This is a genomic window from Klebsiella sp. CN_Kp097, from assembly GCF_040064495.1.
In the GTDB taxonomy this organism is placed as follows: domain Bacteria; phylum Pseudomonadota; class Gammaproteobacteria; order Enterobacterales; family Enterobacteriaceae; genus Klebsiella; species Klebsiella aerogenes.
Genome location: NZ_JBEAIL010000001.1, coordinates 343,053 through 400,723, shown reverse-complemented (window position 1 = coordinate 400,723; position 57,671 = coordinate 343,053). Strand labels below are relative to the sequence as shown.

46 protein-coding genes (2 of these 46 cut by a window edge) are annotated in these 57,671 nt (G+C 57.6%); 27 read left to right on the top strand and 19 right to left on the bottom strand.

Translation table 11 applies throughout. The annotated features are described in order from the left end of the window. The 3 genes in view from entB to entC are tightly spaced (at most 13 nt apart) and all read right to left on the bottom strand, a layout consistent with a single transcriptional unit that may run on beyond the window. Positions 1-68: the 5' end (the start) of an enterobactin biosynthesis bifunctional isochorismatase/aryl carrier protein EntB gene (entB, locus tag ABLV07_RS01860; RefSeq protein WP_015367768.1), read on the bottom strand. The gene continues 784 nt to the left of window position 1, outside the view; the window shows 68 of its 852 coding nt (coding positions 1-68); its start codon is at positions 66-68; its stop codon lies off the left edge, out of view. A gap of 13 nt (positions 69-81) precedes the next feature. Then, positions 82-1,689: a (2,3-dihydroxybenzoyl)adenylate synthase EntE gene (gene entE / locus ABLV07_RS01855; protein ID WP_032712837.1), complete on the bottom strand. Its 1,608-nt coding sequence runs from the start codon at positions 1,687-1,689 to the stop codon at positions 82-84. A 9-nt stretch (positions 1,690-1,698) separates the two neighbouring features. Beyond that, positions 1,699-2,874 (bottom strand): isochorismate synthase EntC, encoded by a 1,176-nt coding sequence (gene entC, locus ABLV07_RS01850; protein ID WP_045361975.1) that lies wholly within the window; start codon positions 2,872-2,874, stop codon positions 1,699-1,701. Between the two features lie 187 nt (positions 2,875-3,061). Here entC and fepB point away from each other — a divergent pair, with 187 nt between their 5' ends. Both fepB and ABLV07_RS01840 read left to right on the top strand, forming a co-directional pair. After that, positions 3,062-4,021, top strand: a complete 960-nt coding sequence (gene fepB / locus ABLV07_RS01845) for a Fe2+-enterobactin ABC transporter substrate-binding protein (protein WP_032714047.1) — start codon at positions 3,062-3,064, stop codon at positions 4,019-4,021. A gap of 226 nt (positions 4,022-4,247) precedes the next feature. Next, on the top strand, positions 4,248-6,377 hold the full coding sequence (locus ABLV07_RS01840; RefSeq protein ID WP_100280008.1) for a glycosyl hydrolase family 18 protein: 2,130 nt from the start codon (positions 4,248-4,250) through the stop codon (positions 6,375-6,377). A 57-nt stretch (positions 6,378-6,434) separates the two neighbouring features. Here the strand turns inward: ABLV07_RS01840 and entS are convergent, their stop codons facing one another. Continuing rightward, the gene (gene entS / locus ABLV07_RS01835; protein ID WP_101739227.1) at positions 6,435-7,676 is read right to left on the bottom strand and encodes an enterobactin transporter EntS; all 1,242 of its coding nucleotides are present in this window, start codon (positions 7,674-7,676) and stop codon (positions 6,435-6,437) included. 112 nt (positions 7,677-7,788) lie between these two features. On the opposite strand from entS, the gene fepD reads away from it, so the two are divergent. From fepD to fepC, 3 genes are read left to right on the top strand one after another with little or no spacing between them, the layout of a single operon-like run. Further along, a complete protein-coding gene (gene fepD, locus ABLV07_RS01830; protein WP_015704708.1) occupies positions 7,789-8,796 on the top strand; it encodes a Fe(3+)-siderophore ABC transporter permease in 1,008 nt (335 codons plus the stop codon). Then, a complete protein-coding gene (gene fepG / locus ABLV07_RS01825; RefSeq protein ID WP_015704707.1) occupies positions 8,796-9,785 on the top strand; it encodes an iron-enterobactin ABC transporter permease in 990 nt (329 codons plus the stop codon). The genes fepD and fepG overlap by 1 nt, the downstream gene beginning before the upstream one ends. After that, positions 9,782-10,576, top strand: a complete 795-nt coding sequence (gene fepC / locus ABLV07_RS01820) for an iron-enterobactin ABC transporter ATP-binding protein (RefSeq protein WP_015367776.1) — start codon at positions 9,782-9,784, stop codon at positions 10,574-10,576. Before fepG ends, fepC begins: the two co-directional genes overlap by 4 nt. 87 nt (positions 10,577-10,663) lie before the next feature. Here the strand turns inward: fepC and entF are convergent, their stop codons facing one another. The 3 genes from entF to fes are packed head-to-tail and all read right to left on the bottom strand — an operon-like array spanning position 10,664 to position 16,031. Beyond that, positions 10,664-14,545 carry an enterobactin non-ribosomal peptide synthetase EntF gene (gene entF, locus ABLV07_RS01815; RefSeq protein ID WP_348853228.1) on the bottom strand — a complete coding sequence of 1,294 codons (3,882 nt, stop codon included), beginning with the start codon at positions 14,543-14,545 and terminating at the stop codon, positions 10,664-10,666. Positions 14,546-14,555: 10 nt separating this feature from the next. Continuing rightward, positions 14,556-14,759, bottom strand: coding sequence for an MbtH family NRPS accessory protein (locus tag ABLV07_RS01810; protein WP_015367778.1), 204 nt, complete (start codon positions 14,757-14,759; stop codon positions 14,556-14,558). Positions 14,760-14,762: 3 nt separating this feature from the next. Further along, a complete protein-coding gene (gene fes, locus ABLV07_RS01805; protein ID WP_225317915.1) occupies positions 14,763-16,031 on the bottom strand; it encodes an enterochelin esterase in 1,269 nt (422 codons plus the stop codon). Positions 16,032-16,267: 236 nt separating this feature from the next. On the opposite strand from fes, the gene fepA reads away from it, so the two are divergent. Then, the gene (gene fepA, locus ABLV07_RS01800; RefSeq protein WP_020079377.1) at positions 16,268-18,496 is read left to right on the top strand and encodes a siderophore enterobactin receptor FepA; all 2,229 of its coding nucleotides are present in this window, start codon (positions 16,268-16,270) and stop codon (positions 18,494-18,496) included. A 42-nt stretch (positions 18,497-18,538) separates the two neighbouring features. Here fepA and ABLV07_RS01795 read toward each other — a convergent pair whose 3' ends face one another. Together ABLV07_RS01795 and ABLV07_RS01790 are read right to left on the bottom strand one after the other, a co-directional pair. Then, a complete protein-coding gene (locus ABLV07_RS01795; protein ID WP_032712829.1) occupies positions 18,539-19,480 on the bottom strand; it encodes a transketolase C-terminal domain-containing protein in 942 nt (313 codons plus the stop codon). Further along, on the bottom strand, positions 19,473-20,303 hold the full coding sequence (locus ABLV07_RS01790; RefSeq protein WP_015367782.1) for a transketolase: 831 nt from the start codon (positions 20,301-20,303) through the stop codon (positions 19,473-19,475). The genes ABLV07_RS01795 and ABLV07_RS01790 overlap by 8 nt, the downstream gene beginning before the upstream one ends. Before the next feature lie 372 nt (positions 20,304-20,675). Here ABLV07_RS01790 and ABLV07_RS01785 point away from each other — a divergent pair, with 372 nt between their 5' ends. The 10 genes from ABLV07_RS01785 to ABLV07_RS01740 all read left to right on the top strand — a co-directional run bounded on the left by ABLV07_RS01785 (position 20,676) and on the right by ABLV07_RS01740 (position 31,976). Continuing rightward, positions 20,676-21,626: a sugar-binding transcriptional regulator gene (locus ABLV07_RS01785; protein ID WP_015367784.1), complete on the top strand. Its 951-nt coding sequence runs from the start codon at positions 20,676-20,678 to the stop codon at positions 21,624-21,626. A 348-nt stretch (positions 21,627-21,974) separates the two neighbouring features. Beyond that, a complete protein-coding gene (locus ABLV07_RS01780; RefSeq protein ID WP_032712826.1) occupies positions 21,975-23,495 on the top strand; it encodes an FGGY-family carbohydrate kinase in 1,521 nt (506 codons plus the stop codon). A gap of 170 nt (positions 23,496-23,665) precedes the next feature. Beyond that, positions 23,666-24,601 carry a D-ribose ABC transporter substrate-binding protein gene (locus tag ABLV07_RS01775; RefSeq protein WP_015367786.1) on the top strand — a complete coding sequence of 312 codons (936 nt, stop codon included), beginning with the start codon at positions 23,666-23,668 and terminating at the stop codon, positions 24,599-24,601. 43 nt (positions 24,602-24,644) lie between these two features. Next, the gene (locus ABLV07_RS01770; RefSeq protein ID WP_015704700.1) at positions 24,645-25,265 is read left to right on the top strand and encodes a DUF2291 domain-containing protein; all 621 of its coding nucleotides are present in this window, start codon (positions 24,645-24,647) and stop codon (positions 25,263-25,265) included. Between the two features lies 1 nt (position 25,266). Beyond that, positions 25,267-26,811, top strand: a complete 1,545-nt coding sequence (locus ABLV07_RS01765; protein ID WP_032712825.1) for a sugar ABC transporter ATP-binding protein — start codon at positions 25,267-25,269, stop codon at positions 26,809-26,811. A 17-nt stretch (positions 26,812-26,828) separates the two neighbouring features. Beyond that, entirely contained in the window at positions 26,829-27,896 is a 1,068-nt protein-coding gene (locus tag ABLV07_RS01760) for an ABC transporter permease (protein ID WP_032712823.1), read from the top strand. Positions 27,897-27,958: 62 nt separating this feature from the next. After that, complete coding sequence (locus ABLV07_RS01755; RefSeq protein ID WP_045361948.1) at positions 27,959-28,756, top strand: SDR family oxidoreductase; 798 nt, start codon at positions 27,959-27,961, stop codon at positions 28,754-28,756. 88 nt (positions 28,757-28,844) lie between these two features. Continuing rightward, positions 28,845-29,630 carry an SDR family oxidoreductase gene (locus tag ABLV07_RS01750; RefSeq protein ID WP_032712819.1) on the top strand — a complete coding sequence of 262 codons (786 nt, stop codon included), beginning with the start codon at positions 28,845-28,847 and terminating at the stop codon, positions 29,628-29,630. A 307-nt stretch (positions 29,631-29,937) separates the two neighbouring features. After that, on the top strand, positions 29,938-30,918 hold the full coding sequence (locus ABLV07_RS01745) for a DUF1852 domain-containing protein (RefSeq protein ID WP_032712817.1): 981 nt from the start codon (positions 29,938-29,940) through the stop codon (positions 30,916-30,918). A gap of 26 nt (positions 30,919-30,944) precedes the next feature. Next, positions 30,945-31,976, top strand: coding sequence for a methionine synthase (locus ABLV07_RS01740; RefSeq protein WP_015704695.1), 1,032 nt, complete (start codon positions 30,945-30,947; stop codon positions 31,974-31,976). A gap of 79 nt (positions 31,977-32,055) precedes the next feature. On the opposite strand, the gene ABLV07_RS01735 is transcribed toward ABLV07_RS01740, so the two are convergent. After that, on the bottom strand, positions 32,056-32,421 hold the full coding sequence (locus tag ABLV07_RS01735) for a hypothetical protein (RefSeq protein WP_032707592.1): 366 nt from the start codon (positions 32,419-32,421) through the stop codon (positions 32,056-32,058). A gap of 315 nt (positions 32,422-32,736) precedes the next feature. Then, a complete protein-coding gene (gene betT / locus ABLV07_RS01730; protein ID WP_015704693.1) occupies positions 32,737-34,770 on the bottom strand; it encodes a choline BCCT transporter BetT in 2,034 nt (677 codons plus the stop codon). Between the two features lie 128 nt (positions 34,771-34,898). Here betT and betI point away from each other — a divergent pair, with 128 nt between their 5' ends. The 5 genes from betI (at position 34,899) to ABLV07_RS01705 (ending at position 40,830) form a co-directional block, all read left to right on the top strand. Continuing rightward, a complete protein-coding gene (betI, locus tag ABLV07_RS01725) occupies positions 34,899-35,492 on the top strand; it encodes a transcriptional regulator BetI (protein WP_015367796.1) in 594 nt (197 codons plus the stop codon). 11 nt (positions 35,493-35,503) lie between these two features. Continuing rightward, positions 35,504-36,976 (top strand): betaine-aldehyde dehydrogenase, encoded by a 1,473-nt coding sequence (gene betB / locus ABLV07_RS01720; protein ID WP_020079391.1) that lies wholly within the window; start codon positions 35,504-35,506, stop codon positions 36,974-36,976. 14 nt (positions 36,977-36,990) lie between these two features. Next, positions 36,991-38,655 (top strand): choline dehydrogenase, encoded by a 1,665-nt coding sequence (gene betA / locus ABLV07_RS01715; RefSeq protein ID WP_032712813.1) that lies wholly within the window; start codon positions 36,991-36,993, stop codon positions 38,653-38,655. Between the two features lie 282 nt (positions 38,656-38,937). Continuing rightward, the gene (locus tag ABLV07_RS01710) at positions 38,938-40,053 is read left to right on the top strand and encodes a YbdK family carboxylate-amine ligase (RefSeq protein ID WP_045361940.1); all 1,116 of its coding nucleotides are present in this window, start codon (positions 38,938-38,940) and stop codon (positions 40,051-40,053) included. 48 nt (positions 40,054-40,101) lie between these two features. Further along, positions 40,102-40,830, top strand: coding sequence for a phosphodiester glycosidase family protein (locus tag ABLV07_RS01705; RefSeq protein WP_032707587.1), 729 nt, complete (start codon positions 40,102-40,104; stop codon positions 40,828-40,830). A gap of 44 nt (positions 40,831-40,874) precedes the next feature. On the opposite strand, the gene ABLV07_RS01700 is transcribed toward ABLV07_RS01705, so the two are convergent. Beyond that, positions 40,875-43,598: a cation-transporting P-type ATPase gene (locus ABLV07_RS01700; RefSeq protein ID WP_164514937.1), complete on the bottom strand. Its 2,724-nt coding sequence runs from the start codon at positions 43,596-43,598 to the stop codon at positions 40,875-40,877. A 501-nt stretch (positions 43,599-44,099) separates the two neighbouring features. Between ABLV07_RS01700 and ABLV07_RS01695 the strand changes: the two genes are divergently transcribed. Then, positions 44,100-44,348, top strand: coding sequence for a DUF1158 domain-containing protein (locus tag ABLV07_RS01695; RefSeq protein ID WP_015367805.1), 249 nt, complete (start codon positions 44,100-44,102; stop codon positions 44,346-44,348). A gap of 57 nt (positions 44,349-44,405) precedes the next feature. Here ABLV07_RS01695 and ABLV07_RS01690 read toward each other — a convergent pair whose 3' ends face one another. Further along, positions 44,406-44,747: a RamA family antibiotic efflux transcriptional regulator gene (locus ABLV07_RS01690; protein WP_015367806.1), complete on the bottom strand. Its 342-nt coding sequence runs from the start codon at positions 44,745-44,747 to the stop codon at positions 44,406-44,408. A 32-nt stretch (positions 44,748-44,779) separates the two neighbouring features. After that, on the bottom strand, positions 44,780-45,895 hold the full coding sequence (locus ABLV07_RS01685) for an MBL fold metallo-hydrolase (protein ID WP_015367807.1): 1,116 nt from the start codon (positions 45,893-45,895) through the stop codon (positions 44,780-44,782). A 173-nt stretch (positions 45,896-46,068) separates the two neighbouring features. Here ABLV07_RS01685 and ABLV07_RS01680 point away from each other — a divergent pair, with 173 nt between their 5' ends. From ABLV07_RS01680 to nfsB, 3 genes are all read left to right on the top strand, one after another. Continuing rightward, on the top strand, positions 46,069-46,650 hold the full coding sequence (locus ABLV07_RS01680; RefSeq protein ID WP_032714030.1) for a TetR/AcrR family transcriptional regulator: 582 nt from the start codon (positions 46,069-46,071) through the stop codon (positions 46,648-46,650). Beyond that, entirely contained in the window at positions 46,650-47,018 is a 369-nt protein-coding gene (locus ABLV07_RS01675) for an MmcQ/YjbR family DNA-binding protein (protein WP_015367809.1), read from the top strand. The genes ABLV07_RS01680 and ABLV07_RS01675 overlap by 1 nt, the downstream gene beginning before the upstream one ends. A 120-nt stretch (positions 47,019-47,138) precedes the next feature. Beyond that, a complete protein-coding gene (gene nfsB / locus ABLV07_RS01670) occupies positions 47,139-47,792 on the top strand; it encodes an oxygen-insensitive NAD(P)H nitroreductase (RefSeq protein ID WP_015367810.1) in 654 nt (217 codons plus the stop codon). A gap of 472 nt (positions 47,793-48,264) precedes the next feature. On the opposite strand, the gene ABLV07_RS01665 is transcribed toward nfsB, so the two are convergent. Next, positions 48,265-49,302, bottom strand: coding sequence for a DUF2157 domain-containing protein (locus ABLV07_RS01665; protein ID WP_015704683.1), 1,038 nt, complete (start codon positions 49,300-49,302; stop codon positions 48,265-48,267). Positions 49,303-49,326: 24 nt separating this feature from the next. Then, positions 49,327-50,196: a helix-turn-helix transcriptional regulator gene (locus ABLV07_RS01660; RefSeq protein WP_020079399.1), complete on the bottom strand. Its 870-nt coding sequence runs from the start codon at positions 50,194-50,196 to the stop codon at positions 49,327-49,329. A 109-nt stretch (positions 50,197-50,305) separates the two neighbouring features. On the opposite strand from ABLV07_RS01660, the gene ABLV07_RS01655 reads away from it, so the two are divergent. Both ABLV07_RS01655 and ABLV07_RS01650 read left to right on the top strand, forming a co-directional pair. Further along, positions 50,306-51,733 (top strand): MFS transporter, encoded by a 1,428-nt coding sequence (locus ABLV07_RS01655; protein ID WP_348853229.1) that lies wholly within the window; start codon positions 50,306-50,308, stop codon positions 51,731-51,733. A 77-nt stretch (positions 51,734-51,810) separates the two neighbouring features. Next, complete coding sequence (locus tag ABLV07_RS01650) at positions 51,811-53,055, top strand: mechanosensitive ion channel family protein (RefSeq protein WP_348853230.1); 1,245 nt, start codon at positions 51,811-51,813, stop codon at positions 53,053-53,055. A gap of 41 nt (positions 53,056-53,096) precedes the next feature. Here the strand turns inward: ABLV07_RS01650 and pheP are convergent, their stop codons facing one another. The 3 genes from pheP to ABLV07_RS01635 all read right to left on the bottom strand — a co-directional run. Next, on the bottom strand, positions 53,097-54,473 hold the full coding sequence (pheP, locus tag ABLV07_RS01645) for a phenylalanine transporter (protein ID WP_015367815.1): 1,377 nt from the start codon (positions 54,471-54,473) through the stop codon (positions 53,097-53,099). A gap of 106 nt (positions 54,474-54,579) precedes the next feature. Beyond that, positions 54,580-56,778, bottom strand: coding sequence for a TonB-dependent siderophore receptor (locus ABLV07_RS01640; RefSeq protein WP_045361929.1), 2,199 nt, complete (start codon positions 56,776-56,778; stop codon positions 54,580-54,582). Between the two features lie 59 nt (positions 56,779-56,837). Then, positions 56,838-57,671, bottom strand: the 3' portion of a protein-coding gene (locus ABLV07_RS01635; RefSeq protein WP_015704680.1) for an SMP-30/gluconolactonase/LRE family protein. 249 nt of this gene lie beyond the right edge of the window; 834 of the gene's 1,083 nt are visible here — the last part of the coding sequence; its start codon lies off the right edge, out of view; its stop codon occupies positions 56,838-56,840.

The window sequence follows — 57,671 nt, the reverse complement described above, 5'->3', positions numbered from 1 at the left end:
TTAACTTTGTTGGCCGGAATATCGCTGGCTTCCGGCAGCGCGTAAGCCTGTAATTTAGGGATTGCCATTATTTCTTCTCCTTCAGCCCAGCTTGCCTTCGGCCAGCCACTGACGTAATTGTTTTTTATCGACTTTGCCCACCGGCGTCAGCGGCAGCGCGGCAACGCACTCCACGCGATCCGGCAATTTAAATTCGGCCACGCCCTGCTCGCGCAGAAAGCGGCGCACCGCGACGGCGCGCAGCGGTGATGTCACCACCAGATAAGCGCAGCTCTTCTCGCCCAGCAGATTGTCTTCAATGCTAACCAGCGCGGCGTGGATCACCGCCACATGGCGCAGCAGCAGGTTTTCTATCTCTTCAGCGGCGATCTTCTCGCCGCCGCGGTTGATCTGATCTTTTTCCCGCCCCTGGACGGTGATATAGCCATCTTCATCGATCGAAATCAGATCGCCGGAGCAGTAAAATCCATCGGCATCAAAGGCTTCAGCGTTATGTTGCGGACTGTTGTAATAGCCGCGGAAGGTATAAGGGCCACGGGTCATCAGACGGCCCACTTCGCCGCGCGGCAGTGGGTTACCGTCGGCATCCGCCACCCACACTTCGTCGTCAGGGCACATCGGGCAACCCTGGGTGTTGATAATCCGCTGAGGGCTATCGTTGAGGCGGGTGTAGTTAACCAGCCCTTCCGCCATGCCGAACACCTGCTGCAGCTGGCAGCCGATTTCCGCCGGGATACGCGCGGCGAGCGTCGCGGACAGGCGCGCTCCGCCAACCTGCAGCAGCTGCAGCGATTGCAGTTGCGCGTTGCTGCCCCATTCATGAATAGCCTGCAGCCACAGGCTGACCGCCGGCGGCACCAGCGACGCGACGTTAATCTGATGTTTTTCGATCAGCGGGAAACACAACGTGGCGCTCGGGTCAGCGGCGAGGATCACCCGGCCGCCGGCGAGAAAGACGCCCAGCGATCCCGGCGAGCTCATCGCATAGTTGTGCGCCGCCGGCAGCGCGTTGAGATAGCGCGTGTCGGCGTTAATACCGCAGATCTCGTTGCTGCGCCGGATACTGTAGTCGTAATCGTTATGGGTTCGCGGAATAAGCTTCGGCGTCCCGGTGCTGCCGCCGGAGAGCTGGAAAAAGGCCACTTCGTCAGCCGGCGTCGGATTGGCGACAAAGTTATCCGCCGTACGGTTAATTTCCGTTGCCAGGTCGCGCTCGCCGCCATCGTTACGCAGCAGCGCGACGCGCAGCGAAGGATGCTCAGCGATAAAACCATTAAGGAAACTATCGTCAGCAAACAGCGCGTGCTCGCGATCGGCAATCAGCAGCACCGGTTTAATCTGCGCGGCATAGGCGTTGAGTTCGCTGCGCTGGTGGCTAAACAAAGCGTTAACCGGTGCGACGCCGATGCGCAGCAGCGCAAAGAAGGTAATGTAGAACTCGGCGACGTTGCCAAGCTGCACCAGCGCGGTTTCTCCACGCTTGAGTCCCTGATGCTGCAGGGAGGACGCGAGGTTATCCACCAGCTGGTTAAACTGGCGGTAGCTAATCTGCCGCTCGCCGTCGATAATCGCCACGGCGTCATTGTCCGCATGACGAGTAATCAGATTGGTTAACGGCAGATCCTGCCAGTAGCCTTTTTGACGATAGCGGGCCGCAAACTCTTCCGGCCAACGGGTAAATGCAATCATCCTTGCCTCTTAATTCAAGCCAAATACGTTGAGCATGGTGGTGAGTTTGACGCCGGTTTCACGCCATTCGCCCAGCGGCGAAGAGGCCGGGACGATACCCGCGCCGGCAAACAGGCGTAGCGAGCGTTGATGTAAGCGCGCGCAGCGGATGGTCACCACCCATTCGCCGTTGCCTTCGTCATCACACCAGCCGACAATGCCGCCAAACAGTTGGCGATCGAAGGGTTCGAGCTCGGCAATCAGCCGCTTCGCCACCTGGTGCGGGAAGCCGCTCAGCGCCGGGGTCGGGTGCAGCAGGCAGGCCAACGACATGGCGTTTTCTTCCGCCAGCGCCGTACCTTCGATCGGCGTCGCCAGATGCCAGAGCGTCGGGGTGGTAATCAGCTGCGGCGATTCCGGTAGCGACAATTGGCTACTGCGCGGGCCCAGCACGCTCTTCATCGCCTGCGTCACCAACTCGTGCTCATGGCGATCTTTGCCTGACGCCAGTAGCTTGTTACCCGCTTCCCGGTCCAGCACATCGTCAGGCTGGCGGCGGGCGGAGCCGGCCAGCGGCAGCGAACTGAAGTGCAGTCCTTCTTTACGCAGTAGCAGTTCCGGGCTGGCGCCCAACAATACCCCGCCATCAGATAGCGGGACATGGAAATTAAAGCTCGCCGGGTTCTGGGCGATCAGCCGTTCCAGCAGCGCGCCGCTATCAACCCGGTCGCGGGTCGTAATATCAATCAGCCTTGATAGCACCACTTTGTCGACTTCCGGAGTCGCCGTTAGCGCGGCGGCGCGTTCCACCATCGCCAAAAACTCGTCCTGTTCCGGGATCTCCTGACGATCGACAACATCCATCGCCTTGAGCGGCGCCGCATAACGCGCGGACTGCTGTTTGTCGGTACGGGAGAAGGTTTCCCAGCGTTCGGGAATATAGAGCTCGGAAGGCTGATTGGTGTCGAACGGGATCGCCCCGACCATGACCGGCTTGCGGATCCCCGCCGCGCGGGCCTCGGCAAATGCGGCCGCCATTTTCTGCTGGAACTCGCCGTTCAGTGAATCACCGCCGACGGCAGGTTGGGAAAAACGGCTAAAACAGCCGGTGGTGCTGAAGCTGCGGTACGGCGACATAAAGAAGAAGCTTTGCGGCGACAGGGTCTGCGTTTTTTCCTGTACATCCTCAGCCAGTGACGTTTCCATATCATCCTCCAAAAACGATAAAGATATTAAGAATAATTATCATTTATATTTTTGTTGGCTAACCTAAAAGGTATTGCGCTCCTTGTCAACCGCACAAACAGCAGGTTATGCGACTTACACTTGCATCCGGACAATACAATGTTGAAAATGAGACGTATTTACTACAACTGACTCAGGATGCGAATTCGTGAATTTTGCCACTTTTTGCCGTCGTACTTTACTCGCCAGCGGGCTGTGCCTTTTAGGAATTAACTCAGCGCTGGCGGCAGACTGGCCGCGTCAGATCGTCGACAGCCGCGGCACTCATACGCTGGAGAGCCAACCGCAGCGCATCGTCTCGACCAGCGTCACCCTCACCGGATCGTTGCTGGCTATTGATGCGCCGGTGGTCGCCAGCGGCGCGACCACGCCGAATAACCGCGTGGCTGATGCACAGGGCTTTCTGCGCCAGTGGGGCGATATCGCTAAAAAGCGCAACCTGGCGCGACTCTATATTGGCGAACCCAGCGCCGAAGCGGTGGCGGCGCAGATGCCGGATCTGATTCTGATAAGCGCCACCGGGGGAGATTCCGCGCTGGCCCTGTACGACCAGCTGTCGACTATCGCGCCGACCCTTATCATCAACTACGACGATAAAAGCTGGCAGACGCTTCTTACCCAATTAGGGCATATTACCGGTCACGAAAAGCAGGCGGACGCGCGCATTGCCGAATTCAATAAACAGCTCGTTTCGTTAAAAGAGAAACTAAAGTTGCCGCCGCAGCCGGTGACCGCGCTGGTTTATACCGCCGCGGCGCACAGCGCCAATATCTGGACGCCGGAATCAGCGCAGGGTCAGATGCTGGAACAGTTAGGCTTTAAGCTGGCGACGCTGCCGGGTAACCTGCACGCCAGCCAGAGCCAGGGTAAGCGTCACGACATCGTGCAGTTAGGCGGCGAGAATCTGGCAGCGGGTATCAACGGCGAAAGCCTGTTCCTGTTCGCCGGCGATGAGAAAGACGCCGGGGCCATTTACGCCAACCCGCTACTGGCGCACCTACCGTCGGTTGCCGCTAAACGCGTTTATCCGCTGGGGACCGAAACCTTCCGTCTGGACTACTACAGCGCCATGCTGGTGCTGCAGCGTTTATCGGCGCTCTTTGCCTGATTCTCTTCCCGGCCCTGCGCCGGGATCTCATTTCACATCATCGCCCACATCATCATGTTGTTATAAAAGAATTTTTTATTTCTTTCCTCTCTTGATACCTCATCGGCGCCTCACGCGAATCATCATCGTTTCAGGTGTTGTTTTGTGATTAGCCATCGTCGCCGCCTTCCCCGAATATCTGCCCCACACCACTTGAGGTGGACATTCAACTCAGAAGGAACTTACCGTGACCACTAGCAAATTGATCAAGGGCGATACCCTGACCGAAACCAGCAATGCGGCAGATGGTTTTAACCCGGCAACTGAAGTCAGCAACTACAGCTATACGTCAGACCGCGTCGCTAAACCGGTCTATAACAAATATAAAAGCGCGACCAACAAACCAAAGGTCTTCGGTTACTACACCGACTGGTCTCAGTACGATGGCCGCCTGCAGGGCAGCGATGCGAAAGATAACCGCGGACGCGGCTACGACCTGACCAACGTCTCCCCTACCGCTTACGATAAAATCATCGTTGGCTTCGTCGGCGTAACCGGCTTCCATAAAGTGGATGGTCTGTATCGCGATGTGGTAGCCGAAGGGGCTGAGCAGTGCGGCAAAGTCAAATATGAACCGACTTTCCTCGACCCGTGGGGCGACTTCCAGTCCTACGTTAACGTTGGCCACAGCGTCAGCGGCTGGGATGTTGATCCGAAAACCGTGACCCAAACCAATACTAAAGGTCTGCTCGGCGGTCTGCGCGATCTGCAGGCGAAAGCTAAACAGCAGGGCCACAACCTGGTCCTGTCCATGAGTATCGGCGGCTGGACCATGAGTAATGGTTTCCATGAAACCGCAGCGTCTGATTCCGCCCGTAAAACCTTCGCTAAAGGCGTGGTTAAGCTGTTCAAACAGTTCCCGATGTTCAGCGAAGTGGATATCGACTGGGAATACCCGAATGCCGAAGGCGCCGGCAACCCCTACGGCCCGGAAGATGGCGATAACTACGCCCTGCTGATTGGCGAACTGCGTAAGCAGCTGGATTCTGCCGGCCTGAGCGATGTCAAAATCTCTATCGCCAGCTCCGCCGTGGTGAAGACCTTTGATTATTCCAACGTCAAAGCGCTGATGAATGCCGGCCTGTACGGCATCAACGTCATGACCTATGACTTCTTCGGCACCCCGTGGGCGGAAAGCATCGCGCACCACACCAACCTGAAAGCCATTGAGCAAGGCGGCTGGGCGATTAACACCATCGTTGAACATCTGCTGGCGGAAGGTTTCCCGGCTGAGCGCATCAACATCGGTTACGCCGGCTATACCCGTAACGGCCGCAACGCCGAGCTGGAATCGCTGTCTCCGCTGAAAGGCACCTATAACCCGGGTAACGGCACCACCGTCGGTACCTTTGAATCCGGTACCAACGAATGGTATGACGTCATTTATAACTACCTGGATCTGGAAAACCAGAAAGGGCGTAACGGCTTTAACGTTTATACCGACCAGGTGGCTGATGCAGATTTCCTCTACAATCCGGAATCCAAACTGTTTATGTCGCTGGATACCCCGCGCACCGTCAAAGTCAAAGGGGAATACGCTGCCAGCCTGGGCTTAGGCGGCCTGTTTACCTGGACTATCGACCATGATAACGGCGTGCTGGTTAACGCCGCCCGTGAAGGTCTGGGCTACGAAATCGCCTCTGAAGTTATCGATATGGAGCCGTTCTATTTCGAAGGCATCAACGTTGTGCCTGCTGATGAACAAGAAGACGATAAGTCAGAAGATGAGCCAACTGAACCAACGGTAAACCATGCGCCGGAAGCGGCAATTGAAATGATGGTCGTAGGCGGCTCCCGCGTACGCCTGTCCGGGGAAAAATCGTCTGATGAAGATAGCGACGAGCTGAGCTACAGCTGGGGCGTGCCGGCAGCGATTGATGTTGCGGATAAAACCGCCGCGGTTATTGAGTTCGATGTACCTGAAGTCACCGCGGATACCGAGTTCACTTTCACGCTGTTCGTTCGCGATACCTGGGGTGAACCGTCAACCCAGCAGCGCTTTATTCTGTCGGTGGTCGTCGCCTCCCAGGGTGAACCAAGCGCTGACGAGCCAGCCGATGAGCCTGCTGATGAAGCGGCTGACGATGAAAAAGACGCCGATGACGTGCCGGCACAGGAAGACGATGTTGTACCATCTGACGAAACCACGCCTTACCCGCTGTGGGATGCCAAAACCGTTTATGGCGGCAACTGGGGTACCTTTGAAACCGTGAGCTGGAAAGGTCACAACTATCAGGTGAAATGGTGGTCTCAGGGCAACCAGCCTGACCTGTACTGCGGCCAGTTCGACGTCTGGAAAGACCTCGGCGCATACTAAGTGTCATAAGTGAAGCCAGGCCCCGGAGCAATCCGGGGCCTTTCGCTATTGTTGCGCTTAACTTTCGCTGACCATTTCCGGACGCTGAAAACGACGTAGCTCGCGTAATAAGCCAACCAGTAATACGCCAACAATTACCAGCGCCCAGCCGCTGGCGCTGGCGGAAGCCACCGGGGTCATCACCGCCCCTAATCCGCCAAGCAACGCCGCGCCAATAGCATCGCCGGTCACGTTCTGCGCGGTCCACAGGCCATTAATGCGCCCCAGCATATTCTCCGGCGTTTGCGTCTGGATCAGCGTGTACTGTAGCAGCGAGCTTATCGCGCTCAGCCAACCAAACAGCGCCAGACAGAGCGCGCCCAGCGCCCAGAACGGCATCACGCTGAACAGCGCAATCGCCACAAACGATCCTACCGTCGTTATCAGCATCAACGCCCCAGGCTTCGCGGTATGCGCCAGTTGTCCGCTGGTTAACGCCCCCAGCGCCGCGCCAAGCGGAATGGCGGCATACAACAGGCCAATCTGCGAATTTGACATCTGCCAACCTTCCGCCAGCGCCGGATAAAGCACCCGCACCGCGCTGGCCATCGTCAACAGGCCGCCGAGCAGCGCAATGCCGCCAATAAGCGGGCTATTAAAGAGAAATTTCAGCCCCGCCAGCAACGATTTCAGCGGATGCTCGCGCGGCTGCGGCGGTGGCGGCAGCAGCGGCAGGCGTAGCAGCGTCAGGGTGGTAATGAACGTCCCCGCCGCCGCCAGGCCATAGTTCCAGGCCACGCCGCCGGTCGCCAGCAATAGCCCGCCGATCATCGGCGATATCACTGAACCGAGACGCACGGTCAGCATGGTGATCGCTCCGGCCTGCATCAGGTTTTCGCGGCCGACTAAAGCCGGCGTTGCCGCCAGAAGCGCGGTCACGCCCAAAGAGGCGAAGAAGCCATCCCAGATCCCCAGCAGGTAAATTGCCGCCAGCGAGGGTTCCGGTAGCATAGCGTTCAGGCACAGGCCGACGAAGCCCACGCCGCAGGTGCCACGCGCCAGCAGGATCAGGCGTTTGCGTTCATAACGGTCGGCCAGCACGCCGCCGACCATCAGCCCAATGAACATCGAACAGCCGGTCAGCATCACCGAGAGCCCCACCTGCCAGGTCGAATGGGTCATCATCTGGATTTGTACCGGGATCGCCACGCCTAGCAGGCCAAGCGACAGGATAGAGATAAAGCGAGCGATAAAGACGGCGCGGAACGCCGGATGGGTGCGCAGGAGGCTGACATCAAGCAGCCGGGAAGGTCGGTTCATGCAAGGGCCTTGTCGTTATTTTTCATACCATTTTTATGGTTTCTCATGGTAACATAACTGAATAAAATCGATAACGATAATTAATATCATTATCATGTCAGGGATTTGAACTATGTCGTTTTCTACGACCACGGTGCGCGCCGTCGCCGTGCCTGGTCTCTTGTTACTTTTAGCTCTCGCGATTGCGCTCAGCCTGCTTATCGGCGCCAAACCTCTGCCGCCTTCGGTGATTGTCGATGCCTTCTCCGGCAGCTGTCAGAGCGCCGACTGCACTATCGTACTGGATGCCCGCCTGCCGCGTACGCTGGCCGGATTGCTGGCCGGCTGCGCGCTCGGTCTCGCCGGCGCGCTAATGCAAACCCTCACCCGTAACCCGTTGGCCGACCCGGGCCTGCTCGGCGTCAACTCCGGCGCCAGCTTCGCCATCGTGCTCGGTGCGGCGCTGTTGGGCATCACTTCGCCGCAGGAGCAGTTGCTGATGGCCTTCTGCGGCGCCTTCGCCGCGTCGCTACTGGTCGCGTTTACCGGCAGCCAGGGCGGCGGCCAGCTTAGCCCGGTGCGCCTGACCCTCGCGGGCGTGGCGCTGGCGGCGGTACTGGAAGGCCTATCCAACGGCATCGCCCTGCTCAACCCGGACGTGTATGACCAGCTGCGCTTCTGGCAGGCCGGCTCGCTGGATATTCGCACCCTGCAAACGCTGAAAATCGTCCTGCTGCCGGTGCTGATTGCCGCCGTGGTAACTCTGTTTCTTAGCCGGGCGCTGAACAGCCTGAGCCTCGGCGCCGACACCGCCACCGCGCTCGGTAGCCGGGTCGCGCGCACCCAGCTTATCGGCCTGCTGGCAATTACCGTCCTGTGCGGCAGCGCGACGGCGCTGGTCGGCCCTATCGCCTTTATCGGCCTGATGATGCCGCATATGGCCCGCTGGCTGGTGGGGGCGGATCACCGCTGGTCATTGCCGGTTACGCTGCTCGCCACCCCCGCCCTGTTGCTGTTTGCCGACGTGCTTGGCCGCCTGTTGGTGCCTGGTGAACTGCGCGTTTCGGTGGTCAGCGCCTTTATCGGCGCGCCAGTGTTGATCTGGCTGGTTCGCCGTCAGCCGCGAGGAGGTGCGCTGTGATGGCTCCCTCCCGCCGCCTGATGTTCTGCTGCCTGCTGCTGATCGCCGCCAGTCTGCTGGTGTCCCTGCTCGGTCTGGGTAATGGCCTGGTGCCGCTCAGCATTGAACAGGTGGTTTCCGCGCTGCTCGGCGACGCGCCTCGCAACGTCAGCATGGTGGTCACCGAATGGCGCTTGCCGCGCGTGCTGATGGCGCTGCTGATCGGCGCCGGGCTTGGCGTCAGCGGCGCCATTTTTCAGTCATTGATGCGTAACCCGCTGGGTAGCCCGGACGTGATGGGCTTCAACACCGGCGCCTGGAGCGGCGTGCTGGTGGCGATGGTGATGTTCGGCCAGAACCTGACCGCCATCGCGCTGGCGGCGATGCTTGGCGGCGTGCTGACCTCGCTGGTGGTGTGGCTGCTGGCGTGGCGCAACGGCATTGAAACCTTCCGCCTGATCATTATCGGCATCGGCGTGCGCGCCATGCTGGTGGCATTCAATACCTGGTTGCTGCTGCGCGCGTCGCTTGAGACTGCCCTTTCCGCCGGGTTGTGGAATGCCGGTTCGCTCAACGGCCTGACGTGGGGCAAAACCTGGCCATCGGCGCCGCTGATCCTGCTGATGTTAGCGTGCGGCGCGCTGCTGGCGAGGCGGATGCGGCTGCTGGAGATGGGCGACGATACCGCTTGCGCGCTGGGGGTTCGAGTCGAACGTTCACGCCTGTTGCTGATGCTGGTGGCGGTGCTGCTGACCGCTTCCGCCACCGCGCTGGCCGGGCCTATTTCTTTCGTCGCGCTGGTAGCCCCGCATATCGCCCGGCGGATAAGCGGCACCGCACGCTGGGGGTTAACCCAGTCGGCGCTGTGCGGCGCGCTGCTGCTGGCGCTGGCCGATTACTGCGCCCAGCGCCTGTTCATGCCTTATCAGTTACCGGTAGGGGTGGTCACCGTCAGTCTTGGCGGTATCTACCTCATCGCGTTATTAATTCAGGAGTCCCGCAAAAAATGACCGCTGTAACTTCCCGTTTGCGCGGCGACCAGTTGACCCTGGCCTACGGCAAAAAGACCATCGCCGAATCGCTGAACGTCACGATTCCTGACGGCCATTTCACGGCGATTATCGGCCCCAACGGCTGTGGTAAATCAACCCTGCTTCGCACCCTCAGCCGCCTGATGACCCCGTCCAGCGGACACGTTTATCTCGATGGCGAGCAGATCCAGCACTACGCCAGCAAAGAGGTGGCAAAGCGGATTGGCCTGCTGGCGCAGAATGCCACCACGCCCGGCGATATCACCGTACAGGAACTGGTGGCGCGCGGGCGCTATCCGCACCAGCCGATGTTTACCCGTTGGCGTAAAGAAGACGAAGCAGCGGTAAATAACGCGATGCGGGCGACGGGGATTGTCGACCTCGCGCTGCAGAGCGTGGATACCCTCTCCGGCGGCCAGCGCCAGCGGGCGTGGATTGCGATGGTACTGGCGCAGGAGACGGCGATTATGCTGCTTGATGAGCCGACGACCTGGCTGGATATCAGCCATCAGATCGACCTGCTGGAACTGTTAAGCGAGCTGAATCGCGAGAAGGGATATACGCTGGCGGCGGTACTGCACGATCTCAATCAGGCCTGTCGTTACGCCACCCATCTGATCGCCCTGCGCGACGGTAAGATCGTTGCCGAAGGCGCGCCGAAAGAGATCGTCACGGCGGATCTAATTGAGCGTATCTACGGTCTGCGCTGCACGATCATCGACGATCCGGTGGCGCATACGCCGCTGGTAGTGCCGCTGGGTCGCCGATAATCTTTTCTATACCATCTCAACCATCGCATTCCCGGCATGCGCTGCGCTGAGCCGGGCTACCAAAAACGGGTAGCCCGAGCTCTACCGTTACCCCAGAATCTCCCGCACTACCGGGCCTATCGCTTCAAAGGCCTGCGGCGAGATAATCTCGACGTGGGCGCAGTTCTGGCTGAACACCTCCAGCTCGCCAACCCATGGCCCCCATGCGACCTGCGGATCCATCCCTTTCTGGCGCGTTTTCTCCGCCACAAATAGCGTTGCCTTGCCGTCAAACTTCGCGCTGTGCGCGGTCGTCAACAGGCGCACCGCATCGGCGTAGTTACCTTCGATCGCGCTGAACAGCTCGCCGGAAGCCTGCCCCTGCTGAGCAGCAAGAAACGCTTCGCGCTCGCGGGCGATTTCCGCCAGCACCTCGGGATCCAGGCCGTTCGCCTCTTTCTCCGCCCAGTTTTGCGTCTCCGGCGGCCAGGTATCCAGCAGGCCGAGGAACGCCACCTCTTCGCCGCGCTGGCGTAAACGGGCGGCAATCCCCTGCGCCAGCGTTCCACCGAGCGAATAACCAAACAGATAGTAAGGCCCATGCGGCTGCTGCGCTAAAAGCGTGCGCAGATGGTGCTCGCAGACTTCGTCGAGGTTGGCGGCGGAGGCCATTGGCCCCGTCGGACGCGGCGACTGAATACCGGTAATTGACCAGCGCGGGTTAAGATAACGCGCCAGCACGCTGAACTGCCAGGCAAAACCGGAGGCCGGATGGAAGCAGAACAGCGTCGGACCGTCGCTCTCGCGCAGCGGCAACAGCGCATCGAAGCCCAGCCGCTGCGCCTGCTCGTCGCTCAGGTCGGAAGCCAGCAGCGCGCTCAGCTTGCCGACTGTCGAAGCGACCATCACCTGCCCCGGCGTCACCTGCCGCGCCAGCTCGCGGCTAAGCTGCGCCGCCAGCCGCATCGCCAGCAGCGAATGGCCGCCGAGGGCGAAGAAATCGGCGTCGATGTCATTTACCTCGCAGCCCAGCAGCTGACTGAACGCCGCGGCAACGGCCATTTCGGTAGCCGATTGCGGCGGGCGACCGCAGCGCTCGCTGCTTAAGGAGGGGAGCGGTAGCGCTTTACGATCCAGCTTACCGTTGGCGCTGAGCGGGAAGGATTCCAGCTGGATTAACACCACCGGCACCATGTGCGGCGGCAGCTGTTCGCTAAGACGCGCCTTCAGCGCCGCCACGTCCAGCGGCTGGCCGAACTCGCTCACCAGATAACCGACGAGCTGGCGGGCATCGCCGCCGGTGGCCGCCGCCTGATTGAAGACGCAGGCGTGGCACACCGCCTGCGCGACGTCCGGCAGCGCCGCCATCACCCGGTCTATCTCGCCAAGCTCAATGCGCTGGCCGCGAATTTTCAACTGATCGTCGCTGCGGCCAAGATACTCTACCGCCCCGTTATCCAGCCAGCGCGCCACATCGCCGGTGCGGTACATGCGCTCGCCGGGGGCAAACGGGTCGGCAATAAAGCGGCTGGCGGTGAGATCTGGGCGCCCCATATACCCCTGCGCCAGCTGAATGCCCGTTAAGTACAAATCACCCGCCACGCCCGGCGGCACCGGGCGCATGGCGGCATCAAGAATACGTAATCCGGTGTTCCATACCGGCCAGCCGATAGGCACGCTGTTGCCGGTTACCGCCGCCAGCTCTGGCCCGCAGGCGGGATACCAACTGACATCCACCGCCGCTTCCGTTGGCCCGTACAGGTTATGCAGCGGCGCGCCGGTTAAGCGCTCCCATTCGCGACACAGTTCCGTCGGCAGCGCTTCGCCGCTACAGAAAACGCGTTTTAGCGTCCGGCAGGAAGACACATTATCGCTATCCAGCGAGGCGACAAACGCCGCCAGCATCGACGGAACAAAGTGGGTGGTGGTCACGCCGTACTGCGCGAAGAACCGCTGCATCGCCTGTGGATCGCGATGCGCCTCCGGCGCCGCCATCACCAGCTGGGCGCCAGTCATAAATGGCCACCAGAATTCCCATACCGAGACATCAAAGCTGCACGGCGTCTTCTGCGCCACCACATCGGCGGCGGTTAACGGATAGTGATTTTGCATCCACAGCAGGCGGTTCACGATGGCGGTCTGCCCGACCATCACCCCTTTCGGCCGTCCGGTGGAACCGGAGGTGAAGATTATATACGCGGTATGTTCCGGTTTTGACAGCGCCAGCGGCGTATCATCTTCAGCAGCCAACGGCTGCTCATAACACAAGCTGGTCAGTCCCGGAATATCGCTAAACCGGGACAGTTGATCGTCAGAGGTAATCAGCAGCGATGGCTGCGCATCCTCCAGCATCATCCGCAGACGATCATCCGGGTAGCCGGTATCCAGCGGCAGCCAGGCGGCGCCGGCTTCGACGATACCGTGCAGCGCCAGCGTCAGGAAGACCGAACGCGGTAAGGCAACCGCCACGCTATCCCCCGGCTTCACGCCGCGTTGCCGCAGCAGGTTGGCCAGCGCCACCACCTGTTGGCGCATTTCGCGGTAGCTAAAGCGCCAGTTGGCATCCGCCAGCGCCGGGGCATCCGGCGTTTTCCGCGCCTGTTCCGCCACCAGCGCGCTGAGGGTAGTGGTCGGCAGCGGCATCGCGGTATTGTTGATCAATGCCAGCTGCGCGCCTTCTTCCGCCGACAGCATCTCCGCCTCGCCGCAGCGCAGCGCCGGATTGGCGGCGAACTGCGCCAGCAGCGCGGTCAGCCGCGACACGTGGCGGTTCAGCGTCGCCTCATCATAACGCGCTTTATTGGCGAGGATCTCCAGCGACAGACCGCCGCGTTCGTCCGGGAACAGTGCCAGCTCGAGGTCATTCACCGGGCCGGTGGCGAGAGTATGCGTCTGCGCCTGCACGTCGTCGATATCCAACTGGTAATCAAAGACTTTGATGTTCAGCACCGGGCCAAACAGCGGTTCGTCGCCCGCCGCTTTACCGCTATCGCGGACAATTTGCTCGGCATCGTAGCGCTGATGGAGGCGCATTTTTTTCAGTTGCCCGGAGAGACGCGTCGCCAGTTGCGCCAGCGTCTCCTGCGCATCGATATTCACCGCCAGCGGCAGTACGTTGAGTACCGGGCCGGTGGCGGTCAGCGCCGCCGATCCCATGCGGCGCATAAAGATAAAGCCAGCCGCGTAATCCATGCGGCCGCACAGCCGCCCCAGCCACAACGTCGTCAGCGCCAGCGCCAGATCGGCACGCTGGCACTGCGGCGCGCTGGCTGCGAGCTGGCTGAAGACAGCCGGATCGGCCTCCAGTTTCAGGCGCCAGATATCGCTGCTGGTCGCCCGGCCGGCCAGCGGCGCGTCTGATAGCGAGGCCGGAGACGGCAACGCCTGACGCTGCGCCTGCCAGAAGGCTTTATCGCGCTGCCACGCCTCGCTGCCGTAGTAGCGCTGATACTCTTCCACCACTTCGGCGAACGGCGTAAACGGTGAATCCGGCGTCTCTTCGCCGCGTTGCCAGGCACGATAAATAGCGGCGATCTGGCGGGTAATGGCCGGGAAACTAAAACCATCGACCAGTAAATGGTGATAGCGCTGATACCAGTACCAGCAGTCGTCGCCAACGCGCATGAGCTGATGGCAGACCAGCGGATTACCGCTGTCGACGCGCAGATTCTGCCCGAGATCGCTTTGCATCAGCGTCAGCGCGGACATATGCGGATCGGCCTGCTGGCGCAGGTCGACGCTTTGCGGCTCGGCAAACTCGCGCGCGTCATCAACCCACTGCCACGCTTCGCCATTATCTTCGCAAAAGCGCATGCTCAGGGTATCGGCCTGCTTAAGCCCGGCGACGATCGCCTTACTCAGCAGCGCCGGATCAAGATTGCCGCGCAGTTCAACATAGTGGGCAACGCTCCAGGCGCCGGGTAGCGTGGAGAGGCGTTCAGCCATCCAAATTCCCGGCTGCGCCGCAACCAGCGGTAAACGTGTACTCATCGAAAGCTCCTCAGGAGGCGTAGTGCGCTGGGATAAGGGTTGACCAGTTGGCGGCAAGCCAGGCGTTGCAGGCCTCTAATGACTGCGGCGGACACTCCACCGTCCAGCCTGTCGGCAGCGCGCAGTGATGCGGCCACAAACTATATTGCCCCTGTGCGTTGCGCAGAATGTAAAACTGCCCTTGCGGATTGTCGAAGGGGTTGCTGAATTGCATCTCTCACTCCTCATTAAGCGCGTGTTGTTGCCCGCGGCGCAAAGGCTGCCATAGCTGGATAAGCCCGGACGTCAGCCCGCCGCGCCAGCATAGCGCGTCATGACCGCCGTCAACCTGGCGCCAGAAAACGGACGGCGTGGTCTGCCGTAGTTGCGCGAAAAGCGCCTGGTTGGCGCGAAAAATAATCGGCTCGCGCACGCCGGCTTCCAGCCAGATACGCAGCCCCTGCGGTCGAAGCTCGCCGCGCTGCAGTTGTTCAAGTATCACTCCCGGCTGGCTACTGCCGCGCTGCGGCCACCAGTACGACCCCGACTGGCTCAGAACGCAGCCAAAACGCTGCGGCCAGTGGAGCGCGGCATACATCGCCGCCAGACCGCCGAAGCTCTGCCCCGCAACTACCGTCCTGTCGGCGCGATCGCTGAATGGCGCCACGGCCTGCACCAGCGGCAGCAGTTCTTCCTGTACCGCCAGCCAGAAATCACGATTGCAGGGCAGCTCCACGCCGCGGTGTTGATTGTCGATAACGTCGATCAGCACATAGACCGCCGGCGGCAGGCGGCCTTCCCGCGTCAGCCCCGCCAGCGGCGCAAAGACAGGCATGCTTTCGGCCCAGAACTGGCCGTCAAGCAGAACCGCCAGCGGGCGATCCGCCCCACTGCCGGTGGTGTAAATCCACACTCGTCGCTGGTTTCCTAATCGCTGGCTGCGCCATTCAATACAGCGCGGCGCTGGCGAAACCGGCTCGCGATAATGCCAACCCGGCTGTTCCGGCGCCTGCGGCAGTTCCAGCGCTGAGACCGCGTGGCCGCGCCCCCCCTTCCAGCTTTGCGGATTGCGGGGATCGGCAACCGCCCGCGGCAGCAGTTTGCGCCAGCCTTCGCGCAGTAGCGCGCGGTCCGGCGCTTCACCGTTAAAGAGCTGCGGGGAAAAATCGTCGTCGCGTTCGGAGGGAATAAAACAGTAGCTGCCGCGCCAGCTGGCGGGGAGCGTGGTTTGCCAGCACCAGGCATCGGTACCTGGGATGCGCTGCAGGGTTTGCGGCGCCGCGTTGTGGTGATGATCGGTGACGCCGGTAATGTAAATCCACACCCGCCGAATCGGCGACGTGGTTTCGCTGCCTGCCGGATCGCGCCACCAGAAGGTCACCCGATATGCGTCGCCCAGCGCCTCTGTCTGCGGGCCGGCGATCTCCCGCCACCAGTCGTCACTTCCCGTTATTTGCATTCCGTCAGTAACCCTATGTTTACCGTGATTTTTATCAACAAAGGTAATATTTATTGATAATATTATTGATAACTATTTGCATTTGCAATAGCGTATTAACGCGCCTATGGGTAGCGCGTCTTCTCATTACATTAAATCAAGGTCAGAGAGGGTCTTTTCAGAGCGTTTGGCTCGGTCGGCTACGGAAAGCGTTCACCTTCTACTGGCTACATTTATGCCGCCTCCTCTCCCGGTGGGAAGGGGCTTCTGGGGAAAGCGGCAAAGAAAAGCGGAACTGACTTACAATGAATAACAGGATTAAGTCCCTGGCCTTAATGGTCAATCTGGGTATCTACGGGGTGGCATTCCCGCTGTGCGCGGCGGAAGAAACCACCGACAGTAAACAAGCCGCCGGTGAAGAAACGATGGTGGTCACCGCCGAGGTGCAAAACCTACAGGCGCCGGGCGTTTCCACTATTACCGCCGATGAAATTCGCAAACGTCCGCCGGCGCGCGACGTCTCTGAAATCATCCGTACCATGCCGGGCGTCAACCTGACCGGCAACTCCACCAGCGGCCAGCGCGGCAACAATCGCCAGATTGATATTCGCGGTATGGGCCCGGAAAACACTTTAATCCTGATTGATGGTAAGCCCGTGACCAGCCGTAACTCTGTTCGTCTCGGCTGGCGCGGCGAACGCGACACCCGCGGTGATACCAGCTGGGTACCGCCGGAAATGATCGAACGTATAGACGTTATCCGCGGCCCGGCGGCGGCGCGTTACGGTAACGGCGCGGCGGGCGGCGTGGTCAACATCATTACGAAAAAATTCGACAACCAGTGGCATGGTTCGTGGAACGCCTACATGAACATGCCGGAGCATAAAGACGAAGGCGCGACCAAGCGTACCGACTTTAGCCTCAGCGGCCCGCTGGGCGGCGATTTCAGCTTCCGCATGTACGGTAACCTCGATAAAACCCAGGCTGATGCCTGGGATATCAACCAGGGCCATCAGTCTGAACGTACCGGCATTTACGCCGATACCCTGCCCGCCGGGCGTGAAGGGGTAGAAAACAAAAACATCAACGGCGTGGTGCGCTGGGATTTCGCGCCGATGCAGTCGCTGGAGTTTGAAGCCGGCTATAGCCGCCAGGGCAACCTGTATGCCGGTGATACGCAAAACACCAACAGCAACGATCTGGTGAAAGAGAACTACGGTAAAGAGACCAACCGTCTCTATCGCAATACTTACTCCGTGACCTGGAACGGCGGCTGGGATAACGGCGTGACCACCAGCAACTGGGCGCAGTACGAACACACCCGCAACTCGCGTAAAGGCGAAGGCCTGGCGGGCGGCACCGAGGGGATCTTCAGCAGCAACCAGTTCTCGGATATCGATCTCTCCGACGTGATGCTGCACAGCGAAGTCAATATTCCGTTCGATCTGTGGGTTAACCAGAATCTGACGCTGGGTACCGAATGGAACCAGCAGCGCATGAAGGACAACGCCTCTAATACCCAGGAACTCTCCGGCGGTGAAATCCCGGGCTACGACAGCACCGGCCGCAGCCCCTATTCAAAAGCGGAAATCTTCTCGCTGTTCGCCGAGAACAACATGGAAGTGACCGATACCACCATGCTGACGCCGGCGCTGCGTTTCGATCACCACAGCATCGTCGGTAATAACTGGAGCCCGTCGCTGAACCTGTCGCAGGGTCTGGGCGACGACTTTACCCTGAAAATGGGTATCGCTCGCGCCTATAAAGCGCCGAGCCTGTATCAAACCAACCCCAACTATATTCTCTACAGTAAAGGCCAGGGCTGCTATGCGAGTAAATCCGGCTGCTATCTGCAAGGGAATGACGACTTAAAAGCAGAGACCAGCATCAACAAAGAGATCGGCCTGGAGTTCAAACGCGACGGCTGGCTGGCAGGCGTCACCTGGTTCCGTAACGATTACCGCAACAAGATTGAAGCAGGCTATGCTCCGGTCTATACCAACGGCAAAGGCACCGATCTGTACAAATGGGAAAACGTGCCGAAAGCGGTAGTTGAAGGGCTGGAAGGCACGTTGAACGTGCCGGTCAGCGAGACGGTGAACTGGACCAACAACATCACCTACATGCTGCAGAGTAAGAACAAAGAGACCGGCGATCGCCTGTCGATTATTCCGGAATACACGCTGAACTCAACGCTGAGCTGGCAGGTTTATCAGGACGTTTCTGTGCAATCGACCTTCACCTGGTACGGCAAGCAGGAACCGAAGAAGTACAACTACAAAGGCCAGCCGGTCACCGGCAGCGAGAAGAACGAGGTCAGCCCGTATAGCATCCTCGGCCTGAGCGCGACCTGGGACGTGACCAAAAACGTCAGCCTGACCGGCGGCGTGGATAACGTCTTCGACAAGCGCCACTGGCGCGCGGGTAACGCCCAAACCACCGGCGGCGACAAAGGTTATATGTACGGCGCTGGCGCGGAGACCTATAACGAATCCGGCCGTACCTGGTATATGAGCGTCAACACCCACTTCTGATAATATTAGTGTCTGACGCCCTCCCCTCGGGAGGGCGTTTTTTCAACCCTGCGCTATTTTCTGTACCCGCGCGACAATCGACGCCGCGTCAAAACCGTGATGTTGACGCAGCCATCCGCGATCGGCGGCCGCCGCATACTCGCCATCCGGGATCCCCAGACGCTGCAAGGCAATCCCTGTCCCCGCTTCCGCCAGCACTTCGGCGACCAGGCTCCCCAGCCCGCCGTTGACGTTATGTTCTTCGACGGTAATAACTGAACGGCATGACTGCAGCGCCGCCAGCAGCGCCGCGGTATCGCAGGGACGAATCGACGGCACGCTAACCACTTTCGCCTCAATACCAAGGTCGGCAAGCTGCTGCGCCGCCTCCACCGCTTCGTGCACGGTTGAACCGGTCGCCACCAGCGCCACCGCTGCGCCTTCGCGCAGGGTCAGCACCGCGCCGGGCACAAAACGGTACGCTTCGTCATGCAACTCCGGCAGCGCCTTGCCGTCAAGGCGGATATAAACCGGCCCCTGATACGCCAGGGCGTAGTCGATAATCTGCCGACATTCGCGCGGCGTGGAGGGGGCGAAAATCTGGATATTGCCGAAACCGCGCATTACCGCCAGGTCGTCAATAGCATGGTGGGTACTGGCCAATGGGCCATAGCTGGCCCCGGCGTTAAGGCCAAAGAGCTTGACGTTGGTGTTGTTGTAGCAGACATCGACTTTAATCTGCTCGTTAGCGCGGGAGACAAGGAACGGCGCGGCGTTACAGGTCACCGCCACTTTACCGCCGAGCGCCAGCCCTGCGGCGGTGCCGACCATGCTCTGCTCGGCGATACCGACGTTAACCAGCCGTCCGGGGAACAGCTTAATAAAGGGAGCGATCTTGGCCGTTGAGGTGGAGTCCGCGACCACCGGCACCAGATCGACGCCCTTTTCCACCGCGGCGATAAACGCCTCGACCATCACGTTCGCCAGGTGTTCTGCATTACTCATCTTTCAGTTCCTCCAGCGCCAGTGCGATTTCCTCGCCTTTCGGCACCCGGTGGTGCCACTCCGGGCGCCCCTGGATAAAGGAGATGCCCGCGCCCTTCGTGGTGTTGGCAATAATGACGTTAGGTTTACCGTTCTGCTGCAGCCCTTCGATAGCCGCGACCACCGAGGCCATATCGTTGCCGTCGCATTCGCTGACCTCCATGCCGAAGGCCCGCCATTTATCGGCCAGCGGATCGGTATTCATAATTTCACGGGTTGGCCCGGCCAGCTGAAGATTGTTCTTATCATTAATAATGACCAGGTTATCGAGGCCATAATGGGCCGCCGCCAGCGCCGCCTCCCAGTTACTGCCTTCTGCCAGTTCGCCGTCGCCGGTGATTAAAAAGATGCGGCGGGGGCTGTTGCTTTTCTTTGCGGCCAGCGCCAGCCCCACCGCAACAGGCAAACCGTGGCCCAGCGCGCCGGTGTTAAGCTCAATGCCCGGCGTTTTCTGCCGCACCGGATGACCGGGAAGGTGCGAGTTCGCGTGCTGGTAGGTCTCCAGCCAATCGATCGGGAAGAAACCGGCTTCCGCCAGTACGCAGTAGTAGCAGCCCACCGCATGGCCTTTCGACTGGATATAGATATCGCGCTGCGGGTCGTCAAGACGATCGGGCGCCGCATTGAGTACGCGGAAATAGAGCGCGGTTAACAATTCGACCTGCGACAGGTCAGCCCCGGTGTGACCGCCAGCCGGACTATTGGCGTTTAAGCGGACAATGTGGCGGCGCACGGCGCGCGCTTTGCGCTCAAGCGTCTGGATATCAAATCTGTAGGGATTCATTTAATACCTCTGAATTTATTTTCAATATGGAATATTTATTCCAACAGGAACTAAAAAAACCAGATATCCCCATGTCGGTGGTTAGCCTTACACCACTGCGCCGTACTCAGGAACATTCTGCCTCCCGCTCCAGGCAAGCCCGGATAAATTCGTTGACTCAAAGCCACCTTGAATATATATTCAATGATGATTCTTTATTCGATTATGACCTGGCTGTTTTGTTTTTGTCCATAGTCGATTTTGATGAGTGGTAAAAATTTGACCACCATCACACTTAAGTGTGATTTTTTTTCGCGTATGATAGAAGTCACTACGATAATGGCTGCAGCTAAACGCCTGAAGAAAGGCGATAAATGATTTTCGAGGATAAATATGGCTAAGCAGGATGAACAACGGCTATTGGTGAAGATTGCCACGCTTTACTATCTGGAAGGACGAAAGCAGTCTGATATCGCCCAACTTCTCTCGCTGTCTCAGTCATTTGTCTCTCGTGCGATTACCCGCTGCCAAAAAGAGGGCGTCGTCAAAATCAGCGTCGTGCAGCCATCGAATATCTTTCTCAATCTCGAAAAGGGGCTTGAGGATCGCTACGGGCTTAAACAGGCGGTGGTGGTCGATACCGAAGAAGAGGCCAGCGACCATACCATCAAGCGGGCGATTGGCTCCGCCGCCGCGCACTACCTGGAAACCCGCCTGCGGCCAAAAGATCTGATTGGCGTCTCTTCATGGAGTTCGACCATCCGCGCGATGGTTGATGAGGTCCACGCGCAAAATCTGAAGGCCAGCGGCGTCATCCAACTGCTTGGCGGCGTTGGGCCCAACGGCAACGTGCAGGCGACGATCCTCACCCAGACGCTGGCCCAGCGTCTTAACTGCGATGCCTGGCTGCTGCCGTCGCAGAGCATCGAAGGCTCCATGGAAGAGCGCAATCGCCTGCTGGCCAGCAAAGATGTCGCCGACGTGGTTTCACGCTTTGACGAGGTCGATATCGCCATTGTCGGCATTGGAATTCTCGAACCTTCCCAGTTGCTGAAAACGTCGGGTAACTATTATCACGAAGATATGCTGCAGGTGCTGGCGGCGCGCGGCGCGGTTGGCGATATCTGCCTGCACTACTACGACAAATACGGCCAGCCGGTGTTACGCGAAGATGAAGATCCGGTGATCGGCATGGCGCTGGAGAAAGTCAAAAAATGCCCGAACGTGGTCGCGCTGGCCGGCGGCACCGACAAAGTCGCGGCAATTAAAGGCGCGCTTACCGGCGGCTATATCGATGTTTTAATCACCGATTACCCTACCGCCAGATTACTGGTTAGCGACTAATCCTCCGCAGTTTTATGCCTCGTCAATCCCTGAGGCTGTTTTTCAGCAACAGGGATTGCAAAATAAATCATTATAATTCAATACATTAAACAACCATCCTCCCCGCCTTCGTGTCATATTCCCAATCTGTGAAATGTGATTGCCAGCACAATTGATGATTTTTCAGGTAGCCCATCACTGGGTTTGTGGCTTAAGGTATCAAATAAATAATCACTATCGAATATATATTCAGTGATTAAAAAGCGATAACGATATGTCACATCATGGCCTGCATAGACGCATGCAATGGCCGGAGACCATCTCTGTTTCCGCCGTTCCAGGACAATGGGTGACCGAGGAGAGCATCATATGCAGGCGACAGCCAAAGAGTTCATCATTGCGCTGGATGAAGGCACCACCAACGCGAAAGCCGTGGTGCTGGACGGCAAAGGCAAGGTTAGCGTCAAGTTCTCACAGCCGCTGGCGATCCAAACCCCGCGCGAAGGTTGGGTGGAACAATCCGGCGAGGCGCTGGTGGCGGCCTCGCTGGCGGTGATCGCCAAAGCGGTGGCTCACGTCGGCGCGGAAAACGTTGCGGCGCTGGCTATCAGCAATCAACGCGAAACCGCCATCGGCTGGTATCGCGCCAGTGGCGAACCCATTAACGCCGCCATCACCTGGCAGTGCACCCGCAGCGCCGCGTTCTGCGACACGCTGCGTCGCGATCGTCAGGAGCAGCGCATTAAGCACGCCACGGGCCTGCCGATTGCGCCGCTGTTTTCCGCCTCCAAAATGCGCTGGCTGCTGGACGCCACTCCCGATGGCTATCAGCTTGCCGCACGCGGCGAGATTTGCCTCGGCACTATCGACAGCTGGCTGCTGTGGAATTTAACCGGCGGACAATCCTTCTTCTGCGATTATTCCAACGCCGCCCGCACCCAATTGCTGAATCTGCACCGCGGCGAGTGGGATGACGAAATGCTGACGCTATTTGGTATTCCGCGCGCGGCGCTGCCGGAGATTAAACCGTCGAGCGGTCTGTTCGGCTACACCAAAGGGTTGGCGGCGATCCCCGACGGTATTCCGGTGATGGCGATGATTGGCGACTCCCACGCCGCGCTCTTCGGCCACGCGCTTGGCGAAGCTGGCTGTGTGAAAGCCACTTACGGCACCGGCTCCTCGGTGATGGCGCCGGTCAAATCGGCCCAGTGCGATATTGCCGCCCTGGCGACCACCGTCGCCTGGCACGATGGCGACCAGCTGGTGTGGGGGCTGGAAGGCAACATTCCCCATACCGGCGATGCGGTAGCATGGATGGCTGACAGCACCGGGCTGAGCGAACTCTCCGCAGCCGATTTGGCCCACGAGCTGAATACCCTGCCCGCCTCCGTCGATTCGACCTTAGGGGTCTACTTCGTGCCGGCGCTGACCGGGCTCGGCGCCCCCTGGTGGGATGACAGCGCCCGCGGGGTGATCTGCGGCCTCAGCCGCGGCGTCAAGCGCGCACACCTGATCCGCGCGGCGCTGGAATCCATTACCTATCAAATTGCCGACGTGGTGGCGGCGATGCGCCAGCACGCTGAATTCACTCTGACGGCGTTAATGGTCGACGGCGGCCCAACCAACAACGACTGGCTGATGCAATATCAGGCCGACCTGCTCGGCTGCCCGGTGATGCGCAGCGATATCCCGGAGTTGTCCGCCATCGGCGCGGCGCTACTCGCCCGCAAAGCCCTCACTCCGGGTGAAACCGCCGACCTGCAAGCCTTTTTAACCGAACACAGCGCTTTTCAACCCGACATGGCCCGCCACCAGCGACTACAGCAGCGCTGGCGGGAGTGGCGCCATGCGGTAAACAGAACATTATGGAAACCGGATTCGCCAGCCTGATGCCCATCGGCGTCAGATTGAGCGACGAACCTTATTAACCCACTACAGGAGAACCCCGGCCCATAACGATGTATCGCACCCCCGAATTTATTCTGGGGAAATTTCAGACCGTAAAATCCTGCCCGCTCAGGGGCTCATTTGTTCGAATATAAAAATATAGGAACAGAGTCATGAAATTACGTTTAACTCTTTTAACCGCTGCGACCCTGACTGCCTTTTCCTTTGCCGCGCATAGCGCCGAAAAAGGCACCATTATGATAATGGTTAACTCGCTGGATAATCCTTATTACGCCTCGGAAGCCAAAGGCGCCAGCGAAAAAGCGCAAGCCCTCGGCTATAAAACGACCGTGCTCTCGCATGGCGAAGATGTCAAAAAGCAAAATGAGCTGATTGATACCGCCATTGGTAAAAAGGTGCAGGGGATTATTCTCGATAACGCCGACTCCACCGCCAGCGTCGCCGCCATTGAAAAAGCCAAAAAAGCGGGCATTCCGGTGGTATTAATTAACCGTGAAATTCCGGTTGATGATGTTGCGCTGGAACAAATTACCCATAATAACTTCCAGGCAGGTTCAGAAGTCGCCAACGTATTTGTTGAGAAAATGGCGGAAAAAGGCAAATACGCCGAACTGACCTGCAACCTCGCCGATAATAACTGCGTCACCCGTTCTAAATCCTTCCACCAGGTGATTGACCAGTACCCGGATATGGTCAGCGTGGCAAAACAGGATGCCAAAGGCACCCTGATCGACGGCAAACGCATAATGGATAGCATTCTCCAGGCTCACCCGGATGTCAAAGGGGTGATCTGCGGTAACGGCCCGGTGGCCCTTGGCGCCATCGCGGCGCTAAAAGCGGCCAATCGTAACGATGTGATCGTCGTCGGTATCGACGGTAGCAACGACGAACGCGATGCGGTGAAGGCCGGTACGCTACAGGCGACCGTGATGCTCCAGGCGCAGGCCATCGCCGCCCAGGGCGTTACCGATCTGGATAACTACCTGCAAAAAGGCGAGAAGCCGGCGAAGCAGCGCGTGATGTTCCGCGGCATTCTGATTACCCAGGATAACGCAGATAAAGTTCAGGACTTCAACATCAAGTCCTGAGTTCGGGTGGTTGCGCCCCTGCGGGGGCGCAGAGGAGAGCATTATGTACAAGAAAACCTGTCTCGCGCTGGCCGTTCTGGCGCTTGGCGGCTGCCGCATCGTCTCGCAGCAGGAGCTGGCAGACCTGAAATCCCCGCCCAATCCGCATATGGCGAACATCGATAAAACCTGGCAGCAGAGCATCGTGCCGCAGGTGGTCGCTAACGCCCGCCCGGCGGCGGAGTTAATGAGCGCGCTGAAGGCGCAAAAAGATATCGATAGCGCCTGCAAAGCGCTGGGCTACCGCGCCCAGGACGAAAACCCGTGCATCTTTTACGTTAAGGTGGTGGGCGCCGTCAGCAAGCTGGATAGCGCCTCGCGCAGCGGCAAAATGACCCTTGCCGATGGCAGCATCGGTAATGTGGTGGTGCAGATTGGCCCTACCCTGCGCGGCACCCTGCTGCGCGACGGTTACCGCGACGCCAGCTACCAGGACTTTAACGACCAGGTGCTGTTTGGCGAATACAGCAAAAATATTAACAGTCAGGCGGTCAAGATGATTCAGGCGGCCAACCTGAAAACCGGCGACAACGTAGAAGTGTATGGCGTTTTCTCGGCCTGGGATATTCCACAAACTATTCCGGAAATCACCCCGGCGAAAATCGTTCATCCGGGAGGTCAATAATATGACGCCGCAAGATATCGTCGCTCCCCAACCAGTCGAATCTGAAGTGATTATCGAAACCCGCGGCCTTTCGCGCATTTATCCCGGCGTGACCGCGCTGGATAACGTGAATTACCGGGTCTATCGAAATAAGGTTAACGTTCTGATCGGAGAAAATGGTGCGGGTAAATCCACCATGATGAAAATGCTTGCCGGCGTTGAAACGCCCTCCTCCGGTCAAATTATTCTCGATGGCGAGGCGGTGACTTTAAACTCTACCCATCAGGCAGAGAAACTCGGCATCAGCATTATTTTCCAGGAACTGAATTTATTCCCCAATATGAATGTGATGGACAACATATTCATGGCTAATGAATTCTTTCAGAAAGGACGCATCAACGAGAAATATCAATATGCGTTAGCTAAATCGCTACTGGAGCGGCTGGAGCTCGACGTCGATCCCTACACGCAGCTGGGCGAACTGGGGATTGGCCATCAGCAGTTGGTTGAAATCGCCCGTGCGCTATCAAAAGACACCCGCGTGCTGATTATGGATGAACCCACCTCGGCGCTGAGCCAGTCCGAGGTCAAAGTGCTGTTTAAGGTCATCGAGCAGCTTAAGCGCCGCGGCGTCACCATTATCTATATTTCGCATCGCCTCGAAGAGCTGATGGAGATTGGCGACAATATCACCATTTTCCGCGACGGTCGCTTTATCAGCGAACGCAACGTCAGCGACGCCAGCGTGCCGTGGATCATTGAGCAGATGGTCGGCGATAAGAAAAAGCACTTTGATTATCAGCCCGCGCCAAAAGGCAACGCGGTGCTTGACGTTAAGGGGCTGACCGCGCTGCATCCGAGCGGCGGCTACAAACTCAATGATGTCACCTTTACCCTCAGCAAAGGCGAAGTGATCGGCATTTACGGCCTGCTGGGCGCCGGGCGCACCGAGCTGTTTAAAGGGCTGGTTGGCTTGATGCCCTGCCAGAACGGCGAGGTACATCTTAACGGCGAAAGCATCGGCAAATCTCGCTTTCAACACCGCCTGAAAAAGGGCCTGGCGCTGGTGCCGGAAGACCGTCAGGGCGAAGGCGTGGTGCAGATGATGTCAATTCAATCCAACATGACGCTCTCTGATTTTAGCCTGCAGGGTTTTCGCCGCGCCTGGCGGTGGCTGAATCCGCAGAAAGAAGAGTCCTGCGTAAAAGAGATGATTCAGCAATTGGCTATCAAGGTGAGCGACGCCAATTTGCCCATCACCTCGCTGAGCGGCGGCAATCAACAAAAAGTGGTGCTGGGTAAGGCGCTGATGACCCAGCCGCAGGTGGTCTTCCTTGACGAACCGACGCGCGGTATCGACGTCGGCGCAAAAACCGATGTCTATCACCTGATCGGCAAAATGGCCCAGCAGGGGCTGGCGGTTATGTTCTCCTCTTCGGAGCTGGATGAAGTGATGGCGCTGGCCGACCGCATCCTGGTGATGGCCGATGGCCGCATTACCGCCGATTTACCGCGCCATGCGGTGACCCGCGAAAAGTTAATCGCGGCTTCAACACCTCAAGATTAATCAGGCTGGAATCCATCATGAACCAGAAATATATGATTTATATGTACCTGCTGAAGGCCAGAACCTTCATCGCCCTGCTGCTGGTGATCGCATTCTTCAGCGTGATGGTACCGAACTTCCTGACCGCCTCTAACCTGCTGATCATGACCCAGCACGTGGCGATTACCGGCCTGTTGGCCATCGGTATGACGCTGGTGATCCTCACCGGCGGCATTGACCTGTCCGTCGGCGCGGTGGCGGGTATCTGCGGGATGGTCGCGGGCGCGTTGCTGACCAACGGGTTGCCGCTATGGAACGGCGACATCATCTTCTTTAACGTCCCGGAAGTGATCCTTTGCGTCGCGGTCTTCGGCGTGCTGGTGGGGCTGGTTAACGGCGCGGTAATTACCCGCTTCGGCGTCGCGCCGTTTATCTGCACCTTAGGGATGATGTACGTCGCCCGCGGCTCCGCCCTGCTGTTTAACAACGGCAGTACCTACCCGAACCTCAACGGCATGGAAGCGTTGGGCAATACCGGTTTCGCCACGCTGGGCTCCGGTACCCTGCTCGGGATTTATCTGCCGATCTGGCTGATGATCGGCTTCCTGGTACTGGGCTACTGGCTGACCACTAAAACGCCGCTCGGCCGCTACATCTACGCTATCGGCGGCAACGAATCCGCCGCTCGCCTCGCCGGCGTACCGATCGTCAAAGCCAAAATTTTCGTCTACGCCTTCTCCGGCCTGTGCGCCGCCTTCGTCGGCTTGATCGTCGCCTCCCAGCTACAAACCGCGCACCCGATGACCGGCAACATGTTTGAGATGGATGCCATCGGCGCCACCGTGCTCGGCGGTACCGCGCTGGCTGGGGGCCGCGGCCGGGTGACCGGCTCGATTATCGGTGCCTTCGTGATCGTCTTCCTTGCCGACGGCATGGTGATGATGGGCGTTAGCGACTTCTGGCAGATGGTCATTAAGGGCCTGGTGATCGTCACCGCCGTTGTCGTCGACCAGTTCCAGCAGAAACTGCAGAACAAAGTCATCCTGATGCGCCGCCATGAAGAGAAACTGGCCGCCATCCCGCCGAACGGCGCCACCTCCAGCTAATCGGCAACCGTATCCACGTATTCCGCCGGGCCTGGCGCCCGGCTTATCGAAAGGGAAAAAATATGCAACGAGATTTCCATAATAAAACGGTGGTTATCACCGGCGCCTGCCGCGGCATCGGCGCAGGTATTGCGGAGCGCTTTGCCCGCGACGGCGCTAATCTGGTGATGGTCTCCAACGCCGAGCGCGTTCACGAGACCGCCGAAATCCTGCGTCAGCGCTATCAGGCGGATATTTTATCGCTGCAGGTCGATGTGACCGATGAAGCCCAGGTACAGTCGCTGTATGAGCAGGCCGCCGCGCGCTTCGGCACCATTGACGTCTCCATTCAGAACGCCGGGGTGATCACCATCGATTACTACGATCGGATGCCAAAAGCCGATTTTGAAAAAGTGCTCGCGGTTAACACCACCGGCGTGTGGCTGTGCTGCCGCGAGGCCGCTAAATATATGGTGAAACAGAACCACGGCAGCCTGATTAACACCTCTTCCGGCCAGGGGCGTCAGGGCTTTATCTACACGCCGCACTACGCCGCCAGCAAAATGGGCGTGATCGGTATTACCCAAAGCCTGGCCCACGAACTGGCGCCGTGGAACATCACCGTCAACGCCTTCTGCCCCGGCATTATTGAAAGCGAAATGTGGGATTACAACGATCGCGTGTGGGGAGAAATTCTCAGCACCGAGCAAAAGCGTTACGGCAAGGGCGAACTGATGGCGGAATGGGTCGAAGGGATCCCGATGAAGCGCGCCGGTAAGCCGGAAGACGTAGCCGGGCTGGTGGCCTTCCTCGCCTCCGACGATGCACGTTACCTCACCGGGCAGACCATCAATATCGATGGCGGTTTGATTATGTCCTGAACGCGGTAGCCCGGATAAGGCGCTACGCGCCGCCATCCGGGAAACCGGGCTTCCGACGTTCGACACTATATTGAAGAGAGTAATCACTATGATCGGCAAAGACTTTGCACAGCAGCTGTTTAACCTGCAGGAGCGCGTCGCTTTCGTGACCGGCGCCGGCAGCGGCATCGGCCAAACCATCGCCTGCGCGCTCGCCAGCGCCGGCGCGCGGGTGGTCTGTTTTGATCTTCGCGACGACGGCGGGCTGGCGGAAACGGTCAGCCATATTGAATCCATCGGCGGTCAGGCCTGTTCTTATACCGGCGATGTCCGCCAGCTTGCCGACCTGCGCGCCGGCGTTGCGCTGGCCAAAAGCCGTTATGGCCGCCTCGATATCGCCGTTAACGCCGCCGGTATCGCCAACGCCAATCCGGCCCTGGAGATGGAAAGCGAGCAGTGGCAGCGGGTTATCGACATCAACCTCACCGGCGTATGGAACTCCTGCAAAGCAGAAGCGGAATTGATGCAGGAGTCCGGCGGTGGGTCGATTATCAATATCGCCTCGATGTCGGGGATTATTGTTAACCGTGGCCTCGATCAGGCGCATTACAACTGTTCGAAAGCCGGCGTTATTCATCTGTCGAAAAGCCTGGCCATGGAGTGGGTTGATAAAGGGATCCGCGTCAACGCCATCAGCCCCGGCTATACCGCCACGCCGATGAATACCCGCCCGGAGATGGTGCATCAGACCCGCGAGTTTGAAAGCCAGACCCCGATGCAGCGCATGGCGAAGGTAGAAGAGATGGCCGGCCCGGCGCTGTTCCTCGCCAGCGACGCCGCCTCATTCTGCACCGGCGTGGATCTGGTGGTCGACGGTGGGTTTGTCTGCTGGTAAAACCGGTCTTGCCCCGGCTAACGATGCATAAGCCGGGGCGTTTTCTTTCCGCACGCACCTCTCCCGGCGCTATTTTCTTAAGCCATCTTGCACATCTATGCAGAGCACATGATGGATCATGAAGATGGCTCATGCAGTATTGAAATTAACTCTCTTTCACTCATTCAATGACTCTGGCAAAAATAGTCTTCAGCAACTGCAGACAATATGAATGCTACTGAATAATAAATCCAGATAAATCGCAAGGTCATTCTGGGAATGTGAAATACCTGCATTTTTATATCAGAACCCAGGGTGGAAAGAGACGATGAAAGACTTTACCTTTACGATTAAACGTAGTCGTTTTGATGAACACTATAACCCAGCGGAAAATACGCGTATTACCACCAATTTTGCCAACCTGGCGCGGGGCGAAAACCGTCAGCAGAACCTGCGCAATGCGCTGGCAATGATTGATAATCGCTTTAATAACCTGGTGCAGTGGGACAACCCGAACGGCGACCGTTACTCCGTCGAGCTCGATATCATCTCGGTCGAAATGAATATTAGCGATAACGGCCAGAATGCGGCATTCCCGGTGATTGAGATTCTGCAAACCAATATTATTGATAAAGCCACCAACGCGCGAATCGAAGGTATTGTTGGGAATAACTTCTCCTCTTATGTGCGCGATTATGATTTTAGCGTATTACTGCCGGAATATAATAAAGATAAAGCAACATTCAGCGTGCCGGAAAATTATGGCGTTCTGCATGGCAATATTTTCAAACATTTCATACGCTCTGCCGAATACCATGAATGTTTTAAAAAGTCGCCGGTCATCTGCCTGAGCGTATCCAATAAGCATACCTACCGCCGGACCGGCAATCAGCACCCTATTCTCGGCGTCGAGTACCAGCAGGATGGCGTGGCGCTGACCGAGGCCTATTTCAATAAGATGGGCCTGCAGGTGCGTTACTTTATGCCGGCCAATAGCGTAGCGCCGCTGGCCTTCTTCTGCGCGGGCGATCTGCTCAGCGATTACAGCAACCTTGAGCTTGCCAGCACTATTAGCACGATGGAGACGTTCCAGAAGATTTATCGCCCGGAAATTTATAACGCTAACTCCGCGGCAGGGCAGTGCTATCAGCCGAACCTGAATAATCAGGATCATTCGTTGACCCGGATTGTTTATGACCGCGAAGAGCGCAGCCGCCTGGCGATTGAACAGGGCAAATTTACCGAACAACAGTTTATTAAGCCGTACCAGCATATTCTTGAGCAATGGTCAGCTCATTACGCTCTCTAAATCATAAAAAAATAAAGGTCACCTGTATGAAAACATTGCTCCCGACATCCACCGCAGGCAGTTTACCGAAACCGACCTGGCTGGCGCAGCCCGAGACGCTATGGTCTCCGTGGAAATTACAGAATGAAGAGTTAGTATTGGGCAAACGCGATGCGCTGCGTTTATCGCTCGACGATCAGCTGCGCGCAGGCATTGATATCGTCAGCGATGGCGAGCAGACGCGTCAGCACTTTGTCACCACCTTTATTGAACATCTTAGCGGCGTCGATTTCGAGAAACGGCAAACGGTGAGAATTCGCAACCGCTATGACGCCAGCGTGCCGACCGTAGTCAGCGCCGTCGAGCGCCAGCAGCCGGTGTTTGTGGAAGATGCAAAATACCTGCGTCAACTCACCAACAAACCGATTAAATGGGCCCTGCCTGGGCCAATGACGATGATCGATACGCTGTATGACAATCACTATAAAAGCCGTGAAAAGCTGGCCTGGGAATTTGCCAAAATTCTCAACCAGGAAGCCCGGGAATTAGAAGCCGCCGGGGTTGATATTATTCAGTTCGATGAACCTGCGTTTAACGTCTTCTTTGATGAAGTCAATGACTGGGGGATCGCCGCGCTGGAAAGAGCCGTTGAGGGGCTGAAATGCGAAACCGCCGTGCATATCTGCTATGGCTACGGTATTAAGGCCAATACCGACTGGAAAAAAACGCTCGGCTCCGAATGGCGCCAGTATGAAGAGGCGTTCCCGAAACTCCAGACCTCCTCTATCGATATTATTTCGCTGGAGTGCCACAACTCGCGCGTACCGATGGACCTGCTGGAGCTCATCCGCGGCAAGAAAGTGATGGTCGGAGCAATCGATGTGGCGACCAACGCCGTTGAGACGCCAGAAGAGGTGGCCAGCACGCTACGCAAAGCCCTGCAGTTCGTCGACGCCGACAAGCTCTATCCGTCAACCAACTGCGGCATGGCGCCGTTATCGCGTCAGGTCGCCGGCGGTAAGCTACATGCGCTAAGCGCCGGGGCGGAAATTATTCGCCGGGAGCTGGCGGCGAAATAGTTATCGGCTATTTATTGTCTCTGATACTACAACAGGAGCCGGGCCTACCTGGCTGCTGTTATTCCCTTCACAAAGGTTATCATCTCTGTCTTAACTCCTGATGATAATAATCTAACTGACTGAACTTAGGATTAGCCCGGTAGTAGATCACGGGTACCTCTTTTCCCACATAAACCTTATCGAGATCCACCGTATTAATAGTCATAAACTGATTGGCCTTACTATAAATTTTACCTTCGGCACTAAAGCTATACGTTAATACAATACTCACCTCACCACGATCGTTTGGCGTTTTAGGGTAGTAAGTCACGATACTGGCGCGGGTCGCTACAGGATCCCTTTTGATCATCCAGTAGAGGAAAAAACCTCTGGAAAAACAGAAGACAACCGCGGCCATCATCGCATAGAAGGGCCCACGAATAATGATCCCTGAATATTTTTCCATTATATTTCTCATGTACTGATTGTTATTGTTAATAGTGCGATTTATACGAATTTAAAACGTGATATCGTTGTCGTCCCTGGAAGCAATCCTGCAGGACTCATTATTTCATTTCATTATTTGCAAATAACGATATTTAAGCGTAGATACTCCCCCCCATGACTATATGACAACCAGTAATAACACAAATAAAACAATTTAATTAAGCACAAATAGTACATTAAATGGCTACTTAATAATTAAAGCTGTAAATTGACAATGTACTAGATTGCAAAAAAAGGGCGTCATTTATTACATGACGCCCAGGTAAAAGCGGGTTTACATTCCAGGGAAGGTGACGCTATTCCCCGGCGCTTCCCTGTGTAGATGAATAAAGTTCAGGTGTCGCTCGTACTGGTCGAGAATATCGGTGATCACCTGCTCTTTGCTGTAATCCATCAGGTCATTGCCCTGGCTCCCCTCCAGCAGGAAAGTCTCAAGACGGTAGTAGGTCGATTTGCCGCTGCGCGCCCGGTAGGTAAAACCAGGAATCGAGTACTGCTGCGGCCAAATCTGGTAGACGAAGTTTTGTTCGTCGCCCATATGCACCAGCAGATCGAGGTGACCAAGGTTATCGCCCTCTTCCGGCGGCAGGCTTTTCAGCTCAACGTAAGCGCCGCGCAGCTTCAACTCCTGCGCCACCTCTTCCATCGCCGGGAAGCATACCGTCTCCATCATCTGGCGGGTATAGCGCGTACCGGGATAGTTCATTAAGCGTGACAAGCGCTTTTTCCAGCTCAGACGATCCTGCACGCCCAGCGGGCGCGGCGCAGTGTCGCGATTGGCGCTTTCGCGGCGATAATCTTCCACCTTCAATGACTTATATAACCCCGCCATCACGAAGAAAATCACAAAGCTGAACGGTAGCCCCATGATCACCGTCGCGTTCTGTAGCGCGGAGATGCCGTTAGTCATCAGCATACCGAGGGTCAACAGGCCAATCACCACCGACCAGAAGATGCGCAGCCAGTTCGGCGCATCGCTATTAATATCCTTCAGCTTCGAAGTGAAGTTGCCGAGCACCAGCGCGCCGGAGTCCGCTGAGGTGACGTAAAACAGCAGGCCGGTAATGGTGGCGACCGAGGCGCTAAAGGTAAACGCCGGATACTGCGCCAGCAGGTTATAGAAACCGCGCTCCGGGTGAGCGATGGCTTCGGCGGCAAAATCTGCATTGCCATGAATAATTTCATATAACGCGCTATTGCCGAATACCGACAGCCACAGCAGGGTGAAGGTGAACGGAATAATCAGCGTACCGACCACAAACTGGCGAATGGTGCGCCCGCGCGAAATACGCGCCAGGAACAGGCCGACGAACGGTGACCACGCCACCCACCAGGCCCAGAAGAATAACGTCCAGTTATTCATCCATTCAACCGGGCGGTCGAAGGCGAAGCTGTTTAGCGTCATTCCCATAAAGCGATTGACGTAATCCCCGACGTTCAATACCAGCGCATTGAGCAGGAACTCGGTATCGCCCATAAACAGAATGAATAAGATCAGCCCCAGCGCCAGTACCACGTTGAGCTCGGAAAGGATACGAATGCCCTTATCCACGCCGGAGGTCACCGAAATGGTGGCGATAATCACCGACAATACAATCAGCGCCGCCTTTGCTCCCAGGGAATCAGGAATATGGAACAGCACGCTCAGGCCGTAATTGAGCTGCACCACGCCGATACCGAGGGTAGTGGCGATGCCGAAAATCGTACCGATCACCGCGGCGATATCGACGCTGTGGCCGATGGGGCCATTAATCTTTTTCCCGAAGATAGGATAGAGCGCGGAGCGGATGGTGAGCGGCAAATTATAACGATAGCTAAAGTATCCCAGCGCCATTCCCATCAGGGCGTACATCGACCAGCCGGTGAGGCCGTAGTGGAATAGCGTCCACACCATCGCCTGGCGCGCCGCTTCCATGGTCTGCCCCGCCCCTTCCGGCGGCTGCATATACTGCGTGACCGGTTCGGCGACCGAGAAGAACATCAGGTCGATGCCGATACCGGCGGCAAACAGCATCGCCGCCCAGCTCAGCACGCTGAACTCCGGCTTCGAGTGTTCCGGCCCCAGCTTCACCGAGCCAAAGCGCGAACAGGCAATACAGACGACGAACACGATATACAGCGTGGCGGCGAGTAAATAATACCAGCCAAATGTCTTAGAAACCCAGTTCAGGGTACGGCCAATCCAGGCCGCGGAAAAATCGCTGAAGAAGATAGTCATCAGGGAAAACAACAAAATCAGTCCTGCGGAAGTGTAAAAAACCACCGGATTGATTTTGTCCTTTTCTCTGCTCGGCGAAAGGTCTGTCATCCATTCTCCTTACATTTATTGCAACTATTAAAAAGCAAATCGGCAACAATTAAGACACATTTTATATTGAACGTCCAATCAAAAACCGCTTTAATAGATAAACAAATCTGATGAATGGAGTCCGGGAAATGCCAAAACTGGGGATGCAATCGATACGTCAGCGGCAGCTGATCGACGCCACGCTGGCGGCGATTAATGAGGTCGGCATGCATGACGCCACCATCGCGCAGATCGCCCGCCGGGCGGGCGTATCGACGGGCATCATCAGCCACTATTTCAAGGATAAAAACGGACTGCTGGAAGCGACGATGCGCGACATCACCGGCCAGCTACGCCATGCGGTGTTACAGCGGCTGCGGGCGCTACCCGGCGCCAGCGCTGAACGGCGCCTGCGGGCCATCGTCGCCGGCAATTTCGATGACAGCCAGATAAGCGGCGCGGCGATGAAGGCGTGGCTCGCCTTCTGGGCCAGCAGTATGCATCAGCCGATGCTCTATCGCCTGCAGCAGGTCAGCAGTAAGCGTTTGTTGTCGAACATCGTGTATGAGTTTCAGCGTCAGCTACCCCGCGAGCAGGCGCAGGAAGCAGGTTACGGTCTGGCGGCGCTGATCGACGGCCTGTGGCTGCGGGCGGCGTTAAGCGGTAAACCGCTCGACAAAACGCGTGCCGAAACCCTCGCCGACCATTTCATCAGTCAGTATCTGCCACCGACTTCGCAATAATGGAGGAAACCATGTCCCGAATGGCCGAACAGCAGCTTTATATTCACGGCAAGTTTGTCGCCGCCACCAGCGGTAAAACTTTCGAGACCATCAACCCTGCCACTGGGGAAGTGCTGGCAACCGTCCAGGCCGCCGGGCGTGAAGACGTCGACCGCGCGGTAAAAAGCGCCCAACAGGGGCAAAAAGTGTGGGCAGCGATGAGCGCGATGGCGCGCTCGCGGATCCTGCGTAAAGCGGTTGATATCCTGCGCGAACGTAATGATGAGCTGGCGCGTCTGGAGACGCTTGATACCGGCAAACCGCTGAGCGAAACCGCCGCCGTCGATATCGTAACCGGCGCCGATGTGCTGGAGTACTACGCCGGATTGATCCCGGCGCTGGAAGGCAGCCAGATCCCGCTGCGCGACAGTTCTTTTGTTTACACCCGCCGCGAGCCGCTTGGCGTAGTCGCCGGTATTGGCGCCTGGAACTACCCGATCCAGATAGCGCTGTGGAAATCGGCCCCGGCGCTGGCCGCCGGTAACGCGATGATCTTTAAACCGAGCGAAGTCACTCCGCTCACCGCGCTGAAGCTGGCGGAAATCTACCGCGAAGCGGGTCTACCGGAAGGGGTCTTCAACGTCCTGCCGGGAATCGGCGCCGAAACCGGCCAGTACCTGACCGAGCATCCGGATATCGCCAAAATCTCCTTCACCGGCGGTGTCGCCAGCGGCAAAAAAGTCATGGCCAACTCCGCCGCCTCTTCTTTAAAAGAGGTGACCATGGAGCTGGGCGGTAAATCACCGCTGATTATCGCGGAAGATGCCAACCTCGACCTCGCCGCCGATATCGCCATGATGGCCAATTTCTACAGCTCCGGTCAGGTCTGCACCAACGGCACCCGCGTGTTTGTGCCCGCGAAGTTTAAAGCCGAATTTGAACACAAGATCCTGGAGCGCGTGGGCCGTATCCGCGCCGGAGACCTGTTTGCCGACGATACCAATTTCGGCCCGCTGGTCAGCTTCCCGCATCGCCAGAATGTCCTGCGCTATATCGAGAGCGGCAAAAGCGAAGGCGCTCGCCTGCTGTGCGGCGGCGATGTGCTGAAAGGCGAAGGCTTCGATAATGGCGCATGGGTCGCTCCGACGGTCTTCACCGACTGCACCGACGACATGACTATCGTGCGCGAAGAGATCTTCGGACCAGTGATGTCGATTCTTAGCTATGACGACGAAGCGGAAGTGATTCGTCGCGCCAACGCCACCGAGTACGGCCTTGCCGCTGGCGTCGTCACGCCGGATCTGAACCGCGCTCACCGCATCATCCACCAGCTGGAAGCCGGCATTTGCTGGATAAACAGCTGGGGAGAATCGCCGGCGGAAATGCCGGTCGGCGGCTATAAACACTCCGGCATTGGCCGAGAAAACGGCGTGATGACGCTACAGAGCTATACCCAGGTAAAATCCATCCAGGTTGAGATGGGTCAGTTTCAATCCATATTTTAACCAGGAGGTCATTTTTGCAGTTTGACTACATCATTATTGGCGCCGGCTCCGCCGGCAACGTCCTCGCGACGCGTTTAACGGAAGATCCCAACATCACCGTCCTGCTGCTGGAAGCGGGCGGCCCGGATTATCGCTTTGATTTCCGCACCCAGATGCCCGCCGCGCTGGCTTTCCCGCTGCAGGGCAAACGCTACAACTGGGCCTATGAGACCGAACCGGAACCCTATATGAACAACCGTCGCATGGAGTGCGGACGCGGTAAAGGGCTCGGCGGCTCCTCGCTGATTAACGGCATGTGTTATATCCGCGGCAACGCCATGGACCTTGATAACTGGGCCGCCGCGCCGGGGCTGGAACACTGGAGCTACCTCGACTGCCTGCCCTATTACCGGAAAGCGGAAACCCGCGACATCGGCCCTAACGACTATCACGGCGGCGACGGCCCGGTGAGCGTCGCTACGCCGAAACAGAATAATAACCCGCTGTTTCATGCAATGGTGGAAGCCGGCGTGCAGGCGGGCTATCCGCGTACTGACGATCTCAACGGTTATCAGCAGGAAGGGTTTGGCCCGATGGACCGCACCGTGACGCCGCAGGGACGCCGTGCCAGCACCGCCCGCGGCTATCTCGATCAGGCCCGCAGCCGCGCGAACCTGACCATCCGCACCCATGCCATGACCGATCACATTATTTTTGACGGCAAACGCGCCGTTGGCGTCGAGTGGCTGGAAGGCGACAGCAGCGCGCCGTCGAAAGCAATGGCCAATAAAGAAGTGCTGCTGTGCGCCGGCGCCATCGCCTCGCCGCAAATTCTGCAGCGTTCCGGGGTCGGCAATCCGGAACTCCTGCGCCAGTTTGATATTCCGCTGGTCCACGCCCTGCCCGGCGTCGGTGAAAATCTGCAGGACCATCTTGAGATGTACCTGCAGTACGAGTGCAAAGAGCCGGTATCGCTGTACCCGGCGCTACAATGGTGGAATCAGCCGAAAATCGGCGCGGAATGGCTGTTCGGCGGCACCGGGATCGGCGCCAGCAACCAGTTTGAAGCGGGCGGATTTATCCGCAGCCGCGAGGAATTCGCCTGGCCGAATATTCAGTACCACTTCCTGCCGGTGGCGATTAACTACAATGGATCCAATGCAGTTAAAGAACATGGTTTCCAGTGCCACGTTGGCTCGATGCGTTCACCAAGCCGCGGTCACGTGCGTCTGAAATCGCGCGATCCGCATGCCCATCCGGCAATCCTGTTCAACTATATGTCGAGCGACCAGGACTGGCAGGAGTTCCGCGACGCCATCCGTATTACCCGCGAAATCATGAACCAGCCGGCGCTGGATAAATATCGTGGGCGCGAAATCAGTCCTGGCGTTGAGTGCCAGAGCGATGCGGAGTTAGATGAGTTTGTGCGTAATCACGCCGAGACCGCGTTCCACCCGTGCGGCACCTGTAAGATGGGGTACGACGACATGGCGGTGGTCGACGGCGAAGGCCGCGTCCACGGCATGGAAGGGTTAAGAGTCGTCGACGCGTCGATTATGCCGCAGATTATTACCGGCAACCTGAACGCCACCACTATCATGATTGGCGAGAAGATGGCCGATGCCATTCGCGGACGTCAGCCGTTACCGCGCAGCACCGCGGCCTACTATGTCGCTGGCGACGCGCCTGTTCGCCGCTAAACGAGCAGATCCCCGGATTGCGCTGCGCTAATCCGGGCTACCAAATAGCACAGCACTGTAGCCCCGGTAAGCGACAGCGCCACCGGGGATTTTGAAGCCGCCAGCACCGGTGTCAGCGATACACCCCCCGCCTTCCCGGATTGCGCTACGCTAATCCGGGCTACCAAATAGCACAACTCTGTAGCCCCGGTAAGCGACAGCGCCACCGGGGTTTTCTCATCCCGTCCGCACTCACTGCGCTTCTCCTATACTTGCAGTTTAAGCGGGGACAGGAGAAAGACGATGACGCTACCCGATTTTCACGTTTCAGCGCCTTTTACGCTTGGTATTGAGCTGGAGTTACAGGTCGTCAACCCGCCGGGATACGACCTCAGCCAGGATGCCTCCACGCTGATTGCCGATATCCAACGCGAACTGACGGCGGGAGAGGCCAAACACGACATCACCGAAAGCATGCTGGAGATAGCGACCGGCATCTGTCGCGATATCAACCACGCCACCACACAGCTCGGCGCCATCCATCAGGCGGTACAGCGCGCCGCTCTCCATCACCACCTACAAATCTGCGGCGGCGGTTCGCATCCTTTCCACGCCTGGCAGCGTCAACAAATCAGCGATAACCCGCGCTATGTGAAAACCGTCGAGCACTTCGGCTATCTGGCAAAGCAGGCGACGGTGTTTGGCCAGCACGTTCACGTCGGCTGTCAGAACGGCGACGACGCCATCTATTTACTGCACGGGCTGTCACGCTTTGTACCGCACTTTATTGCCCTCAACGCCGCCTCGCCGTGGTTCGACAGCACCGACAGCCGCTTTGCCTGTTCGCGTCTGAATCGTTTCTCTTCCTATCCTGATAACGGGCCGATGCCGTGGGTTGAGAACTGGCAGGCCTTTCAGCGTTTATTCCGCCGCCTGAGCTACACCAGCATGATCGACAGCATGAAGGATCTGCACTGGGATATCCGCCCGAGCCCGGTGTTCGGTACCGTCGAGGTGCGGGTAATGGATACGCCGCTGACGATAGGCCAGGCGGTGAATATCGCCGGATTTATCCAGACGCTGGCCTGCTGGCTGTTAAACGAACGGCCGTTTAAACATCAACCGGAGGATTACCTCCTCTACCCTTTCAACCGCTATCAGGCCTGTCGCTACGGCCTCGACGGGGTGATAACCGATGTCTGGTCCGGCGAACAGCAGAGCATCCGCGCGAACATTCTGCAGTTGGCCGACCGATTGGCGCCTTTTGCCCACAAGGTGCATGCCAGCGCGGCGCTGGAGTCGGTTGTGCGCCAGGCCAGATCCCCCATCAGCGAAGCGCAGCAGATGCGCGAATTCATCGCCAACGGCGGTTCGCTGATTGGTCTGGTACAAAAGCATTGCGAGATTTGGGCGGCATAAGGAAGCGAAACGGGTATACTCGGCGCAGGATATTTAAAAGGAATGTTCATGTTATTACGCCGCCTGATCCCGCTTGCGCTTCTTCCCTTCACCGCTTTTACCCATGCCGCCTGTACGCTCACCGACCCGACGCTGACCTTGCAAAGCTATACGGTTAATCCGCAGCAGGAGCGCATCGTGATGTACTGGCAAAAGCAAAATGGTAAAGCCTGGGGATCGTTGCGCTCGCTGCTGTCCGATATCGATAAAGACGGCAGCGTCCAGATGGCGATGAACGGCGGGATATACGATAAGGCCTACGAACCGCTGGGCTTGTATATCGAAAACGGCGAGCTGCTAAAGCCGCTCAACCGCGCCTCCGGCGGCGGCAACTTTTTCATCCGCCCCGGCGGCGTATTCTGGCTGAAGGGCCAGCGGGCGGGAATAACGCCTATCAACAACTTTAAGCCATCGCCTGAGATAACCTACGCCGTGCAGTCCGGGCCAATGCTGATTGAAAACGGCGCCATCAACTGGCGGCTGAAGCCCTCCGCCAGCTCGCGCAAACTGCGCAACGGCGTCGGCATTGATAAGCAGGGACGGGTGGTATTTATGCTTAGCGAGCGTGAAACCAATTTCTACGATTTCGCCTGTTACGCGCAGTCCAAACTCCACGTGCGCCAGATGCTCTACCTCGACGGTACGATTTCAAAAATGTATCAAAAGGGCGGCAGCATACCGTGGCAATACCATCCGTTCGTCACCATGATCGCGGTGGAAACCCAAAAACCTGGCTAAACGAAAATGGCGCCCGCTCTATCCTGAAGGGGCGCCAGAGGGGATCAGGCAGCTTTACGGAAACGGCGGGTCAGCCGCTTCTCAATTTCAACCACCAGGAACATAGCCACACCAATCACCAGAGTCACGAACCAGTAGCGCAGCGGCAGCGCCTCAGTGCCGAACATGTTCTGCATCAGCGGTACATAGATGATGACCAGCTGCATCAGCAACAGGATGCCGGTCACCAGCCAGATGCCTTTGTTGCGCAGCAATCCTTTGTTCAGGGAGAAACTGTCGCTGCTGCGGCAGTTGATCATATAGACCCACTGGGCGGTCACCAGCATCTGCAGCAGCACGGTGCGGATGAACTCGGCGCTGTGGCCGCGCGGCGCCAGCCAGGCTTCGAGAATAAAAGCGGCGACGGCAATCATCGAACCGACAAAAGCGACGCGCCAGACGGCGAACCCATCCATCACGTGCTGGCCGGTCTTACGCGGTGGACGGTTCATCACGTTGCGCTCGGCGGCTTCAAAGGCCAGGCCGAAGGAGAGCGTGGCCGAGGTCGCCATGTTCATCCACAAAATCAGCACCGGCGTCAGCGGAATAATATTGCCCGCCAGCAGCGCGATGATGATCAACAGCCCCTGCGCGAGGTTGGTCGGCATGATGAACAGGATGGTCTTTTTCAAGTTGTCGTAGACACGACGCCCCTCCTTCACCGAGCCGGCAATGGTGGCGAAGTTGTCGTCGGTGAGCACCATATCGGCGGCCTCTTTGGTCACCTCGGTTCCTTTAATGCCCATGGCGATGCCCACGTCGGCCTGGCGCAGCGCCGGGGCGTCGTTAACGCCGTCACCGGTCATGCCGACCACTTCGCCGCTATCCTGCAGCGCCTTTACCAGACGCAGCTTATGCTCCGGACTGGTACGGGCGAAAATATCAAACTCCACCGCCGCCTTCGCCAGCTCGGCATCATCCATATGCTCAAGCTGATAGCCGGTCATCGCCTGGCGGCTGTTGGCGATCCCCAGCATCTGACCGATGCTCATCGCCGTCTGCGGGTGGTCGCCGGTGATCATCTTCACGCGGATCCCGGCGGTCTGGCAGGCGTGGATCGCGTCAATCGCCTCCGGACGCGGCGGATCCATCATTCCGGCGATGCCGAGGAACACCAGACCTTCTTTCAGATCATCGTGGGTCAATGTGGCGCTGCCGACGGTTGCCGGTTTACAGGCGGCGGCAACCATCCGTAACCCCTGACGGGCGAAACGCGCCATTTCGTCTTCCCAGTATTGACGGTCAAACGGCCTTGGCCCCTGCTTGCTCATCTGCTGGCCGCACAGGGCAAAGATGACATCCGGCGCGCCGGTAATCAGCACCCGCTCCTCATCGCCGATCTGCTGATGGGTGGCCATATATTTGTACTGCGAGTCGAAGGGTATTTTCGCCACCAACCGGGTGGCGACCGGCGCTAACTGGGCTTTCGCCGCCAGCACCTTCAGCGCCCCTTCGGTCGGGCCGCCGGTGATCCCCCACAGGCCACGCTCGTCCTGAACGATCTGGCTGTCGTTGCACAGATCGATGGTGCGCAGGTAGGTTTCCAAAACGCTGCCCGGCTGGACCACCACCGGCTCGTCGCTGCCCTCCTGGAAAATGCGCCCCTGCGGCTCATAGCTGTCGCCTTCAACGCGGTAGCAGCAGTCGGCGGTGATGATTGCTTTCACCGTCATTTCGTTCATGGTCAGGGTGCCGGTCTTGTCCGAACACACCACGGTCATCGCGCCAAGCGTTTCAACCGTCGGCAGCTTGCGGATAATTGCCCGCTTGCGCGCCATCGCCTGTACGCCGAGCGACAGGATAATCGAGATAATCGCCGGCAGGCCTTCCGGCACCGCCGCCACCGCGAGGCTAATCAGCGACAGCAGCAGCTCGCCCAGCGGGATATCGCGCAGCGCGAGGCTGAAGAAGAACAGCGCCACCATCATCGCGAGGATGATGACAAAAATCGCTTTCCCCAGCTTATCCATCTGCACCAGCAGCGGAGTACGGTGCTTTTCAATAGCCGCCATCATCTGATTGATGTGGCCTAGCTCGGTCTCTTGACCGGTAGCGGTGACCACACCGACGCCGCTGCCGGCGCTGATAGTGGTGCCGGAGAAGACCATATTGGTGCGGTCACCCAGCGGTAGCTCGCCGTGCAACGCCACAGTGGTTTTATCCACCACCGTTGATTCGCCGGTGAGAATCGCCTCTTCGACCCGTAGATTGTGGCTTTCAATCAGGCGCATATCCGCCGGGACGCGATCGCCAGCGCGCAAAATAACAATATCGCCCGGCACCAGGTCACGGGTGGGGATGGTTTCATGCTTGCCGTTGCGCTGGACGCGGGCGTCGCTGGAGAGCATGTTGCGGATCCCCTGCAGCGATTTTTCGGCATTGCTCTCCTGAATATGACCGATCAACGCATTAATGACGGTAACGCCGAGAATAACCAGGGTATCGACCCAGTGGCCCATCACCGCGGTGAGCGCGGCAGCGGCCAGCAGGACGTAAATCAGGACATCGTTGAAGTGGGCAAGAAAACGCAGCCAGGCCGGTTTGCCTTTCTTTTCCGGCAGCGCGTTAGGGCCGTATGATTTCAGGCGCCCGACGGCTTCAGCGGTGCTGAGACCGTCGGCATGGCTCTTTTTTTGCGCCAGTACCGCTTCGACTGTTTGCTGATAAGCCTGCTGTGGCGCGCTGTCGCCCGAAGGCGTGATGTTGTGGGGGTTAATCATCCGGGTCAAAATTAAGTTTCCTTTTAAATTCCGTCATTCGGAAAGCCTGAAATCATTTCTGGCCAATGAATTAATGCGTTTTGCGAGCAAGATCAAATTATCCAGCCAGAATATTTATTTACTCGCAAATTAAAAAATACATGGTAAGTTGGTTCTGAAAAACAAATATTACAGGGTATTTCTAAACCATTTATAAACGAGGTGAAACATGTTTGGAATCTACCGCGGACGCCGTCTGGTGCTGTATGTCGCACTGGCAATTATTATCGCCACAATAGTGGGATATAGTACCTATACTTTTGTAAAAATGCTGGGATAATAAATGACGTTAATTTACATCACGGTGCAATTAACTTAATCACAAATATTAATCAATAAATTAACAGAGGGGTTTTAATTAATAGTATTAGAAATAATATGAATGACGTAAATTAATAAGCGGATAAAGCATATTGCGTTAACGGACTTTTTACCAGACAATATGTTTTTTAACTGACGATTAACATTATAATGAAACACCCGCTGGAAACGCTGTTATCCGCCGCCGGCATTTTGCTGTTAGCCCTGATCTCATGCTTATTGCTGCCGGCGCCCTCGCTCGGCCTGACGCTGGCGCAAAAACTGGTCACATCCTTCCACCTGATGGATCTCAACCAGCTCTATACCCTGATCTTCTGCCTGTGGTTCTTAGCGCTGGGGGTAGTTGAGTATCTGGTATTGCGCTGGATATGGCGCCGCTGGTTCTCGCTGGCAGATTAAGCCGTACGAGAGCAAAAAAAGCCCGCCGATAGAGGCGGACTGGTATGCAGTCGGCGCTCAGTGCGCACGACTGTGGTTCTCTTTGCGATACGCGCCCGGCGGCTGATTGAAGGTACGGGTAAAAATACGGGTAAAGGTCTGCTGCGAATCAAAGCCGTATTTCAGGCAGATATCATAAACCCGCTGATCGGTATCGCGCAGGTCGCGCGCTGCCAGCAGCAGTTTACGCTCGCGAATGTAGCGCCCGAGACTTTCCCCTTTGTACTGCAAAAACAGCCGTTGCAGATGCCATTTCGAGTATCCGGCATGGCGCGCAATATCATCAATTCGCAGTGGCTGATGTAGATTGTCATCAATCCATTCCACGATAGTGTCAATCACCTGAGCGGATATATTCATATCTCTTCTCTCCTTCTGAACCACTCTGGCGGTTAGCGCCACCAGGCGTTAAATGATTGTGTCTTATCAGCGACCCACACCGGTTCGCCCAGCATTGGCGTGACTAAACGCCACTCACGTCCTTCGCTGGCTGCCGCCAGCCGCTGGTACGGATCGTCCCAGCTGTGTTTTGCCAGCACAAAGCGTCCGGCGTGCCCCGGTAATACCGACCGGGCGCGTAAATCATCGGCGGCCTGCGCCGTTTCTTCCGGCATCATGTGGATGTACTTCCAGTCCTGGTCATATTGACCGTTTTCCATGATTGCCAGATCGATAGGGCCAAACTGTTCGCCAATGGCCTTAAAATGCGGGCCATAGCCGCTATCGCCGCTGTAATAAATCTTTTCCTGCGGGGTGACGAACAGGAAGCTGGCCCACAAGGTCTGGTTGCGTTTCAGCCCGCGGCCGGAGAAATGGCGAGCCGGCAGCGCGTGTACGGTGAGTTCATCGCTGATTTTTATCGTCTGGTTCCAGTCCACTTCATCAATAATCGCCGCATCCATTCCCCAGTAGCGCAAATGCGAGCCGACGCCGAGCGGCGTCACCACGCGTTTAACTTTCGGCATCAGCGCCTTAATGGTGGCGTAGTCGAGATGGTCGTAGTGATCGTGGGAGATAATCAGCAGATCGATCTCCGGCATCCGCTGCGCGTTCCACGGATAATCACCGGGGAAGGCCTTATTGATGAAGGAGAACGGCGCGGCGTAATCGCTAAATACCGGGTCGATCAGGATACGTTTACCCGCCAGCTGCAGATACCACGATGAGTGACCGAGCCAGACCATGACGTCTTCACCAGACGGCAAACCGGCAAGATCGGTATTCACCAGCGGCAACGGCTGCTGGGGGCGCGCGTTTTCTCGCTTCGTGACCAGGAAATCCCACCACGCGGCCAGCATGTTTTTCTGGCCGGTGAATCCCGGCGTCGGCAGTTGGTTATGGAACTGGCCGTCACGGTAGTTCGGCGACTGTTCGACAAGACTGAGCTGCGCCCCCTGCGGCGCTTTGCCAAAACCGGCATTAAGAACAAACGGCAATGTCGTTGCTGCTGCTAATAACATAATGGCGACCACGCTAAAGGTGACACGGTTCATATCCTGACCAGACAAAAGCCCCATCCAGGGGACTTTATGATATAACTTGATTATGAGTGAGTAAGCACTCATTATTAGGAAGGAGTAGAAAATCGTCAAGACTATTTTCAATTTTTGACATCTGGCGTTGCAGTTGTGCGGTCCGCCGTGATTAGATCGAGGTTTAACTTTCAGCGAGGTAAAATGTAGTGGCTCGTCCTAAGAGTGAAGATAAAAAACAAGCGTTACTGGAAGCCGCCACGGCCGCTTTCGCCCAGTCCGGCATTGCCGCTTCAACATCGGCGATAGCCCGCAGCGCGGGGGTTGCCGAGGGAACGCTGTTTCGCTATTTCGCCACTAAAGATGAGTTGCTCAACGAGTTATACCTCGCCATTAAGATGCGCTTAGTACAGACAATGATCGCCGGGCTCAATCCTGACGAAAAACGCCCGAAAGAGAACGCGCGGAACATCTGGAACAGTTATATCGACTGGGGGATGCGTAACCCTATGGAATACCGCGCCATTCGCCGTATGGCATTGAGCGAACGCATTACCGATGAAACCCGCAGCCAGGTCAAAGAGAGTTTTCCCGAGCTGAACGAGATGTGCCAGCTGTCGGTAAAAGCGGTTTTCCTTAGCGACGCCTATCGCGCTTTCGGCGATGCCCTGTTCCTGTCGCTGGCTGAAACCACCATCGAGTTCGCCAGCCACGATCCGCAGCGCGCCCGCGAGATCATTGCCCTCGGTTTTGAGGCCATGTGGAATGCGCTGCATGAGAGTGAGTCGTAATGGATAACGAAGCGCTACACCATCACGCGCAGCGTATCGCGCTGACCTACCCTTTTACCGAACACTGCTGGCCGTTTGGCCCGGAGTATGACGTGTTTAAAGTCGGTGGGCGTATTTTCATGTTGACCATGACCCTTCGCGGGCGTGCCATAGTCAACCTGAAGGCCGATCCGCAAAAATCGCTGCTCAATCAGCAAATTTACCGCAGCATCGAACCGGGCTATCACATGAACAAAAAGCACTGGATCACCGTGGTGCCGGGCGAGGATATCAGCGAGGATTTACTTGCCGAGCTTATTGACGACTCGTGGAATCTGGTGGTGGATAAGCTGGCGAAAAAAGACCAGCGTCGGCTACGTCCCGGCTGATTTTCAAATAAATGCGATAAGTGTTATCGCATTTTTCACTCTTATCATTTCCCGCGCATCGCTGTACTCTTCCTCCCACGAAATGTGCCCGTAAGGGGCTGAAAATTGTGAGGAAGAGTCATGGATATTATCTCAGTTGCCTTAAAACGTTACTCCACTAAGGCTTTCGATCCGGCGAAAAAACTGACGGCTGAACAGGCGGAAAACCTGAAAACGCTGCTGCAATACAGCCCGTCGAGCACCAACTCTCAGCCATGGCACTTTATCGTCGCCAGCAGCGATGAAGGTAAAGCTCGCGTCGCGAAAGCAGCCAGCGGCACCTATGTGTTCAACGAACGTAAAATCCTCGACGCTTCCCACGTTGTCGTGTTCTGTGCGAAAACCGCAATGGACGATGCGTGGCTGGAAAAAGTCGTTGATCAGGAAGATGCCGATGGCCGTTTTGCCACTCCGGAAGCCAAAGCCGGTAACCACAAAGGCCGCACCTTCTTTGCCGATATGCACCGCAAAGAGCTGAAAGATGACGATCAGTGGATGGCGAAGCAGGTTTATCTTAACGTGGGCAACTTCCTGCTCGGCGTGGCGGCAATGGGTCTGGATGCGGTGCCGATCGAAGGCGTCGATTTCGCTATCCTCGACGAAGAATTTGGCCTGAAAGCGCAAGGTTATACCAGCGTGGTCGTGGTGCCGGTCGGTCATCACAGCGTGGAAGACTTCAACGCCGCGCTGCCGAAATCCCGACTGCCGCAGTCCACCACCATCACCGAGATCTAATCTCCGCGCGCTGTCCTCCCCGGATGGCGGCGCTTTGCGCCTTATCCGGGCTACCTCCGTTACAACCGCATCAATGCTGACTGAAACTGCTGGTGTTGGTGGCCTCAAAATCGCTGAGACGTTCCCGGAAGGCCGGGGCAGCCCGCATGGATGCGGGCTGAGGGCCGTGATTTGCAAGGACGCTGCCTCGGCCCGACCCGAAGCCTGCAGGGATAAGTCGAAGGTACCACGAAGTGGCGATTTTGGCGGCCAGAGCCCGGGAGTACAGAGGGCGGCGGCGACTGGCCGCCCTCTGTGCGCTCCCTGCACCATGAGAGACATAACGCAGAAGAATTATCGGGAGCGCAATGTGCTCGGAAACAGCGCAGAACAACCGTTTTTCCAGGAGCGAAGCAATCGAAAACCGATAACAAGGGCTACGGTCCAGTACTCGGTTGGTAGCCCTGGTAAGCGTTAGCGCCACCGGGGAGGGTTACTTTTTCTCCCCCTCGCCGGCGTGCCAGATCCGCTCGGCGTAGCGACCAATCATCGCCAGCGATACCGCCAGGATAAGGAAGAACACCACCTTGTGCAGGCTATACCAGAAGAATTCGAAGAAGCGGGTGTAGAGGTTGATGGCAAGAAACGTCAGGCCAAATCCACGCAGCATGCCATCGTCGGTTTTCAGGCTGATATAAATACAGATCGCCGCCGCCAGCGCAAACAGCAGCCCCCACGGCAGCAGTTGCGCCTGGCTCACCCCATACCAGCTATCGGAATCGTAGTTGCCGAAAATCGACAGGATCCACAGCGCGACAAACAGCCAGGTCAGCCCCATCGCCTTACTAACGGTAAACAACTGCCGCTGGTGTAATACATTTTGCATCAAGTAGCACAGCGCCAGCAGCACGCCGCCGAACAGCACGAAACGAATCGGGAAGCTCATCCCCAGCCAGTAGGCGCCCCAACCTGATACATAGCCGGTTTCCGCGCCAAACCAGTTACCTAACGCCAGCAGGAAGAACAGCCACACCAGCCCGGAGCGGGCGAAAAACCCTATCAGGCCGTAAATGGCGCAGCCGAGCAGGATTAGCGGCGCCACATGGCCGCTGCCGTCGTCCAGCCGATCGCCTAGCTGCCACAAGGCAATGGCGGTACAGACGACGCCGAGGAACAAAATCGCCTCGGTGCTGTAGTGCCACTGGGATTCGCGCCGCTGGCGGCGGAACCCCCAATAGTAAAATGCGATGGCCAGCAGCGTCGGCAGAATAATCCGCGCGACAGCGGAATCGCTGAACAGATTGATAATCGCCGCAATCAATTCAGCGTCGGCGAACAGACTCCCCAGCGCAATCAAGACGCAGGCTATCGCGGTCCAGAAGGCATAGCGGCTCAGGCGCTGCCAGTCGAAAGTACGGACAGATAGCGACGCTGACAGCCGTTGGCCATCACTGCTGTTCAGGACCCCCTCCTGCTGCCATTGCTCAATAGCGCGTTGAAGAATCCGCTGCTGCTTGCGGGTGACGTTCATAAGCGTTCCTTGTCCATTGCGGGCTTAGCCCTGTTGATCCAACCAGGCCAGCGCCTGTTCTCCGGTTTCATCCAGCGGTAAATAGACCAGCAGACGCGAACCGTTGCGCGGCGCGGAATACCAGTACATTTGCTGCAGGCTAAAGCGCCCGAGCTGCGGATGGTTAAAATTTTTCACCTGGTTTTCGACGCCGCGCACCTCATAGCGCTGGTGCCATAGCGCTTCGAACTCCGCTGAAGCGGCGAAAAAGCGCGCCAGCTTATCTTCCCACTCTGGCGAACCGCGATGCTCAGCCATCGCCGCGCGAAAATAGGAAACAAAAGTCGGCAACACATCGCGATTTTCAATGCGGCTACGCCAGGCTTCGCAGGTGAGATAGAGATAGATGCAATTGCGGTCTTCTTCGGCAATCGTCGCGAAATCAACGCCCATCAGGCGGCAAAAACTGTCATTCCAGGCGACGATATCAAAGTTCGGTTTCTGGATGCTGGCGGGCTGCGGCATCAGGCTATCAAGCATGCGTCGGGTTCCGGGACTGATCCCCTCGCAAACCGTGGCCTGCGTATTCTCCGGCGGCGTTAAGCCGGCCAGTACGAACAGATGGCGGGTTTCCAGCGGGCTGCACTGCAGCGCGCTGGCCACGCCGCTTAATACCGCCGCCGACGGATTCACTTCCCGCCCCTGCTCAAGCCAGGTGTACCAGGTCACGCCGACGTCCGCCAGCATCGCCACCTCTTCCCGGCGCAGCCCCGGCGTCCGCCGCCGCCCGACGCGCGGCAGGCCGAGACGCTGCGGGTCAAGGCTTTCGCGGCGGGCGCGCAGAAATGCTCCCAGCTGTTTACGGCTATCATCGGGCGCGAGATTCAGCGCCTCACGTTGCAGCATTAGCGTCATTGTTCCTCCAGCATGGTAGTACCAATACCAGTATAGACAGGAACTGGTACCCGTTTAATTAATCGGAGATGCTACGGCCATCCGCTGAATGACGCAATGGAGAGATCCGATGAATTCGTCTGCTGTTTCACCCGGCCGCGCCGGCTTACTGCTATTACTGACCGGCCAGATGCTGCCGTTAATTGATACCTCGATAACCAACGTGGCGCTGGATTCGATCACCCACTCCCTCGACGCCAGCGCCACTCAACTGGAGCTTATCGTCGCGCTGTACGGCGTGGCCTTTGCCGTCTGCCTGGCGATGGGCAGCAAACTGGGTGATAACTATGGGCGCCGCCGCCTGTTTCTGTGGGGGGTGGCGGTATTCGGCATCGCCTCACTGCTATGCGGAATGGCTAACTCCATTAACGCCCTACTCGCCGCACGAACGCTGCAAGGTGCCGGCGCGGCGCTGATCGTGCCGCAAATCCTCGCCACCCTGCACGTCACCCTGAAAGGCACCGCTCACGCCCGGGCGATCAGCCTGTACGGCGGTATCGGCGGCATCGCGTTTATCGTCGGCCAGATGGGCGGCGGCTGGCTGGTCTCCGCCGATATCGCCGGGCTCGGCTGGCGCAACGCCTTCTTTATCAACGTGCCTTTCTGCCTGCTGGTGCTCGCTTTTAGCCGCCGCTATGTGCCGGAAACCCGCCGCGAAAGCCATTCCAGCATCGACTGGCAGGGAACTTTCAGCCTGGCGTTAATCCTTTGCTGCCTGCTGTTTCCGATGGCGCTGGGGCCGGAACTGCACTGGCCATGGGAGCTACAGCTGCTTTTGCTGGCCGTACTCCCCCTGCTCGCCTGGATGCGCCTGAGCGCGCTGCGTAAGCAGCAGCGCGGCGAGCAACCGCTGCTGCCGCCGCGGCTGTTGAAGCTCACCAGCATCCGTTTTGGTATGGCTATCGCACTGCTGTTCTTCAGCGCCTGGTCCGGCTTTATGTTTTGTATGGCGCTGACCATGCAGGCCGGGCTGGGGATGGCGCCGTGGCAGTCCGGCAACAGTTTTATCGCTCTCGGGGTGGCCTATTTTATCTCCGCGCTGTACGCGCCAAAGCTTATCGCTCGCTACAGCATGGGACGGATTTTGCTGATTGGCCTGGTGGTGCAGATTAGCGGCCTGCTGCTGCTGAGCGTCACCTTTTATCAACTTGGCCTGCGGACCACGACGCTGACGCTGGTGCCCTCCACCGCGCTGATCGGCTATGGTCAGGCGTTAATCGTCAACAGTTTCTATCGTATCGGGATGCGGGACATTCGCGCTTGCGATGCCGGAGCCGGTAGCGCCATCCTCAGCACCTTGCAGCAGGCGACGCTGGGGCTGGGGCCGGCCATTCTCGGCTCACTGTTCTTAACCCTGGCCCAGCGCGGCGGCGGTGACTATACGCAGGCGCTGATCGTCTTCCTGCTGGTCGAGGTAGCGATGATGCTGCTGCTGGGCGCTATTGCCCTTTGGCTGCGCCATCACCTGAACCTGCAGCCGGCGGCGACGGCGTCCTGATTCACAACTGTGTAACCTCTGATTTGCATAATAGTCATCCAGCGGTCATCATAACCGCTGGATGTACAGGAGACGTTATGCAGGAATTAATATCGCAAATCGCCGCATTAGGCATCAAAATCACCCCTACCACCTCGCTCATCATTACTTTTGGCATTATTTTTCTGACGGCGATTGTCGTTCATCTCATTCTGCACAAAGTGGTTCTACGCACCTTTGAAAAGCGGGCGCAGGCCAGCAGCCATTTATGGCTGCAGATCATTACGCAAAATAAACTCTTCCACCGCCTGGCGTTCACCCTGCAGGGGATTATCGTCAACGTTCAGGCCGTGCTCTGGCTGCAGAAAGGCAGCGAAGCAGCGGAAATCTTATCTACCTGCGCGCAATTGTGGGTCATGGTTTACGCCATGCTCTCTTTCTTCTCGCTGCTGGACGTGATTTTCAACCTGGCGCAAAAATTCCCCACCGCCTCGCAGCTGCCGCTTAAAGGTATCTTCCAGGGGATTAAGCTGGTCACGGCGATTATTATCGGCATCCTGATCATATCGCTGCTGATTGGCCAGTCGCCGGCGATTCTGATTAGCGGTCTTGGCGCGATGGCCGCCGTGCTGATGTTAGTATTTAAAGACCCGATTCTTGGCCTGGTGGCCGGGATCCAGCTTTCCGCCAACGACATGCTCAAACTCGGCGACTGGCTGGAGATGCCAAAATACGGCGCCGATGGCGCGGTTATTGATATCGGCCTGACGACGGTAAAAGTGCGCAACTGGGATAACACTATCACCACGATCCCCACCTGGTCGCTGGTCTCGGATTCGTTTAAAAACTGGAGCGGGATGTCGGCCTCCGGCGGTCGTCGTATTAAGCGCAGCCTGAACATCGATACCACCAGCATCCATTTTCTTGACGAGCAGGAGCGGCAGCGCCTGATTCAGGCCAAATTGCTGAAGCCCTATATGGACTCGCGCCATCAGGAAATTAATGAGTGGAACCAACAGCACGCTAATGAACCGTCGGTGCTTAACCTGCGCAAAATGACCAATATCGGCACCTTCCGCGCCTATCTGCAGGAGTATCTGCGTAACCATCCGCGGCTACGTAAGGATATGACCATGATGGTGCGCCAGCTGGCGCCGGACGCTAACGGCCTGCCGATTGAGATCTACTGCTTCACCAATACCGTGGTGTGGGCGGAGTATGAAGGCATTCAGGCGGACATCTTCGACCATATCTTTGCGGTGGTTGACGAGTTCGGCCTGCGTATTCACCAGACGCCAACCGGCAACGACATTCGTTCACTGTCGGGCGCGCTGTCGTCATAGCATTTGTAATGTCGCCCCGCCATTCCGCGGGGCGATAAGCCTTACGCCGGGCGGCGCAGCAGTTTGAAAGCGGCAAACAGGAAGATAATCCACACCGGCAGCAGTATTGCCGACAGACGCATCCCGTCAATGGTGCACATCAGCACCAGAATCAAACCGAGAAAGGCGATACAGAAGTAGTTGCTGGCTGGCGCCAGTAACGCTTTGAACTTCGATTCACGCCCCTTACGACGCTGCGCGGCGCGAAACTTCAGGTGCGCCATACAGATCATGATCCAGTTCAGCAGCAACGTCGCCACCACCAGCGCCATCAGCAGCCCCAGCGCTTCATGCGGCAGCAGATAGTTGAGCACCACCACCAGCGAGGTAATAACGCCTGACAGCAGCAACGAATTCACCGGCACGCCGCGTTTGCTGACGCGGGCGAGAAACTTCGGCGCATTGCCCTGTACCGACAGGCCGAACAGCATCCGGCTGTTGGAATAGACGCCGCTGTTATAGACCGACAGCGATGCCACCAGAATGACGAAGTTCAGCGCGGAGGCCACCACGTTGCTGTCAAGATTATGGAAAATCATCACAAACGGGCTGCTATCGGATTTAATCTCTACCCACGGATAGAGCGCCAGCAGCACCACCAGTGAACCGATGTAAAACAGCAGGATACGGTAAACCACCTGGTTAACCGCTTTCGGAATGCTCTTTTCCGGATTTTGCGCTTCCGCAGCGGTGATGCCGATAAGCTCCAGGCCGCCGAAAGAAAACATAATCACCGCAAGCGACAGCACCAGGCCATGCCAGCCAGTGGCGAGGAAACCGCCATGCTTCCACAGGTTATCAAAACCGGCTTTGCTGCCGCCGTGGCCGCCAAACAGCATCCACAGGCCAAAGGCGATCATGCCGATAATCGCCAGCACTTTTATCAGCGCGAACCAGAACTCCGCCTCGCCGTACAGGCGTACGTTGACCAGGTTGACGGCGTTAATAATGATGAAGAAAGCCGCCGCCCAAACCCAGGTGGGAACATCGGGGAGCCAGTACTGCATATAAATCCCGGCGGCAGTCAGTTCCGCCATTCCTACCAGCACGAACATCACCCAGTAGTTCCAGCCGGACAGGAAACCGGCGAACGGGCCCCAGTATTTATAGGCAAAGTGGGCAAAAGAACCGGATACCGGCTCTTCCACCACCATCTCGCCAAGCTGGCGCATAATCAGAAAAGCGACAATACCGGCCACGGCGTAACCCAGCAACACCGCCGGGCCAGCCATTTGAATCGCGGGACCAATGCCAAGAAACAGGCCGGTCCCAATCGCGCCGCCAAGGGCGATAAGTTGAATATGTCGGTTCTGTAAACCGCGATGAAGCGTCGGGCCGCTCTCTTCTACGGCATCCGACGACGTTGACGCGTCTTTCACGTCGTTCCCCTGTGTGTTTTTGTGAAGGGGCACCTTTTATCACTTAGGGGGGATTGTCGCAAGTTGCGCGGGGCAAGCATCAGCCGCCCGCCCCGCTTTTTTAGCGTTAGAAGTCGTAGCTCATTGAGACGCGAACGGTACGCGGATCGCCTTCGAACAGATAGGTTCCGGTATCGTCAATGCCGGACCAGTACTTCTCGTTGGTCACGTTGGTCACCCCGATGCGCCAGGTCATTTCGTTCTGGTCGGCGTTCAGGCGCATACGATAGCGCAGGCCTAAATCCAGGGTGGTGTAGCTATCCAGCTTCTTGGTGTTGGCCGCATCGGCATACTGCGAGCCGCTATGATTGACACGCGCTGTCGCGGTCAGGCCTTCCACCGGCTTAATATCATACTCGGCGCCGAGCACCGCGTAGAAATTAGCCACCCCGATGGCATCTTTACCATCGGTTGCGCCTTTAGCGGTTTTAGTCTGTTTGGCATCCAGCCACACCGTACTGGCGTTAAGACGCAGCCCCAGCATCGGCTCGCCGAAGACGTTCATCTCTACGCCGCGGTTACGCTGCTCGCCGTCGAGGCCGTAATTGCCAGCGGTATCGGAAATGGCGTTCGGTTTTTTGATTTCAAACAGCGCCAGCGATCCGCCGATCGTTCCGTAGTCGATCTTGACGCCCACTTCGTCCTGCTTCGAGTGCGCGATCCCGGTACTCTGCCCGGCATTGGCCGCCGTAGTCGGCGCCACAGAGCCCGGCTGCAGCGCTTCGGTATGGTTAGCATACAGCGACAGCTGCTCCCACGGCTTGTACACCAGGCCAAACGTCGGCATCCAGCGGCTTTGGGTATAACGCGAAGAGGTATCTTCCAGTCCGGTGGCGTTGCTGTAGTTGCGCACGACCACTTTCTGATGACGAGCAGCCGCGGTAAACAGCACCTTATCGTTAAAGAAGCCGAGAGTGTCGCTCAGCAGCCAGCCCTGCGTACGGCTGCGCGAGGTGACCAGCGGATCGTGGTAGTTGCCGCCAAAATAGGCGTTATCCGGCATTGCCACATCGTGGTTGTCATAGATATTGGTGGTCGGATTCTTCGCCGACATCCGCCAGGCGGTCGCATCGGTATGCACCTGCGCCGCATAGCCGAGATTCACCTTATGCGAAATCGCGCCGGTATTGAAATCGCCGCGTACCCCGCCCATGCCGCTGATCGCGTCGATGATGCGGTTAGTATCAAGGCGGCCAACCGTTGCATCGCCGTTTTTATTGAGCAGCTTCGGCGCGCTGTAGGTGCCGATTTCATGCGAATGCTGACCGCCGAGGGCGCTGTATACCGTCCAGCTATCGCTCAGGTCATATTCCGCCTTCGCCATGCCGAACTCGCTTTCAATATCGCTATAGCCCCACTTCTGGCTGTAGTTTTTGCTGTTGTCCGGCAGCGCCGGGATGAAATCTACGCCGCTGATATTGACGCCCATCGTACCGCCGTGGAACGTTTTCTTCTGATAGCCGAAATCGAGCGAGGAGCGGAAACGATCGCCACGGTAATCAAGCCCCAGCGAAGCCAGCGTGGTACGGCGTTTATCGTTATCGATAGCGCCTTCGCCCTCGCGATGCACCAGGTTGACCCGGGCGCCGAACTGGTTGTTATCGCCGAAACGGCGTCCCAGGTCGAGGGTACCGCCAACCTGCGAATCAGAGGTATAGTCGACGCCAACACGTGCGGTCGGCAGATCTTCCGCCCGTTTCGGCTCGAGGTTAATCATCCCGCCGACGCCGCTGCTGGCCGCGCCGTTAAGCAGGCTGTTAGCCCCTTTGAAAATTTCAACGCGCTCCAGCATCTGGGTGTCCATCACCTGACGCGGCACCACGCCCGCCAGACCGCCCATGGTCATGTCATCGCCATCGAGCTTAAACCCGCGGATTCGATAGGTCTCGGCGAAGTTGCCGTAGCCCTGTACGGCCTGCACGCCAGCGTCGTTACTGACGACATCGGCGATGGTTTTCGCCTGCTGATCCTGAATCAGTTTCGAGGTATAGCCGATGACGTTAAAAGGAACGTCCATCGCCTTTTGTTCGCCAAGCATCCCCAGACGGCCGCCGTGGGCGATCTGCCCGTCGAGGAATGCCGGAACCACCAGGTCGCCGCCGGATTTAAAATCGCTGGTTTCGTTAGCCTCGACGATGAGGGTCTCTTCGCCAGGTTGCTTCGCGGCGGTAGCGTCCGCGGCCATCGCCGTTTGACTGGCGGCGCCGATGGCTAAGGCCAACAGCGTTTTACGCAGCGGGAAGGATGAATAGTGCGTGGTGTGCATAATTTGCCCCATGGATGAGGATAAATGGATCAAAGGGCCCGTCGCCGGGCCAGTTATTTTTATTGCTCGTTCAGGTCGATGCGTACGACGCTGTCCGGGCCTTTAGTGGAGTGGTCTTTATTGAAGGGCTGTTTGACGGTGACAAACAGCGTCTGACCATCGGCGGAAAGCAGCAGGCTGTTGGGATTGGCCGGCAGCGCCCAGCTTTTCTTCAGCGTGTAGCGGCTGTCGTCAAGGCTGATAACCTTGCCGGATTCACGCTGTGAAATATAAATTTCGTGGCGTTTCCCATTGAACTGCACCGCCAGCGAATCGCCGACCTCGAGCTGTTTAAGCAGTTTGCCACTGTGGATATCCAGCACCAGGGTGGTTTTCGCTTTCGAGTTATCGGTCACGAACAGACGACCGGTGTCGCTATCTTCGGCCATATTAAGCAGCAGCGCCGGCTTGTCGCCCAGCGGCTTCCAGCGCTGTTCAATGCGTTGGTTACGCGGGTTAATCACCAGAATTTCACCGCTGCCGTTGGCGGCGTATACGCGCCCGGTTTGTGCGGAATAGTGCAGGCCGGTCATCCATTTACCGGTGTTTTTAATCCGCGTTTTCAGCTTCATGGTAGCGGCGTCAACCACCCAGATTTGCGCCGGGTCGGCGACCGCGCCAACGTAGAGGGTATTATTTAACAGCAGCAGCTGACGCGCCCCATAGGGGAACCCTTTTTCATTGCGCTCGCTGAACAGCAGGCGGTTTTTTACCTTGCCGGTGGCGGTGTCGATAGCGCTGATGCCGCCGTCAAGCGAATTGCTGACGTATAGCGTTTTACCATCCGCAGAGAGCTGCAAAGCGAAGTTTTTCAGATCGGTATGCGTCAGGCCGATGGTATTAAGGGTTTGCGG

Excerpts from the sequence above, each read along its gene's own strand:
- fepA (WP_020079377.1), top strand. The coding sequence starts at position 16,268 with ATGAATAACAGGATTAAGTCCCTGGCCTTAATGGTCAATCTGGGTATC.
- ABLV07_RS01765 (WP_032712825.1), top strand. The coding sequence starts at position 25,267 with ATGACGCCGCAAGATATCGTCGCTCCCCAACCAGTCGAATCTGAAGTG.
- nfsB (WP_015367810.1), top strand. The coding sequence starts at position 47,139 with ATGGATATTATCTCAGTTGCCTTAAAACGTTACTCCACTAAGGCTTTC.
- ABLV07_RS01710 (WP_045361940.1), top strand. The coding sequence starts at position 38,938 with ATGACGCTACCCGATTTTCACGTTTCAGCGCCTTTTACGCTTGGTATT.
- ABLV07_RS01755 (WP_045361948.1), top strand. The coding sequence starts at position 27,959 with ATGCAACGAGATTTCCATAATAAAACGGTGGTTATCACCGGCGCCTGC.
- ABLV07_RS01740 (WP_015704695.1), top strand. The coding sequence starts at position 30,945 with ATGAAAACATTGCTCCCGACATCCACCGCAGGCAGTTTACCGAAACCG.
- ABLV07_RS01775 (WP_015367786.1), top strand. The coding sequence starts at position 23,666 with ATGAAATTACGTTTAACTCTTTTAACCGCTGCGACCCTGACTGCCTTT.
- ABLV07_RS01690 (WP_015367806.1), bottom strand. The coding sequence starts at position 44,747 with ATGAATATATCCGCTCAGGTGATTGACACTATCGTGGAATGGATTGAT.
- ABLV07_RS01795 (WP_032712829.1), bottom strand. The coding sequence starts at position 19,480 with ATGAGTAATGCAGAACACCTGGCGAACGTGATGGTCGAGGCGTTTATC.
- fepC (WP_015367776.1), top strand. The coding sequence starts at position 9,782 with ATGACCGCTGTAACTTCCCGTTTGCGCGGCGACCAGTTGACCCTGGCC.
- betB (WP_020079391.1), top strand. The coding sequence starts at position 35,504 with ATGTCCCGAATGGCCGAACAGCAGCTTTATATTCACGGCAAGTTTGTC.
- betT (WP_015704693.1), bottom strand. The coding sequence starts at position 34,770 with ATGACAGACCTTTCGCCGAGCAGAGAAAAGGACAAAATCAATCCGGTG.
- ABLV07_RS01780 (WP_032712826.1), top strand. The coding sequence starts at position 21,975 with ATGCAGGCGACAGCCAAAGAGTTCATCATTGCGCTGGATGAAGGCACC.
- fepG (WP_015704707.1), top strand. The coding sequence starts at position 8,796 with ATGGCTCCCTCCCGCCGCCTGATGTTCTGCTGCCTGCTGCTGATCGCC.
- ABLV07_RS01695 (WP_015367805.1), top strand. The coding sequence starts at position 44,100 with ATGAAACACCCGCTGGAAACGCTGTTATCCGCCGCCGGCATTTTGCTG.
- ABLV07_RS01650 (WP_348853230.1), top strand. The coding sequence starts at position 51,811 with ATGCAGGAATTAATATCGCAAATCGCCGCATTAGGCATCAAAATCACC.
- ABLV07_RS01760 (WP_032712823.1), top strand. The coding sequence starts at position 26,829 with ATGAACCAGAAATATATGATTTATATGTACCTGCTGAAGGCCAGAACC.
- ABLV07_RS01745 (WP_032712817.1), top strand. The coding sequence starts at position 29,938 with ATGAAAGACTTTACCTTTACGATTAAACGTAGTCGTTTTGATGAACAC.
- fepD (WP_015704708.1), top strand. The coding sequence starts at position 7,789 with ATGTCGTTTTCTACGACCACGGTGCGCGCCGTCGCCGTGCCTGGTCTC.
- ABLV07_RS01705 (WP_032707587.1), top strand. The coding sequence starts at position 40,102 with ATGTTATTACGCCGCCTGATCCCGCTTGCGCTTCTTCCCTTCACCGCT.
- ABLV07_RS01735 (WP_032707592.1), bottom strand. The coding sequence starts at position 32,421 with ATGGAAAAATATTCAGGGATCATTATTCGTGGGCCCTTCTATGCGATG.
- ABLV07_RS01770 (WP_015704700.1), top strand. The coding sequence starts at position 24,645 with ATGTACAAGAAAACCTGTCTCGCGCTGGCCGTTCTGGCGCTTGGCGGC.
- ABLV07_RS01665 (WP_015704683.1), bottom strand. The coding sequence starts at position 49,302 with ATGAACGTCACCCGCAAGCAGCAGCGGATTCTTCAACGCGCTATTGAG.
- ABLV07_RS01660 (WP_020079399.1), bottom strand. The coding sequence starts at position 50,196 with ATGACGCTAATGCTGCAACGTGAGGCGCTGAATCTCGCGCCCGATGAT.
- betI (WP_015367796.1), top strand. The coding sequence starts at position 34,899 with ATGCCAAAACTGGGGATGCAATCGATACGTCAGCGGCAGCTGATCGAC.
- ABLV07_RS01785 (WP_015367784.1), top strand. The coding sequence starts at position 20,676 with ATGGCTAAGCAGGATGAACAACGGCTATTGGTGAAGATTGCCACGCTT.
- ABLV07_RS01675 (WP_015367809.1), top strand. The coding sequence starts at position 46,650 with ATGGATAACGAAGCGCTACACCATCACGCGCAGCGTATCGCGCTGACC.
- entC (WP_045361975.1), bottom strand. The coding sequence starts at position 2,874 with ATGGAAACGTCACTGGCTGAGGATGTACAGGAAAAAACGCAGACCCTG.
- ABLV07_RS01790 (WP_015367782.1), bottom strand. The coding sequence starts at position 20,303 with ATGAATCCCTACAGATTTGATATCCAGACGCTTGAGCGCAAAGCGCGC.
- ABLV07_RS01810 (WP_015367778.1), bottom strand. The coding sequence starts at position 14,759 with ATGCAATTCAGCAACCCCTTCGACAATCCGCAAGGGCAGTTTTACATT.
- entF (WP_348853228.1), bottom strand. The coding sequence starts at position 14,545 with ATGAGTACACGTTTACCGCTGGTTGCGGCGCAGCCGGGAATTTGGATG.
- entS (WP_101739227.1), bottom strand. The coding sequence starts at position 7,676 with ATGAACCGACCTTCCCGGCTGCTTGATGTCAGCCTCCTGCGCACCCAT.
- ABLV07_RS01655 (WP_348853229.1), top strand. The coding sequence starts at position 50,306 with ATGAATTCGTCTGCTGTTTCACCCGGCCGCGCCGGCTTACTGCTATTA.
- entE (WP_032712837.1), bottom strand. The coding sequence starts at position 1,689 with ATGATTGCATTTACCCGTTGGCCGGAAGAGTTTGCGGCCCGCTATCGT.
- ABLV07_RS01640 (WP_045361929.1), bottom strand. The coding sequence starts at position 56,778 with ATGCACACCACGCACTATTCATCCTTCCCGCTGCGTAAAACGCTGTTG.
- ABLV07_RS01750 (WP_032712819.1), top strand. The coding sequence starts at position 28,845 with ATGATCGGCAAAGACTTTGCACAGCAGCTGTTTAACCTGCAGGAGCGC.